At 70.2% G+C, this 57,671-nt stretch carries 49 protein-coding genes and 1 pseudogene (1 of these 50 running past the window's edge); 25 read left to right on the top strand and 25 right to left on the bottom strand.

The window, feature by feature from the left end; translation table 11 throughout:
- The 3 genes from AB0D57_RS21365 to AB0D57_RS21355 form a co-directional block, all read right to left on the bottom strand.
- Positions 1 to 180, bottom strand: the start of a protein-coding gene (locus tag AB0D57_RS21365) for a hypothetical protein (RefSeq protein WP_362074951.1). It extends 426 nt beyond the left edge of the window; only the first 180 of its 606 coding nucleotides appear in the window; its start codon is at positions 178 to 180; its stop codon lies beyond the left edge, outside the window.
- 229 nt (positions 181 to 409) lie between these two features.
- Entirely contained in the window at positions 410 to 1,234 is an 825-nt protein-coding gene (locus tag AB0D57_RS21360; protein ID WP_362074948.1) for an MOSC N-terminal beta barrel domain-containing protein, read from the bottom strand.
- Between the two features lie 44 nt (positions 1,235 to 1,278).
- Positions 1,279 to 1,719, bottom strand: coding sequence for a DUF6643 family protein (locus AB0D57_RS21355; protein WP_362074945.1), 441 nt, complete (start codon positions 1,717 to 1,719; stop codon positions 1,279 to 1,281).
- A 298-nt stretch (positions 1,720 to 2,017) separates the two neighbouring features.
- On the opposite strand from AB0D57_RS21355, the gene AB0D57_RS21350 reads away from it, so the two are divergent.
- Positions 2,018 to 3,211 (top strand): TerD family protein, encoded by a 1,194-nt coding sequence (locus tag AB0D57_RS21350; RefSeq protein ID WP_362075021.1) that lies wholly within the window; start codon positions 2,018 to 2,020, stop codon positions 3,209 to 3,211.
- A gap of 4 nt (positions 3,212 to 3,215) precedes the next feature.
- Here AB0D57_RS21350 and AB0D57_RS21345 read toward each other — a convergent pair whose 3' ends face one another.
- The gene (locus AB0D57_RS21345; RefSeq protein ID WP_362074942.1) at positions 3,216 to 4,391 is read right to left on the bottom strand and encodes a glycosyltransferase; all 1,176 of its coding nucleotides are present in this window, start codon (positions 4,389 to 4,391) and stop codon (positions 3,216 to 3,218) included.
- A 58-nt stretch (positions 4,392 to 4,449) separates the two neighbouring features.
- On the opposite strand from AB0D57_RS21345, the gene AB0D57_RS21340 reads away from it, so the two are divergent.
- Both AB0D57_RS21340 and AB0D57_RS21335 read left to right on the top strand, forming a co-directional pair.
- Entirely contained in the window at positions 4,450 to 5,235 is a 786-nt protein-coding gene (locus AB0D57_RS21340; RefSeq protein ID WP_362074939.1) for an aspartate/glutamate racemase family protein, read from the top strand.
- A 106-nt stretch (positions 5,236 to 5,341) separates the two neighbouring features.
- On the top strand, positions 5,342 to 5,890 hold the full coding sequence (locus AB0D57_RS21335; protein ID WP_362074936.1) for a hypothetical protein: 549 nt from the start codon (positions 5,342 to 5,344) through the stop codon (positions 5,888 to 5,890).
- A 415-nt stretch (positions 5,891 to 6,305) separates the two neighbouring features.
- On the opposite strand, the gene AB0D57_RS21330 is transcribed toward AB0D57_RS21335, so the two are convergent.
- Complete coding sequence (locus tag AB0D57_RS21330) at positions 6,306 to 7,379, bottom strand: O-antigen ligase family protein (RefSeq protein WP_362075018.1); 1,074 nt, start codon at positions 7,377 to 7,379, stop codon at positions 6,306 to 6,308.
- A gap of 270 nt (positions 7,380 to 7,649) precedes the next feature.
- Here AB0D57_RS21330 and lnt point away from each other — a divergent pair, with 270 nt between their 5' ends.
- The 6 genes from lnt (at position 7,650) to AB0D57_RS21300 (ending at position 14,748) form a co-directional block, all read left to right on the top strand.
- Positions 7,650 to 9,263 carry an apolipoprotein N-acyltransferase gene (gene lnt / locus AB0D57_RS21325; protein ID WP_362074933.1) on the top strand — a complete coding sequence of 538 codons (1,614 nt, stop codon included), beginning with the start codon at positions 7,650 to 7,652 and terminating at the stop codon, positions 9,261 to 9,263.
- Positions 9,264 to 9,319: 56 nt separating this feature from the next.
- Complete coding sequence (locus AB0D57_RS21320; protein WP_362074930.1) at positions 9,320 to 9,793, top strand: NUDIX domain-containing protein; 474 nt, start codon at positions 9,320 to 9,322, stop codon at positions 9,791 to 9,793.
- Positions 9,794 to 9,937: 144 nt separating this feature from the next.
- Positions 9,938 to 10,972, top strand: coding sequence for a zinc-dependent alcohol dehydrogenase family protein (locus AB0D57_RS21315; RefSeq protein WP_362074927.1), 1,035 nt, complete (start codon positions 9,938 to 9,940; stop codon positions 10,970 to 10,972).
- Positions 10,973 to 11,138: 166 nt separating this feature from the next.
- A complete protein-coding gene (locus AB0D57_RS21310) occupies positions 11,139 to 12,536 on the top strand; it encodes an MFS transporter (protein WP_362074924.1) in 1,398 nt (465 codons plus the stop codon).
- A 357-nt stretch (positions 12,537 to 12,893) separates the two neighbouring features.
- On the top strand, positions 12,894 to 13,925 hold the full coding sequence (locus tag AB0D57_RS21305; protein ID WP_362074921.1) for a hypothetical protein: 1,032 nt from the start codon (positions 12,894 to 12,896) through the stop codon (positions 13,923 to 13,925).
- Between the two features lie 145 nt (positions 13,926 to 14,070).
- Positions 14,071 to 14,748 (top strand): class F sortase, encoded by a 678-nt coding sequence (locus AB0D57_RS21300; protein ID WP_362074918.1) that lies wholly within the window; start codon positions 14,071 to 14,073, stop codon positions 14,746 to 14,748.
- 29 nt (positions 14,749 to 14,777) lie between these two features.
- Here the strand turns inward: AB0D57_RS21300 and AB0D57_RS21295 are convergent, their stop codons facing one another.
- Complete coding sequence (locus AB0D57_RS21295; protein WP_362075015.1) at positions 14,778 to 15,989, bottom strand: PP2C family protein-serine/threonine phosphatase; 1,212 nt, start codon at positions 15,987 to 15,989, stop codon at positions 14,778 to 14,780.
- A 429-nt stretch (positions 15,990 to 16,418) separates the two neighbouring features.
- Between AB0D57_RS21295 and AB0D57_RS21290 the strand changes: the two genes are divergently transcribed.
- Positions 16,419 to 16,784 carry a GtrA family protein gene (locus tag AB0D57_RS21290; protein ID WP_362074915.1) on the top strand — a complete coding sequence of 122 codons (366 nt, stop codon included), beginning with the start codon at positions 16,419 to 16,421 and terminating at the stop codon, positions 16,782 to 16,784.
- Positions 16,785 to 16,808: 24 nt separating this feature from the next.
- On the opposite strand, the gene AB0D57_RS21285 is transcribed toward AB0D57_RS21290, so the two are convergent.
- The gene (locus AB0D57_RS21285) at positions 16,809 to 18,071 is read right to left on the bottom strand and encodes an alpha-L-fucosidase (RefSeq protein WP_362074912.1); all 1,263 of its coding nucleotides are present in this window, start codon (positions 18,069 to 18,071) and stop codon (positions 16,809 to 16,811) included.
- 207 nt (positions 18,072 to 18,278) lie between these two features.
- On the opposite strand from AB0D57_RS21285, the gene AB0D57_RS21280 reads away from it, so the two are divergent.
- On the top strand, positions 18,279 to 21,260 hold the full coding sequence (locus tag AB0D57_RS21280) for a carbohydrate binding domain-containing protein (RefSeq protein WP_362074909.1): 2,982 nt from the start codon (positions 18,279 to 18,281) through the stop codon (positions 21,258 to 21,260).
- A gap of 101 nt (positions 21,261 to 21,361) precedes the next feature.
- On the opposite strand, the gene AB0D57_RS21275 is transcribed toward AB0D57_RS21280, so the two are convergent.
- From AB0D57_RS21275 to AB0D57_RS21265, 3 genes are all read right to left on the bottom strand, one after another.
- Complete coding sequence (locus AB0D57_RS21275) at positions 21,362 to 22,294, bottom strand: alpha/beta hydrolase (protein ID WP_362074906.1); 933 nt, start codon at positions 22,292 to 22,294, stop codon at positions 21,362 to 21,364.
- A gap of 311 nt (positions 22,295 to 22,605) precedes the next feature.
- Positions 22,606 to 23,529, bottom strand: a complete 924-nt coding sequence (locus AB0D57_RS21270; protein WP_362074903.1) for an alpha/beta hydrolase — start codon at positions 23,527 to 23,529, stop codon at positions 22,606 to 22,608.
- A gap of 74 nt (positions 23,530 to 23,603) precedes the next feature.
- Complete coding sequence (locus tag AB0D57_RS21265) at positions 23,604 to 24,629, bottom strand: MFS transporter (protein ID WP_362074900.1); 1,026 nt, start codon at positions 24,627 to 24,629, stop codon at positions 23,604 to 23,606.
- 216 nt (positions 24,630 to 24,845) lie between these two features.
- Here AB0D57_RS21265 and AB0D57_RS21260 point away from each other — a divergent pair, with 216 nt between their 5' ends.
- Positions 24,846 to 25,262 carry an SseB family protein gene (locus AB0D57_RS21260; protein WP_362074897.1) on the top strand — a complete coding sequence of 139 codons (417 nt, stop codon included), beginning with the start codon at positions 24,846 to 24,848 and terminating at the stop codon, positions 25,260 to 25,262.
- A 24-nt stretch (positions 25,263 to 25,286) separates the two neighbouring features.
- On the opposite strand, the gene AB0D57_RS21255 is transcribed toward AB0D57_RS21260, so the two are convergent.
- From AB0D57_RS21255 to AB0D57_RS21220, 8 genes are read right to left on the bottom strand one after another with little or no spacing between them, the layout of a single operon-like run.
- Positions 25,287 to 26,660, bottom strand: a complete 1,374-nt coding sequence (locus AB0D57_RS21255; protein ID WP_362074894.1) for an FAD-linked oxidase C-terminal domain-containing protein — start codon at positions 26,658 to 26,660, stop codon at positions 25,287 to 25,289.
- A complete protein-coding gene (locus AB0D57_RS21250; RefSeq protein ID WP_362074891.1) occupies positions 26,657 to 26,998 on the bottom strand; it encodes an acyl-CoA dehydrogenase family protein in 342 nt (113 codons plus the stop codon). The genes AB0D57_RS21255 and AB0D57_RS21250 overlap by 4 nt, the downstream gene beginning before the upstream one ends.
- A complete protein-coding gene (locus AB0D57_RS21245; protein ID WP_362074888.1) occupies positions 26,937 to 28,037 on the bottom strand; it encodes an LLM class flavin-dependent oxidoreductase in 1,101 nt (366 codons plus the stop codon). The genes AB0D57_RS21250 and AB0D57_RS21245 overlap by 62 nt, the downstream gene beginning before the upstream one ends.
- 23 nt (positions 28,038 to 28,060) lie before the next feature.
- Entirely contained in the window at positions 28,061 to 29,032 is a 972-nt protein-coding gene (locus AB0D57_RS21240; RefSeq protein WP_362074885.1) for an ABC transporter substrate-binding protein, read from the bottom strand.
- Positions 29,029 to 29,811 carry an ABC transporter ATP-binding protein gene (locus AB0D57_RS21235; RefSeq protein ID WP_362074882.1) on the bottom strand — a complete coding sequence of 261 codons (783 nt, stop codon included), beginning with the start codon at positions 29,809 to 29,811 and terminating at the stop codon, positions 29,029 to 29,031. Before AB0D57_RS21235 ends, AB0D57_RS21240 begins: the two co-directional genes overlap by 4 nt.
- Before the next feature lie 3 nt (positions 29,812 to 29,814).
- Positions 29,815 to 30,711 (bottom strand): ABC transporter permease, encoded by an 897-nt coding sequence (locus tag AB0D57_RS21230; protein WP_362074879.1) that lies wholly within the window; start codon positions 30,709 to 30,711, stop codon positions 29,815 to 29,817.
- A 25-nt stretch (positions 30,712 to 30,736) separates the two neighbouring features.
- Positions 30,737 to 31,588 carry a sulfurtransferase gene (locus AB0D57_RS21225; RefSeq protein WP_362074876.1) on the bottom strand — a complete coding sequence of 284 codons (852 nt, stop codon included), beginning with the start codon at positions 31,586 to 31,588 and terminating at the stop codon, positions 30,737 to 30,739.
- Entirely contained in the window at positions 31,585 to 32,307 is a 723-nt protein-coding gene (locus AB0D57_RS21220) for a lysophospholipase (RefSeq protein ID WP_362074873.1), read from the bottom strand. Before AB0D57_RS21220 ends, AB0D57_RS21225 begins: the two co-directional genes overlap by 4 nt.
- A 352-nt stretch (positions 32,308 to 32,659) precedes the next feature.
- Here AB0D57_RS21220 and AB0D57_RS21215 point away from each other — a divergent pair, with 352 nt between their 5' ends.
- Positions 32,660 to 33,508 (top strand): LysR family transcriptional regulator, encoded by an 849-nt coding sequence (locus AB0D57_RS21215; RefSeq protein ID WP_362074870.1) that lies wholly within the window; start codon positions 32,660 to 32,662, stop codon positions 33,506 to 33,508.
- A gap of 12 nt (positions 33,509 to 33,520) precedes the next feature.
- Here the strand turns inward: AB0D57_RS21215 and AB0D57_RS21210 are convergent, their stop codons facing one another.
- The 5 genes from AB0D57_RS21210 to AB0D57_RS21190 all read right to left on the bottom strand — a co-directional run bounded on the left by AB0D57_RS21210 (position 33,521) and on the right by AB0D57_RS21190 (position 38,385).
- Positions 33,521 to 33,916, bottom strand: a complete 396-nt coding sequence (locus AB0D57_RS21210; RefSeq protein ID WP_362074867.1) for a MarR family transcriptional regulator — start codon at positions 33,914 to 33,916, stop codon at positions 33,521 to 33,523.
- Positions 33,917 to 34,215: 299 nt separating this feature from the next.
- Positions 34,216 to 35,247, bottom strand: a complete 1,032-nt coding sequence (locus tag AB0D57_RS21205) for a LacI family DNA-binding transcriptional regulator (protein WP_362074864.1) — start codon at positions 35,245 to 35,247, stop codon at positions 34,216 to 34,218.
- Positions 35,244 to 36,149: a carbohydrate ABC transporter permease gene (locus AB0D57_RS21200; RefSeq protein WP_362074861.1), complete on the bottom strand. Its 906-nt coding sequence runs from the start codon at positions 36,147 to 36,149 to the stop codon at positions 35,244 to 35,246. The genes AB0D57_RS21205 and AB0D57_RS21200 overlap by 4 nt, the downstream gene beginning before the upstream one ends.
- Entirely contained in the window at positions 36,146 to 37,069 is a 924-nt protein-coding gene (locus AB0D57_RS21195; protein WP_362074858.1) for a sugar ABC transporter permease, read from the bottom strand. Before AB0D57_RS21195 ends, AB0D57_RS21200 begins: the two co-directional genes overlap by 4 nt.
- A complete protein-coding gene (locus AB0D57_RS21190; protein ID WP_362074855.1) occupies positions 37,066 to 38,385 on the bottom strand; it encodes an extracellular solute-binding protein in 1,320 nt (439 codons plus the stop codon). The genes AB0D57_RS21195 and AB0D57_RS21190 overlap by 4 nt, the downstream gene beginning before the upstream one ends.
- Positions 38,386 to 38,570: 185 nt before the next feature.
- Between AB0D57_RS21190 and AB0D57_RS21185 the strand changes: the two genes are divergently transcribed.
- The 10 genes from AB0D57_RS21185 to AB0D57_RS21140 all read left to right on the top strand — a co-directional run bounded on the left by AB0D57_RS21185 (position 38,571) and on the right by AB0D57_RS21140 (position 51,992).
- Complete coding sequence (locus tag AB0D57_RS21185; RefSeq protein WP_362074852.1) at positions 38,571 to 40,592, top strand: beta-galactosidase; 2,022 nt, start codon at positions 38,571 to 38,573, stop codon at positions 40,590 to 40,592.
- A gap of 320 nt (positions 40,593 to 40,912) precedes the next feature.
- Complete coding sequence (locus AB0D57_RS21180) at positions 40,913 to 42,481, top strand: arabinogalactan endo-1,4-beta-galactosidase (RefSeq protein WP_362075012.1); 1,569 nt, start codon at positions 40,913 to 40,915, stop codon at positions 42,479 to 42,481.
- A gap of 267 nt (positions 42,482 to 42,748) precedes the next feature.
- A complete protein-coding gene (gene crcB, locus AB0D57_RS21175) occupies positions 42,749 to 43,189 on the top strand; it encodes a fluoride efflux transporter CrcB (RefSeq protein WP_362074849.1) in 441 nt (146 codons plus the stop codon).
- A 9-nt stretch (positions 43,190 to 43,198) separates the two neighbouring features.
- Entirely contained in the window at positions 43,199 to 43,573 is a 375-nt protein-coding gene (crcB, locus tag AB0D57_RS21170) for a fluoride efflux transporter CrcB (RefSeq protein ID WP_362074846.1), read from the top strand.
- A gap of 72 nt (positions 43,574 to 43,645) precedes the next feature.
- Positions 43,646 to 44,482: an undecaprenyl-diphosphate phosphatase gene (locus tag AB0D57_RS21165; RefSeq protein WP_362074843.1), complete on the top strand. Its 837-nt coding sequence runs from the start codon at positions 43,646 to 43,648 to the stop codon at positions 44,480 to 44,482.
- Positions 44,483 to 44,864: 382 nt separating this feature from the next.
- The gene (locus tag AB0D57_RS21160) at positions 44,865 to 45,308 is read left to right on the top strand and encodes a hypothetical protein (protein ID WP_362074840.1); all 444 of its coding nucleotides are present in this window, start codon (positions 44,865 to 44,867) and stop codon (positions 45,306 to 45,308) included.
- 525 nt (positions 45,309 to 45,833) lie between these two features.
- Positions 45,834 to 47,450, top strand: a complete 1,617-nt coding sequence (locus AB0D57_RS21155; RefSeq protein ID WP_362074837.1) for an MBL fold metallo-hydrolase — start codon at positions 45,834 to 45,836, stop codon at positions 47,448 to 47,450.
- A gap of 59 nt (positions 47,451 to 47,509) precedes the next feature.
- Positions 47,510 to 48,289: an alpha/beta fold hydrolase gene (locus AB0D57_RS21150; protein ID WP_362074834.1), complete on the top strand. Its 780-nt coding sequence runs from the start codon at positions 47,510 to 47,512 to the stop codon at positions 48,287 to 48,289.
- A 161-nt stretch (positions 48,290 to 48,450) separates the two neighbouring features.
- Positions 48,451 to 50,247, top strand: coding sequence for an amino acid adenylation domain-containing protein (locus AB0D57_RS21145; protein WP_362074831.1), 1,797 nt, complete (start codon positions 48,451 to 48,453; stop codon positions 50,245 to 50,247).
- A complete protein-coding gene (locus AB0D57_RS21140; protein ID WP_362074828.1) occupies positions 50,244 to 51,992 on the top strand; it encodes a tryptophan 7-halogenase in 1,749 nt (582 codons plus the stop codon). Before AB0D57_RS21145 ends, AB0D57_RS21140 begins: the two co-directional genes overlap by 4 nt.
- A 59-nt stretch (positions 51,993 to 52,051) precedes the next feature.
- Here AB0D57_RS21140 and AB0D57_RS21135 read toward each other — a convergent pair whose 3' ends face one another.
- Positions 52,052 to 53,365 (bottom strand): cation:proton antiporter, encoded by a 1,314-nt coding sequence (locus AB0D57_RS21135; RefSeq protein WP_362074825.1) that lies wholly within the window; start codon positions 53,363 to 53,365, stop codon positions 52,052 to 52,054.
- Positions 53,366 to 53,823: 458 nt separating this feature from the next.
- Between AB0D57_RS21135 and rsgA the strand changes: the two genes are divergently transcribed.
- Together rsgA and AB0D57_RS21125 are read left to right on the top strand one after the other, a co-directional pair.
- Positions 53,824 to 54,924 (top strand): ribosome small subunit-dependent GTPase A, encoded by a 1,101-nt coding sequence (gene rsgA / locus AB0D57_RS21130; RefSeq protein WP_362074822.1) that lies wholly within the window; start codon positions 53,824 to 53,826, stop codon positions 54,922 to 54,924.
- Between the two features lie 179 nt (positions 54,925 to 55,103).
- Positions 55,104 to 57,563 carry a non-ribosomal peptide synthetase gene (locus tag AB0D57_RS21125; RefSeq protein WP_362074819.1) on the top strand — a complete coding sequence of 820 codons (2,460 nt, stop codon included), beginning with the start codon at positions 55,104 to 55,106 and terminating at the stop codon, positions 57,561 to 57,563.
- Positions 57,564 to 57,577: 14 nt separating this feature from the next.
- Here the strand turns inward: AB0D57_RS21125 and AB0D57_RS21120 are convergent.
- Positions 57,578 to 57,670: pseudogene (locus AB0D57_RS21120) on the bottom strand (type I methionyl aminopeptidase); the annotation flags it as partial.
- Position 57,671: the final 1 nt, after the last annotated feature.

Here is a 57,671-nt window from a genome sequence, read left to right as displayed (position 1 = left end):
CTGGTCCCGGACGGACTGCTGGAGTGCGTCCTCGGCCACCGCTCCGGTGACGACGCCGATCAGGGGCGCGACGACAAGGATCAGCAGGACGGCCAGCAGGGCCAGCCAGGCCTCGACCAGATCGGTCGTGCGACGCAGCGGATTGTGCCGCCAGCGCCAGAGTCCGCCGATAGCGCGCACTGTCCCGCACCCCCTTCCGCGTCCGTGATAACCCCCGGCGGAGCCGTTCACGCGCGAGCCCGGGGAAGAGAGAGCGAAATCACCTTGCCCAAGGGCCTTTCATGAACTTCTCACACAGTCTCAACGACCGTGCCAGGGGCCCGGGTTCCCCGCGGGCGGGCCCATTCGCGCAACGGGATCACACGGACCGCAGGGCCCTGATCCCGCGGGCTTTCCGAGATCCCGCGGGCTATCCGAGGACCGTGACCGGATCGCCGATCCGCACCGTGCCGGGGGACTGCGGAACCAGGTTCTGCCCGAAGACCAGCTTGGAACCGAAGCGGCGGTGGCGGCCGAGGGTGTGCAGGGGCTCCTTGCCGCGCTCGGCGGTGCCCTGGTCGGTGGTGGTCACGACACAGCGGCCGCACATCTTGGCGACCCGGAAGGAGACCTCGCCGATGGCGATCCGGGTCCAGTCGTCCTCGGCCCAGGCAGCCGTGCCCGCCACCACCACGTTCGGCCGGAAGCGGTTCATCGGGAGGGGACCCTCATGCGCGCGATCACCCTGAGCGATCCAGGAGTTGAGCGCGTCCAGCGAGGCGAGCGTGGTGAGCAGCAGCGGATAGCCGTCGGCGAAGCTGACGGTCTCGCCCGGGCGCGCATAGGAGGGGTTCACGGGTCTGCGGGTGGCGGGATCGTCCATGTGGACGAGGCGCACCTGGGCCCCCAGATAGTCGCTGCACCAGGCGTGTGCGGTGCCGCCGGCGAGGATGCCTTCCACCTTGTCACCGAAGACGTCGAGCGTCGTGGTGCCGATCGGCTCCGGCACGGGCACGGTCACCGGCTCACGGCCGGGAGCGGACAGACGTACACCGCCGCCGGGCAACAGCTCGGCGACGGCCAGTGCCAGGCGTGCTTGCTGGCGCTGGGTGACGACCTTTCCCCCGTCGTCGATCAGTACCCAGCGTCGGTCTCCGGCCAGCCCCCAGGGCTCCACGACGGCTTCCCGGGGCGACTGGCCCCGGAACGCCTTGACCGGATGGACATGAATCGAGTGCAGCTCCGCGTTCCCCATGACGCCATCGTGCCAGCAGACACCGACAAACCGGTGCGAACGCCTCAGTAGCCGCGGTACTGCTGGCCGTTGTACGGCTCCTGGTAGGGAGCCGGGGTGGGGCGGGGAGCCGCGGGGCGCATCGCCTCGTAGCCCGTGCCGGCCGCCATCGGGCGCTGCGGCTGCTGCTGGCCACCCGGGAAGCCGCGCGGGCCGGCGGTCTGCTGCGGGATGTAGGGCGCGGGCGCCTGCTGCAGCGGTGCGGGCTGCTGGGCCTGCGGGTAGCCGTACGAGGGCGCCTGTTGGGAGGGTCCGGCAGGCAGGGCGGGAAGCGCCGACGGGAGTGCGGGCAGATAGCTGCTACTCGTGTCGTAGGCGGCGGGAACGCGGATCGGGGCGATCTGGGGAGTGCCCCGCTCGGCGACGAGGGAATCGTAGATCGGGGTGTCCGGGAAGGACGGCGCGGAGTAGTAACCGCCGCCATAGGTGGAGCGGGGGGAGGTCATGGCACATAAGTTAAGCCCACGATGTGCTGGTTGGGGAGACCGATAAGAGGGTTGTTTTCCGTGTCGGCAGTGACGCGGGATCCCCAATGCGAGCGAACTCGGCAAAAAAGGGCGTCAAGCCGCGTTCGGATCGTGTAAAGGCCGAGTTCCCAGGGGGTTACCGGCGGTTGACGAGCGATCTTCCGGGGTCGGCCATGGGAGTCCGTCGCCAGGGGGAATAGCTTTGTCAAGAACGGGATCGAGGGACGACCCGCGGCACGGTCTGACGCGGTGACACATGATGGGGGCAGACATGTCAATGCCGAAAGGTTCGAATGTGCCGGTGCCGACGGGCGGGCTGCGCGTCGAAATGGGCTGGCGTTCGGGACGTGGAGTGCCCGACGCGGATGCCTCGGCGCTGTTGCTGGTGTCCGGGAGGGTGCGTTCCGACAGCGACTTCGTCTTCTACAACCAGCCGGCGCACGCCTCCGGCGCCGTGCGGCACGAGGGCAAGCGGGACGCGGGCGGCCAGGTGACCGACACACTGCTCGTCGACCTCGCGCGCGTGGAGCCCGCGATCGAGACCGTGGTGCTGGCCGCGTCCGCGGACGGCGGCACCTTCGGGCAGGTGCCCGGTCTGTACATCCGGGTGCTCGACGCGCGGCAGGGCACCGAGGTCGCGCGCTTCGACAGCGGGGACGCGACCGTCGAGACCGCCTTCGTGCTGGGCGAGTTCTACCGTCGCCAGGGTGCCTGGAAGTTCCGCGCCGTCGGACAGGGGTACAGCAGCGGGCTGGAAGGGCTCGCGACGGACTACGGAATCACCGTGGACGAGCCGCAACACACGACACCGCCCACGCCTCCTCCGGCGCCGGTACGCCTCTCCAAGGTCACCCTCACCAAGGAGGCCCCCTCGGTCTCGCTTGCCAAGCAGGGCGGCACGTCGGGTGCCATGAGGGTCAACCTCAACTGGCAGACGCGCAAGCAGTTCTCGGGGTGGGGCAGCAAGCGGGGCCGGGCCGGCGCGACGCACGCGGATCTCGACCTCGACCTCTGCGCCCTGTACGAGCTGTCCGACGGCCGCAAGGGAGTCGTCCAGGCGCTCGGCAACGCCTTCGGGGCGCTGCACCAGCCCCCGTACATCCACCTCGACGGGGACGACCGCACCGGATCCGTGGCGAGCGGCGAGAACCTCGCCATCAACCTCGACCACAAGCAGAGCTTCCGGCGCATCCTCATCTTCGTGACCATCTACGAAGGGGCGCGCTCGTTCGCCGACCTGCACGCCACGGTCACCCTCCAGCCGCGCGACGGCGCACCGGTCGACTTCTCGCTCGACGAGTGCACGGTGCCCTCGACCGTCTGCGCCCTCGCGCTCATCACCAGCAACGGCGGCGACCTGATCGTCCAGCGAGAGGCCCGGTATCTGATCCCCGAGCGCGGCGTGAGCCCGCAGCGCACCGTCGACCACGCCTACGGATGGGGCATGAACTGGACCCCCGGCAGGAAGTGAGCGGTCACCGCTCGTCGAGGGCGGGGTTCGGGCGCGCGTAGGTGCGGCCCTTCCAGGCCGAGCCACGTCCCCTGTAGTGCTGCACCGCGGAATCGACCGTCATGAGGAGGTACATGAACGCGGTGACCGGCAGCAACGGAGCGAGCCACGGCGGCTGCCGGTAGTAGCGCAGCATCGGCAGATACGTCGCCGTCATCAGCAGCCACGCGAGCCCCCCGGCCGCCGCGGCCCCCGCACTCCCCGTGGCGAGGCCCGCGAAGAGCGCGACCGGCGGCACCAGATAGACCACGGCGAGGCCGAGGACCGTACCGAGGAGCAGCAGGGGATTGTGCCGCAGTTGGGCGTACGCGCTGCGCGAGACCATGCGCCACAGGTCGTGCAGCCGCGGATAGGGGCGCACGCTGTCGACTCGTTCGGCCAGCCCCAGCCAGATATGGCCCCCGTTGCCTTTGACCGCCCTCGCGAGCGCCACGTCGTCGATGACGGCATGCCGGATGGCGTCCGGGATCCGCGACCGCTCGACGGCGTCCGTGCGCAGCAGCACGCAGCCGCCCGCCGCGGCCGCCGTGCGTGAGCCCCATACGGCGATCCGGCGGAAGGGATAGAGCTGCGCGAAGAAGTAGACGAAGGCGGGCACGACGAGCCGCTCCCACACGCTCTCCACGCGCAGCCGTGCCATCTGGGAGACGAGGTCGAAGCCACCGGTGCGCGCCGCGGCCACCAGCTCCCGCAGGCTGTCCGGAGCATGGGCGATGTCCGCGTCCGTCAGCAGCAGATATTCGGGTCCACGCGCGCGTGCCAGGCCGATTCCGTGGCGTACGGCCCAGAGCTTGCCGGTCCAGCCCTCGGGCGGCTCCCCGGGCGAGTCCACGGTGAGCGGCAGCCCGCCGTGCCTGCGAGCGAGCTCACGGGCCAGTTCCCCGGTGCCGTCCGAACTGCCGTCGTCGACGAGGAAGACCTCGGCCCGCCCCGGATAGTCCTGCGCGAGGAGCGAAGGCAGACTCTCGGGCAGCACGGCGGCCTCGTCCCGCGCCGGTACGACGACACCTACGGACGGCCAGTCGTCCGGCTCCCGGCGCGACGGCAGTCGCACATCCGTACGCCAGAAAAAGCCCTGGCCGAGCAGTAGCCACAGCCAGGCGGCCAGTGATCCCACGGCGGTCCACACGACGGCACTCACGCTCCGTAGTCTGCCCCACACCGGTGGCCCGTCGCGGCGGATCGTCTAAGGTGACCGGGTGAAGATCGCGCTCATGGACTCCGGAATCGGGCTGCTCGCGGCGGCTGTCGCGGTGCGTCGGCTGCGTCCCGACGCAGATCTCGTCCTCTCCTCGGCCCCCGACAGCATGCCCTGGGGACCCCGCACGCCCGAGGACGTGACCGAGCGTGCCCTCGCCGTCGCCGAGGCGGCCGCGGAGCACCGGCCCGACGCGCTGATCGTCGCCTGCAACACCGCCTCCGTGCGCGCCCTGCCCGCGCTGCGCGCCCGCCTGGAGCCGGAGGTGCCCGTCATCGGCACGGTCCCGGCGATCAAGCCGGCCGCGGCCGGTGGCGGACCCGTCGCGATCTGGGCCACGCCCGCCACCACCGGCAGCCCCTACCAGCGGGGACTCATCCGCGAGTTCGCGGACGGCGTGGCCGTCACCGAGGTGGCCTGCCCCGGGCTCGCCGACGCCGTGGAGCACGCGGACCAGACTGCCATCGACGCCGCGATCGCCGCGGCCGCCGCCCGCACCCCGCACGATGTAAGGGCCGTCGTCCTGGGCTGCACCCATTACGAGCTGCTCGCCGACCGCATCCGCGAGGCCGTGCAGCAGCCAGGCCTCCCGCCGCTCGTCCTGCACGGCTCCGCCGGGGCGGTCGCAGCCCAGGCGCTGCGCAGGATCGGCGAATCCCCGAACATGGAGGCTCCTGCCGAGGGCTCCCTCACGGTGCTCCTCAGTGGTCACGAGGGCGCGCTGCCCGAGACCGCACTGGCGTACGAGGAAGGTCGCTTCCTACGGGCGGTCAGCCCCGTGCGCTGACCATCGGTGACCGACCGAACGCCTTCCGTGCGCGCACCCGCCACCCGGAGCAGTTACGTTCCGCAAGCTGGTGCCCGCCCTGCGGAACGTGAGTAGTCTCTTAGGTATGAGGGACCACCCCCAGAGCGAAGACGCCTCGCACCCCGATGTCTGGACCGGGAGTGCGACCAATCGGGTCCAGTGGCTGCCGGCGCTCGGTGGGGCGGCCTGCATCGCACTCGGCATCGTGCTGGCCGTCGACTCCGAGTGGACGTGGGGCGTCGCCGCGCTCGCCATGTCCGTCGTCGGTTGCATCGCGGCAGGGCTGCTCATCCTTTTCGGCACGCTCGCCTTCGTGCACGTAGCCGTGAAGGTCGACGAGGACTCCCTCGAGGTGCGCTGCGGCCATATCGGTCTGCCGCGCCGCCGTATTCCGCTCTCGCATGTAGTCGGCGCCGACTTCGCGCCCCGCGTCACCCCGTGGCAGTGGGGCGGCTGGGGCTACCGCTGGCGTCCCGAGAAGGGCACCGCCGTCATCGTCCGGCGCGGCGAGGGCGTGGTGCTCCAGCTCGGCGACGGCCACACGTTCACGTTCACGGTGGACAACGCGGAGGCGGCGGTCCGGATCATCCGCGACCGACTGCGGCCGACCGGTCCTCCCGGCGCCGCGGTCTGACCTAGGGCGTGTTTCGAAAGTCCCGCCTGCCCCGCGGCGTCTGGCACGCACGCTCGCGGCGTTACCGAAACGCCCGAATAGCTCCGCTATAGGGCGCTCCGGCGCCTTGCGATCGCACGCACCAGACGCCGCGGGGCGCGCCCTTCGGGCGGACGGGACTTTCGAAACACGCCCCTAGGGCCTGTCCGGCGGATCAAGCCGGAGACGCGGGGTCTGGCACGCCGATCTGCGGTGTTGTCGTCGGTTGCCGACTCCCTCAAGTTCTCGGCTTCGCTCGAACAGGGGGACCTCCATCGCGTCGACGCCCTCCTCCGTCTTGCAGCTCGACGCACCAGACCCCGCTCACCTGCGCTGACAAGGCGCCGCCGCTTCCCTCCGACCTGATCCGCCGGACAGGCCCTAGGGGCCGCGGGCTTCACGCCTCCGGCCGGTCGCTCCAGGGACGCTCGTCCGTGTCCAGGACATCCGCCGCCTCCTCATCCGCCCAGGGCTGCGCCGTCGCGAGCCCGGCGAGCAGACCCGCGCCCGCCGTCACCGTGGTGAAGCTCAGCGCGTTGCCCACCGACGCGATGGTGGACAGTGCCGTCAGGGCGGCGCCCGCCGTGAGCGCGATCGGCGTGGGACAGGGCGAACACCACAGCGCGTACAGGACCCAGCAGAAGACCGCGGCGAGCAGGGCCACGCCGACCACACCCTGCTCGGCAGCCTGCTGCAACGGAGCGGAGTGGGGCTTTGTGCCGGGCAGCAGCGACTGCGTGACCGTCGGACTCAGCTCCCCGTAGCGCCCGGGCCCCGCGCCCAGTGCCGGACTCTGCCGGGCCAGGTGGAGCGCGTCGTGCCAGAGCAGCACCCGGTGCTGGGTGAGCAGCCCCTCCAGGGAGGCGGTCAGGCCGCGGGGGAGCGCGTTCCCGGCGATCGCCCAGGTCGCCCCGGTCACCAGGGCCGCGCCGAGCGCGAGGCCCGCGAGTCCCAGCGCGCGGCGGCGCAGGCGCTCGGCGGCGAGCGAGCACAGCACTACCCCGGCGCCGGCGGCGCATCCCGTGGCCGAGCCGAGGGCCGCGGCGGTCACCACGATTGCGACAGCCGACAATCGCAGTGCCAGACGCAGCATCGGCGGGCGTGCCGCCCAGGCCGCGCAGCACACCGCCCCGTTCGACAGGGCCAGCAGCGCGGCCGTGGCCCCGGTGTTCCCGAGCGACGCCGTGGTCGGCGGGCCAGGGGCGGTGTGCGCGGCGGCGAGCGCGAGGCCGAGGCCGGCGAGAGCGCCGGCGCAGGGGGCGGCGACCGGCAGGACCGCTCCCAGGATCCGGCCCGAGGCATAGCCGGCGGCGACCGCGAGCACCGCAAGAAGGACGCCCTCGGGCCGCCCGCCCTGGGCGGCCGCCGTGATCAAGGACCAGACCGCGCAGGCCCCGAGCACGATCACACCCGCCGCGTCCGAAACGTTTCGTCTCTCGCCCGCGGCCGCTGAACCGGCCGCGGACACCATCCCCGTGGACCCCACCCCGTCGCCCCCCGACCTGTGACGGGCCCCGACCGTCGCGGTCGCATCCGGCCGCACGGCTAAGGCTCGGGCACACCGTAACGGCTGATGCGCCGGTTTGTGGATGAGTTGCGCAGGAACGATACGGCGCAGCGGTAGCCCGAGGACTGCCCCGCCCCCGTGGCACGGAGCGCCCTGCCTGTCGGGGCCTGCTGTCGGGGTTCACGGTGCGGACCGCGCTGTCGGCGCCCAGGTCACGCGCCGTACACTCCCGGAGTGACCGCCACCGCAACCTCCGTAGACGAGCCGGAACAGCTCGAACCCCAGGCCGCGCCCCCATCGCGTGGGGTCCGACTGGCGCGGCGATACGCTCCGGCCGCCGCCTCGGCGCTCTCCGGGGTGCTGCTCTACGTCAGCTTTCCGCCGCGCACCCTGTGGTGGCTGGCCCTGCCGGCCTTCGCGGTCTTCGGCTGGACCCTGCGCGGCCGCACCTGGAAGGCGGGCCTCGGCCTCGGCTATCTGTTCGGCCTCGGCTTCCTGCTGCCGCTGCTCGTGTGGACGGGTGTCGAGGTCGGCCCCGGCCCGTGGCTGGCGCTGGTCGCCGTGGAAGCGGTGTACGTCGCGCTCGTCGGCGCCGGCATCACCCTCGTCTCCCGGCTGCCCGCCTGGCCGGTGTGGGCGGCGGCGATATGGACAGCGGGCGAGGCGGCACGCGCGCGTGCGCCCTTCGGTGGCTTCCCCTGGGGAAAGATCGCCTTCGGCCAGGCGGACGGGGTCTTCCTTCCGTTGGCCGCGCTGGGGGGCACCCCGGTGCTCGGCTTCGCGGTCGTGCTCTGCGGCTTCGGGTTGTACGAGATCGTGCGCCAGGCAGTCGACGGCCGACGTACCGGAGTCGTACGGCGCGGAGCTGCCTCGGTGGCGCTGCTCAGCATGGCCGTCCCCGTCGTGGGAGCGCTCGCCGCGCGTTCGCTGGTGAGTGACAAGGCCGAGGACGGGACGGCGACCGTCGCTCTCATCCAGGGCAATGTGCCGCGCGCAGGGCTCGAGTTCAACGCCCAGCGGCGCGCCGTGCTCGACTACCACGTGCGCGAGACCGAGCGGCTGGCCGCCGAGGTCGAGGCGGGCAAGGTCGCGCAGCCCGACTTCGTGCTGTGGCCGGAGAACTCCTCCGACATCGACCCGTTCGCCAACGCCGACGCGCGCGCTGTGATCGACGGCGCGGCCAAGGCGATCGGGGCGCCCATCTCGGTCGGTGGCGTCGTCGAGCGGGGCGGCAAGCTCTACAACGAGCAGATTCTGTGGGACCCGGACAAGGGGCCTTTGGACACGTACGACAAGCGACAGGTCCAGCCGTTCGGCGAGTACCTTCCGCTGCGCTCCCTGCTCGGAGCCATCAACAAGGACTGGACGACCATGGTGCGCCAGGACTTCAGCCGTGGCACCGAGCCGGGCGTGTTCACCATGGCGGGCACCCAGGTCGGTCTCGCCACCTGCTACGAGGCCGCCTTCGACTGGGCCGTGCGCGACACCGTCACCGACGGCGCGCAGATCATCTCGGTGCCGAGCAACAACGCGACGTTCGACCGCAGCGAGATGACCTACCAGCAGCTCGCGATGTCCCGCATCCGCGCCGTGGAGCACAGCCGCACGGTCACCGTGCCGGTGACGAGCGGTGTCAGCGCCGTGATCATGCCGGACGGGAAGATCACCCAGAAGACCGGGATGTTCGTGGCGGACTCGCTGGTCCAGAAGGTGCCGCTGCGCTCCTCCGAGACCCCCGCCACGCGCCTCGGGATCCTGCCCGAGATGCTCCTGGTGCTGGTCGCGGCGGGCGGGCTCGGCTGGGCGGTGGCGACGGCGGTCCGCGCACGTCGGGGCAGCGGCGCCTAGGACGGCGTTGCCCCGACCTCAACGGAGCGACGCCCTCGTGCCGTTAGGGTCGGACCATGGCTACTCCTGACTTCATCCGCACCATCCGGGCCTCTGCCGGCCACCAGCTGCTCTGGCTCCCCGGAGTCGCCGCCGTCGTCTTCGACGACGAGGGCAGAGTGCTGCTGGGCCGGCGCTCCGACACCCGCAAGTGGGCGCTCATCGGGGGCATCCCGGACCCGGGAGAACAGCCCGCGGCCTGTGCCGTACGGGAGGTCTTCGAGGAGACGGCGGTGCGATGCGTCGTCGAGCGTGTCGTACTCGTCCAGGCCCTGGACCCGATCACGTACGAGAACGGCGACACCTGCCAATACATGGACATCACGTTCCGGTGCCGGGCCGTCGGCGGCGAGGCGCGCGTCAACGACGACGAGTCGCTGGAGGTCGGCTGGTTCGCGGTGGACGCCCTGCCGGAGCTGCACGAGGCCGGGCTGTTCCGGATCAAGCAGGCACAGTCGGACGCACCCACCTGGTTCGACCCTGCGACCTGAGGGCGAACCGCGTGGGAGTGCGAGCGGTGACGTCGGGGCCGATAATTTTTGAATGGCCAGGAATGCCCCTTTTTTTGGGGGTGAGGGCTCCCTGGATTCCCCGTCATTCCGGACTGGACTCGGCGACCTGATCGGACAGATCCCATGCGAGCAACTCTGATTTACGGTGCCGGTGACGTGCGGGTCGAGGACGTGCCGGATCCGCAGATCCAGCAGCCCACGGACGCCGTCGTGCGGGTGCTGCGCTCCTGTATCTGCGGCAGCGACCTGTGGCCTTACGGGGCGCGGCCGGCCACGGAGAACGGTGAACGCATCGGCCATGAGTTTCTCGGCGTGGTGGAGGACATCGGCTCGGAGGTGTCCGGGCTGAAGTCCGGTGACCTGGTGGTCGCGCCCTTCGTGTGGGCGGACAACACCTGCGACTTCTGCGCCGAGGGTCTGCACACCTCATGCCGGCACGGAGGCTTCTGGGGCGCGGACGATGTGGACGGCGGTCAGGGCGAGGCGGTGCGGGTGCCGCAGGCGCAGGGCACGCTGGTGAAGCTGCCGGTCGGCGAGGACTCCGCGCTGCTGCCGTCGTTGCTGACCCTGTCGGACGTGTTCTGCACCGGGCACCACTGTGCGGTGACGGCGGGGGTCGATCCGCGTACGACGGTGACGGTGGTCGGCGATGGTGCGGTCGGGCTGTCGGCGGTGCTGTCCGCCAGGCGGCTGGGCGCGGAGCGGATCATCCTGATGGGCCGGCACCAGGGCCGTACCGCCCTGGGCCGCGACTTCGGCGCGACCGACGTCGTCGCCGAGCGCGGCGAGGAGGGCGTCGAGCGGGTTCGGGAACTGACCGGCGGTGACGGTACGCACACCGTGCTGGAGTGTGTCGGCACGTTGCCGGCGCTGGAGACGTCGTTCGGGGTGGTACGGGACGGCGGCGCGGTCAGCCGGGTCGGCGCCCCGCAGTATCCGCAGGGTCCGATCGGGTTCGAGGTGTTCATGCGCAACATCACGCTCACCGGCGGGGTGGCGCCCGCCCGCGCCTACATCGAAGAGCTGCTGCCCGACGTCCTCGACGGCAGCATCGAGCCGGGCCGGGTCTTCGACCGCACGGTCGGCCTGGACGAGGTGCCGGACGGCTACCGGGCGATGGCCGACCGCGAGGCGCTGAAGGTGCTCATCCAGCCCTGAGCAGGGTCCGCACCGGTCAGGACCTCCGGTCTCGCGAGGCCGGGGCCCGCGCGACAGACGGGTGGGGGTCGTGTCGCTCCCCGGAACACCCCGTCTGCCGGAGTTCCAGCGCGGACAGCAGGCTGGCAGCTCGGTGAAGGTCCCTCTCCTCGCGCGGGAGCTCCCCATGCCCGTCCCTCCCACGCCTGCCGGACAACCGCTCGGCGAGGTCTCGGGCCCCAGCACCTCCGGCGCCCGTGCGGCGTTGGCGGCGGCCGTACTCGGCTTCTTCGTCATCACCCTCGACGCCCTGGTCGTGAACGTCGCACTGCCATCGATCAGCGACGACCTCGGCGGTGGCATCACCGGCCTGCAGTGGGTGATGGACGGCTACACGCTGATGTTCGCCGCCCTGCTGCTGTCCTCGGGCGCGCTCTCCGACCGGATCGGCGCACGTCGGGCGTACGGGGCCGGGTTCGCGCTGTTCATCGCCGCCTCGGTGGCCTGCGGCCTTGCGCCCACCCTGGGTGTGCTGGTCGGGGCGCGGCTGGTGCAGGGCGTGGGGGCGGCGGTGATGCTTCCGGCGTCCATGGCCCTGATCCGCGAGGCCTACCAGGACCCGGCCAAGCGAGCCCGCGCCATCGCGATCTGGGCGATGGGCGCCGCGGTCGCCTCCGCCGCCGGACCGGTGGTGGGCGGTTTCCTGACCGAACTGAGTTGGCGGGCGATCTTCTTCGTCAACCTGCCGGTAGGCGTTCTGGTGCTGCTGCTGTTCACCCACATCGCGCGCTCGCCGCGCCAGAACACGCCGTTCGACTGGATCGGGCAGATCGCCGCGGTGGTGGCCATGGGCGGGCTGACGTACGGGGTGATCGAGGCCGGCGCCGACGGCTTCGGAGAGCCGCGGGTGCTGGTCGCGCTGGTGGCGGCCGTGGTCGCCCTGGTCGTGTTCGTGGTGGCGCAGGCACGCGGGAAGCACCCGATGGTGCCGTTGGACATGTTCCGTTCTCGGAACGTCGTGATCCCGCTGCTCGGCGGTTTCGCCTTCACCGTCGGCTTCTACGGCCTGGTCTTCGTCTTCAGCCTGTACTTCCAGGAGCTGCGCGGTCTGTCGTCGCTGGCAGCGGGCCTCGCGTTCCTGCCGATGACCATCGTGACCGCGTTCATGAACCTGCTGGCCGCCCGGGCCGCCGAGAAGTTCGGCGCACGGGTGCCGATCGCCTTCGGGCTCTTCTTCATGGCGGTGGGCCTGACGGTGCTGTGCGTGGTCCCCGGGTCGACGGCGACTTGGGTGATGGCGCTGCTGATGGTCCCTGTCGGCATCGGTGGCGCGCTGGCCGTGCCGGCGCTGACGGCGGTGCTGCTGGACAACGTCGCGGCCAACCGAGCCGGCACGGCGAGCGGCGTGCTCAACACGTGCCGCCAGCTCGGCGGTGCCCTGGCCGTGGCGGTCTTCGGCCACCTCGTCGCGAGCCAGGCGACCTTTGTGCACGGCATGCGCGTCAGCCTGATGATTGCCGCGGTGCTGCTGTTCGTGATTGCGGCGGCCGCCCTGACGCTGAAGAAGCCCACCCCGCGAAAGTGACCGCAATACCCGCACACGCAGAAGAAGACGGCGGGGGGCGAATGTGAGTGCGGCCGAAGGGCGACGTACGTGCAGTCGTGTTGCGACCGATCGGGTTATGCCTGAGGCGCGGCGCCGGCCGGGCTGTGACGGCTGGGCCATGGCGAAATGCCAGCTCAGAGCGCTCTGATCCGCTGCGGGGAAGCGAGTGGGGGTTGGATGACGGCGCGCGCGGGAGTGGTCCGGTTGAGCGGCTCGAGTGGTGCGCGGGGCGGGACGGGCTGACGGTAAATCATGTCGAGGCCGGGTTCTCACGAGCTGACAAGGAGTCAGCGGCCTGGCTGCGGCGGAAGGACTCCAGGAATGCGCTCTGCCCGCATGCTTCTCGCTACTGCGACGGCTACGGCCGCTCTCGCGATCGCCGCACCCGGCGTCTATGCCGTCACCGCGAGTGACTGGGACAAGGACGACGACTCTTCCTACAGCAAGGAGAAGGACGACTCCTCCGGCAAGGACTCCGGCAAGGATTCCGACAAGGACTCCGACAAGGACTCCGGTTACGGCAAGGACAAGGACGACGACGAGGACAAGGACGACGACGGGGACAAGGACAACGGCTACGGCAAGGACAAGGACGACGACGGCTACGGCAAGGACAAGGACTACGGCAAGGACAAGCCGAACGGTGGCGTGCACACCGGTGGTGGTGCCCTCACCGTGCTGAACGAGGACGACTGGAGCAAGGACAAGGACAAGGACGACGACGACTCGGACAAGAAGTACGACTCGGACTCGTCCAAGGACAAGGACAACGGTTACGGCAAGGACAAGGACGACGACGAGGACAAGGACGACGACGAGGACAAGGACGACGACGAGGACAAGGACGACGACGAGGACAAGGACGACGACGGGGACAAGGACAACGGCTACGGCAAGGACAAGGACGACGACGGCTACGGCAAGGACAAGGACTACGGCAAGGACAAGCCGAACGGTGGCGTGCACACCGGTGGTGGTGCCCTCACCGCGCTGAACGAGGACGACTGGAGCAAGGACAAGGACAAGGACGAGGACAAGGACTCGGACTGGAGCAAGGACAAGGACGAGGACAAGGACTCGGACTACGGCAAGGACGAGGACAAGGACTCGGACTGGAGCAAGGACGAGGACAAGGACTCGGACTCGGACTCGGACTACGGCAAGGACGAGGACAAGGACTCGGACTACGGCAAGGACAAGGACGAGGACTCGGACTACGGCAAGGACAAGCCCAGCGGCGGCGTGCACACCGGTGGCGGTGGGCTCGCCAACCCGGCGGTCACGGCCGGCGGCCTGGCCGCCCTGGCAGTCGCCGCCACGGGCTTCTACGCGGTGCGCCGCAAGAACTCGGTCAACGGCGCGTCCTGACCTATGCCCGACGACATAGCAGTCGCGGCCGCCGCCTTCACATATGGCGGCGGCCCGGCTCGCTTGCTTCCTTTCTTTCCTTTTCTTCCTGCCTTTTTTCCTGCTGTACCCGCTCTGCTGCCGTGTCTCAGTGAGGTGGTGCCCGATGGCATCCCGATTGTCGTCCCCTGCCCCTACCCAGACCGAGTTGGTGCCGCCCGAGCAGAGCGCTCGCCGAGGCGTGCCGTTGATCGTGTGGTTCGCCGGGATCCTGATCCTTGCGCTGAGTCTTTTCGGCGGCCATGACGAGCCGTCCAGCGCCTCCCATACGCCTGGCGCCTCGGCGGCGCTCGCGCCGCCGTCGTCGATGGCCGGGCCGAAGGGAAGGCATCTGCCGCGGTCCAAGCCGACGCGGCTGCTCATCCCGAAGATCTCGGTGGACGCACCTTTCACCGACCTCGACATCGGCCCGTCGGGCCAGCTCGAAGCTCCGCCCGCCGACGACGTGAACCTGGTCGGCTGGCACGCCGACGGCGTGTCCCCGGGGGAGTTGGGTACCTCGATCATCGCCGGGCATGTCGACACGAAAACGGACCCGGCGGTGTTCGTAGGGCTCGATGAACTGAAGAAGGGGGACACCTTCAAGGTGAAAAGGGCCGACGGGCGTACGGCCTCCTTCGTGGTCGACAGTGTCGAGACGTTCGCGAAGGACGACTTCCCGGACCGGCGCGTGTACGCCGACACCCCCTCGGCCCAGGTGCGGCTGATCACCTGCGCCGGCGACTACGACCGTGATGTGAAGGACTACACCGAGAACCTGGTGGTCTTCGCCCACCTCACCTGAACCGCCGACAGCGGTCACCAGGGCGGGGGTCAGCGTTCTGAGGGTGGGGGCGATCCGCTGCCGTGGACTCGGTGGTGGCCGTTGGCGGAGCGGGACATGAGGTGCGGGCGGTGGAGGTGGTGGGAGGCGGTGCGCTGGATGACCAGCAGTGCGGCGTCGTCGGCGGGCTGGTCGCCGATGTGGGCGAGCAGGTCGTCGTGGATGCGGCGGAGCAGGGCGTCGGGGCTGCAGGCGGGGAAGGAAGCGACCCGCTCGGCGAGCGGGTAGAAGGCGCCTTGCGGCGAGCGGGCTTCGATGACGCCATCGGTGTAGAGGAGGAGGATGTCACCGGTTTCGAAGGCGAACGGGTCGGGGCGGTGGCTCGAGGCGGGCAGCTCGGACATGCCCAGCGGGGGTACGGGGCGGCGGACGTGCAGGACCGTGACCTCGTGGTCGTGCAGCAGCAGGGGCGGGGGATGGCCGCAGTTGATCATCTCCCCCTGTGGATCCTGGTCGGAGATGTCGAGTACGAGCGCGGTGATGAAGTGCTCGCCGGGATCGTGCTCCGTATCGGCCACCTCCTCGAGGTCGCGGCACACGCTCACATCGAGCGCGGCCGTGAGCTCGGGGAGGGTGTCATACCGGTGGGCGCCCTCGCGGAACGCGCCCAGTACCACCGATGCCTCTCCGATGGAAGCCAGCCCCTTGCCGCGGACATCGCCGATGATCACTCGGGTGGAGGGGTGGGCGGCGCGGGCGACCGCGAACAGGTCGCCCCCGATCTGGGTCTCGTCCTCGGCGGCCAGATACATCCAGGCCACGCGCAAGGGCCCGATCCGGCGGGGTGGAGGCCGCAGCAGAACCCGCTGTGCCGTCTCGGCCACCGAGCGCGCCCGGCTCAGCTGCCGGGCACGCCGCTCCTGTACGAGGCGGACGAAAACCACCAGGGCGGAGAGTACGGACAGAGCGATGATCTGCGCGATGTGGTTGGCCGTGGTCAGCCCGCCGTGGATGGACGCGGTCAAAGCCTGCGCGGCCACAGCCAGCACCCCGACCAGAGCGGTCTGTCGGTGCCCCGCGACGGAGGCGGTGAGCGCGGGCGCTATGACCAGCAAAGGACCGAGGTGGATGCTGGTCGGGGAGTGGACGTCCACCACGGTGATCACGACGATCAGCGCGAGCGGGATCAGTACCAGCCCGCGGCCCGACGGCTGCTCCACGAGGCGGTCCACTGATACGCGCCGGACACCCACGTACCCCATTTTGCGCCTGATCACCGGGCTCCTGCTTCCCGGCGTACCAGCCACTGCCCAGCCAGGCCGCGGTCCCGTCACGGCGGTGTGAGCACCGCGCCCATCCTGGAGTCCATGTCTCGGCGGCGCCGTGGCCGGGTCGGCCGGAGTCGAGGTGGTCGCAGAGGGTGGTGCGCGCCAGGCGCGGGTGGTCGCCGCGCCGGGTGAGCGAGTGCGCGTGAGCACTGCGAGCGTGCTGTCGGGCCTGCCGGCCGACTTCACCAGCCCCCCGCACCGCGATCGCGATCGCCGACCTCCTCATCCTGACGGCACCGCTCCTCCTTCGGCGGGCTCCGCCTGCCGTGCTTCAATGAAGAAGAGATGATCGGACGATCCCGCCGCAGCCTTGAGGGGCCACCCCTGTCAACCATGCCGAGGCATACGCCGGCTGACCGGCCGATGGTTGGTCAGTTCCTGCGGTTCGTCGTGGTCGGCGTGTTCAACACCGCGGTGTACTACGGCCTTTACCTGGCCCTCTTGGTGCTCCTTCCCTATCTGGCCGCCCATCTCCTGGCCTTCACGGGAGCCACGCTCATCTCGTTCTTCCTCAATGCGCGTTTCACCTACCGGACGCGCCCCACCTGGGGGAAGTTCCTGCGTTTTCCGCTGGCCACGCTCACCAACCTCGTGGTCTCCACGGTCGCCCTGCACGTCCTGGTCGAGGTGTGCCACAGCGGGTCCCGGACGGCGGCCCTGCTCGCCTCCGTGGCGGCCGTACCGTTCACCTTTCTCGCCAGTCGGGCGATCATGGCTCCGTCCTCCTGACACGGAGCCGGCCGCGTTCCCGCGTCAGTCGCGCCCGGCGCCTCGATAGAGGTCCAGCTCCCCCTCCAACTCGACGGCGAGCACGGTGGCGTACTCGTCGAGGTCGGCCGCGGCCGGTGCGTCGATCCAGGTCACACCGGGTACGGCGTCGAGGCCGCCGGTGACGTGGTGGCCCAGTTCGGTGCCGGTGCCCAGGACGGTGACGCGCTTGACGCTGTTGCGCAGGCCGCGCAGCGAGACGTTGTCACGCGGGGCGTCGAAGCACACCAGGTACAGCGTGCGCCGGTCGGCGGACAGGGTGCTGGGGCCGTAGTGGTGCCCGGCGGGCAGCCCGGCGACCGTCCCGTACACCGCGTCCGCGTGCCGCCCGATCCATGAGCCGAGTCCCTCCAGACGCTCGATCTGCTCCTCGGGGATGGTCCCGTCCTCGCGGGGACCGGCGCCGAGCAGCAGGTTGCCGCCCATGCCGATCGTCTCGGTGAAGTAACGCACCAACTGGCGTACCGACTTGAAGTCGCGGTCGTGCGGCCGGTAGCTCCACGAGTCGTTGATGGTCAGGCACAGCTCCCACGGGCCGTCCGGAGCCTGGAGCGGGGCGCCCTGTTCCGGTGTGGCGTAGTCGCCGCGGCTGAGCATGCGGGCGTTGAGGATGGCGTCGGGGTTGCCCGCGAGGATCAGGTCGGCGAGCTCGTTCATCCGCCACTGTTCCTCGGAGCGCTCCCACTCGCCGTCGAACCAGAGCAGGTCGGGCCGGAAGCGGTCCATGAGCTCGCCGACCTGGCCGTCGCGGTAGGCGAGATAGCGCTCCCAGGCCGCCGGGTCCTCCTTGCCGGGCTCGGCGTGCGAGAAGGGGCTCGGCGGTTCGCCCGGCCGGACGTGCCGGATGCTGGGGTAGTCGGGGTGGTTCCAGTCGGAGTGCGAGTAGTAGAGGCCGACTTTCAGGCCCCGCTCACGCAGCGCGTCGACGAAGCCGGTGACCAGGTCGCGGCCGGCCGGGGTGTCCCGGACGACGTCGAGATTGCGGTGGTCGGTGTCCCAGAGGGCGACGCCGTCGTGGTGCTTGGTGGTGAGCACGGCGTAGCGGGCGCCGATGCGGCCGAACAGCTCGGCCCAGGCGTCCGGATCGTAGTGGGACGCGGTGAAGCCTTCGAGCTGTTTCATGTACTGCTCGTGTGTCATCTCGCCCGTGTAGAACGACCAGGACTCGGCTGCCCCGCCCACGGCGTAGACGCCGTAGTGGATGAAGACGCCCAGCTTGGCGTCGGGAAACCAGGGTTGCATCGGCATGCGCCCACGGTAGGCGGCAGGGCCCGCCCGGCGCGTGGGCGCCGGTCACCACTACTGGTCTGTTTTCACCATTGCCCTCGGAGGCCGTGAGAGCTCTTTACGTCACTGTCATGCACCTGTAGCTTCCGCGCTGCAAAGACTTACAGGAACTTGCCGGTTCTTCTTGCAGAGCAACTCCCCACTCCCCGCCCCGCTTTGGAGACGCTCATGAACCTCAGGAGACGCACGCCCCGCCGCCCACCGCGCCGCTCGCTGGTGGCGTTCGTGGCGGCGATCGGTCTACTAGGACCCCTCTCGCCGGACACGGACTCCGTCCCCATGGCGAAGACGGCCGCGGCCGCCTCCAACACGGCGACTGTCTTCTACTACACGAAGACGAAGAGCTGGCCGGCGACGTATCTGCACTACGCGCCGGACGGTGGCTCCTGGACCACCGTGCCCGGCACCCAGATGGAATCGGCCTGCACGGACTGGGTGAAGAAGACCGTCGACCTCGGTTCGGCCACCGGTCTGCAGGCCACCTTCAACAACGGCAGCGGCACCTGGGACAACAACGGCGGCAACAACTACGCGCTGGGCACCGGCACCATCACCGTCAAGGATGGAGTGATCGCCCACAGCGACCCGTGCGCCGACACCGGCACCGGGAGTGGAAACCAGGCCACCGTCTACTACTCCACCGCCACCTCCGGCTGGACCACCGCCAACATCCACTACGCGCCCACGGGCGGCTCCTGGACGACAGCCCCCGGCGTCGGGATGGAGAGCGCCTGCACGGGCTGGTGGAAAAAGACCCTCGACATCGGTACGGCGACATCACTGAGGGCCGCCTTCAACAACGGCAACGGCGTCTGGGACAACAACAACAGCGCCGACTACACGATCGCGACCGGCACCACGACCGTGAAGGACAGGACGGTCACGGCGAACGCCGAGGACCCGTGTGCCGCGGTGCCGCCGGACACTCAGGCCCCGACCGCACCCACCGACGTCACCGCGAGCGCCACCAACACCTCGGTGGTGGTGAGTTGGGATGCGTCGACCGACAACACTGCGGTGACGAAGTATCAGATCACTCGCACGGGCGGTACCAAGGGCACGGTCGTCATCGACATCGCCTCAACGGTGCACTCCGACACGGGACTTGAGGAGAACACCACCTACACGTACACCGTGAAGGCCGTCGACGCGGCCGGGAACACCTCGCCCGCCTCCGCCGAGGCCACCGCGACGACCAGCGAGCAGGCACCCGAGCCGGCCTCCGGCACCCCGCTGGGCACGGACCCCCGCAAGGACCCGATCTACTTCGTCCTCACCGCCCGCTTCCACGACGGCGACAGCTCCAACAACCGCGGCGGCAGCCAGCACACCAAGTCCGGCAACGCGGCGGGCAACGATCCCATGTTCCGCGGCGACTTCAAGGGCCTGGTCGACAAGCTCGACTACATCAAGGCGCTCGGCTTCTCGGCGGTCTGGGTCACGCCGGTGGCCCTCAACCGCTCGGACTACGACTACCACGGTTATCACGGCTACGACTTCTACAAGGTGGATCCGCGGCTGGAGTCGGCCGGCGCCTCCTACCAGGACCTGATCAACGCCGCGCACGCCAAGGGGATGAAGATCTACCAGGACGTGGTCTACAACCACAGCTCCCGCTGGGGTGCCAAGGGCCTGTTCACACCGACCGTGTACGGCGTCCGTGACTCCCAGTGGAGCTGGTACTACGACGAGAAGAGCGACGGTTTCGAGTACGACGGTCTGACGGTCGAGCCCAAGTCCGGGAAGTCGTACTACAACGGCGACCTGTGGTCGACGACAGAACCCTCGGGCAACACCTGCCTCAACTGGGGTGCACCCACCGGCGGCAAGAGTGCCGAGGGCTACACGCTCTACAACTGTCAGTGGCCCAGCCCCACTTCGGGCATGTTCCCGAAGGCCCTCTACCACCAGTGCTGGATCGGCAACTGGGAGGGTGAGGACGCCCGCTCCTGCTGGCTGCACGAGGACCTCGCCGACTTCAACACCGAGAACACGGCCGTCCAGAACTACCTCATCGGCGCCTACGACAAGTACATCGACATGGGCGTCGACGGCTTCCGCGTCGATACGGCCGTACACATCCCGCGCGTGACCTGGAACCGCCGCTTCCTGCCCGCCATCTACGACCGCGTCACCCAGAAATTCGGCACCGAGGCCGCGAAGAACTTCTTTGTCTTCGGCGAGGTCGCGGCCTTCGTCAACGACAAGTGGAACCGAGGCTCCGTGAACCACTCGGCGCAGTTCTACACCTGGAAGGAACGCAAGGAGTACAGCGCCGACGACGAGGCGGCGGCCCTGGAGCAGTTCACCTACGAGAACAACCTCGGCACCGGCAACCAGCCGACCTCCACCAACGCCTTCCTCAACGGAAACAGCTACCACACTCCCGACCGCAGCCAGTTCTCCGGCATGAACATCATCGACATGCGTATGCACATGAACTTCGGCGACGCGCAGAACGCCTACAGCAACGGCAAGGACTCGGACGACTCCGTCAACGACGCCACGTACAACGTCGTCTACGTGGACAGTCACGACTACGGTCCGAACAAGTCGAGCACCCGCTACAGCGGCGGCACCGACGCCTGGGCCGAGAACATGGCGCTGATGTGGACCTTCCGCGGTATCCCGACCCTGTACTACGGCTCGGAGATCGAGTTCCAGAAGGGCAAGCAGATCGACTGCGGCCCGACCTGCCCACTGGCGTCCACCGGCCGCGCGTACTACGGCGACCACCTCGCCGGATCCGTCACCGCCGCCGACTTCGGGAAGGTCGACTCGGCGAGCGGCGAGGTCGCGACGACACTCGCCCAGCCGTTGGTCAAGCACCTTCAACGGCTGAACCAGATCCGCCGGGCGATACCGGCCCTGCAGATGGGCCAGTACTCCACCGACGGCATCAGCGGCTCCATGGCCTACAAGCGCCGCTACACCAGCGGTTCCACGGACAGCTTCGCGCTCGTCACGGTCACCGGCGGCGCGACGTTCACCGGCATCCCGAACGGGACCTACACCGACGCCGTCACCGGCGCCGTGCAGACCGTCTCGAACGGCACGCTGTCCGTGGCGGCTCCCGGGAAGGGCAATCTCCGGGTGTACGTGCTGAACGGTCCCGGGAAGATCGGGAGCGACGGGCCGTACCTCAAGTAACCGGGTGGGGCCCGGACACTCACCGCCCGGGCCCGACACCCGCGTCAGATGTGATCGGCCGCGACACCAGGTAGTGGAAGCTGCCCTCCCTTTGGCCGGCGTCAATCGCCTTCAGCGAGGAAACCGGCTAGAGCGGCAGCGACGGCGTCGGGTTGTTCGTCCGGGATGAAGTGTCCTGCGTCCGGCACGACAACCCCGGTGACGTTGTCGGCCCACGGCCTGAGGGAAGCTGCCATGTCAGGGATGGAGCCGTGGCTGCTGGAAATCGCGAGAACCGGCACCGTCAGGTGCTGTTGTTCAAGGGCCTCGTGGTTCTTCCGCGCCGATTCGGCGGCGTTTCGGTAGTAGGCCAGAAAGGCGCGGAGTCCGCCGTCAGCGGCGATGGCCGCGGCGTACTGCTCGATCTCGGCGTCGTCGAAGGCGTCGGGGGAGTGGGTCTTGGCCCTCAGGAACCAGCCGACGTACTCGCGTTCGCGGCCTGTGAGCAGTGTCTCGGGCAGGTCGGGCACGAGATGGAATGCGAAGTGCCAAGTCTTCCACACCACCTCGGGGTCGGTCGGGATGGCGTCGGGGAATGTGATGCCCGGGATTCCGGCGTCGAGCAGTGCGACGCCACGCAGCTGGCTCTCGTACTTCAAGGCGAGGGAGAAGGCGACCCACGCGCCGATGTCGTGGGCGACCAGCCAGTATGTCGAAACTCCGAGCGCTTTCACCGCGGCGTGGACGTACGCGGCGACCGTGTGCGTGTCGTAGCTGCCGTCCGGGCGTTCGGAGTGGCCCTGGCCTGGCAGGTCGATCGCGATGACGTGGAATCGGTCGGCCAGGCCGGGCATCACTTTTCGCCAGGCCCACCAGGTCTGCGGGAATCCAGCGAGCAGCACGACGGCTGAGCCGTTCGGCTGACCGCCCTCAACCGCATGAAGTCGGACACCGCCCGCGTCGCCCCAACGGTGGGTGAAGCCGGCCAGGTCGTGCAATGGCAGGTCGCGGACCGGGTTGTCGGAGACGCGGGCGGTGATTGCAGGGTCAGTCATGGTTTTCCTCCATCGCTGTTGGGCGTGCTCGCGAGCCGTGTCCCGACGGCCTGACGCGCGCAGGCCCGCAGCGCCCTCGATGCCATACGTCGGCAGCACCCGGCGAGAGGCGTACTCCGCCCTTGTTGCCGAATCCCACAAATGTGAACATCGCATATTTGTAACGTTTAGCACCGTTATGGACTCGCCTGGGGCATCCGACCGGAGCCCGCGATTGAGAGTGGAGGACGCAGAGCTACCCGGGGTGCCGGTAAGAACGCTTCCCTGTGATCAGTCCGGCCCGCGGTGCCAGGGTCCGGCTGGGGGCGGGATCAGTGATGGAGGAAGGGGAGGAGGTGGTCGAGGAGGGCGTCGGGGCACTCTTCGGGAACGTAGTGCCCGCTGTCGGGCAGGACGACGCTGTCGAGCCGCTCGGCCACGGGGCCCAGGAGGGCGCCGAGGCGTTCGCCTTGTCCGCGGGCTCCGGCGACGCTGAGGACCGGCATGGTGAGCGGATGCGGCTTGCGCCGGTTGTTCTGGGCGATGTTGTCGTCGGTGGCCCGGTAGTAGTCGAAGCTGGCGCGCAGCGCTTCGGGGTCGCGGGCGAGGGTTTCGATGTAGAAGCCGACCGCGGAGCCCGGCAGCGGTTGCGCGGCCTTGTGGCGGAACTGGTCACCGTAATAGATGTGTTCGCGGCCGCGGACGAGTTGTTCGTTGACGGATCGCTTGCGGTTGAAGACGAAGTGCCACAGCAGGTCGTTCTGTGCCTCGGGGCCGAAGACGGGGATGTCGGGCGCGAGTCCGGGGATGGTGGCGTCGAGCAGGGCGAGGCGTTCGACCGCGTCGCCGTGGTCCGCGGCGAGGGCGTAGCCGATCCACATGCCGACGTCGTGTCCGACCATGGCGAAGCGTTCGTGGCCGAGCGCCTGCATGAGGGCGACGAGTTCTGCCGCCACGGTGCCGGTGTCGTATCCCCCGTGGGGCTTGTCGGACCGTCCGACGCCGCGCGGGTCGACCGCGACGACGCGGAAGTGTTCCGCCAGGCGCGGCATGACGAAGCGCCACAGGTACCAGTTCTGCGGCCAGCCGCCGACGAGGAGGAGGGGCTGTCCTGCGCCGCCCTGGACGGTGTGCAGCCCCACCTCGCCGACGCGGACGAGGGAGTTCTCGAAGACGTCCGTGAAGCCGTCGGGGAGCCAGGGGACCCCGCTCACGGTGCCGAAGCCGGTGAGGGGGCGGATGGTCGTCGTGGTCATGAGTTCTGTTCTCCTTGCGTACGTGTCGGTCAGGACGTGGGTGCTGCGGCGTCGGTGGCGGACGGGAGGACGGGTCACGGTGCGGGCCGGTGGCGACCCGCACCGTCCGCCCTGCTGAGGAGGGCGATCGCGGTGAGGAGGACGGCGAGGAAGCCGGAGAACCACAGCGTCGCTGTCGTCGGGGTGGCCAGTTGTGCGGCGAGGCCGAGTCCGAGGGAGGTGACGACGAGACCCGTGTAGGCGGCGAGGAAGAAGGTCGCGAGGGCCTCCGCGCGGCCAGTTGCGGGCGCGGCCCCCGTGATCAGCGCGACCGCGGCCTTGAAGAGCGTGCCGGAGCCGATCCCGGCGATGACGGCTCCCGCAATGAAGAGAGCCGGGTCCGCTTGCACCATTCCCGCGGCGACGGCGGCGCATCCAGCGGCTTCCGCGGCGACGCCGATGCCGAGGCGCACCGCGGGCCGCAGGGCGCCGGTGAGGCTCTGACCCAGCACTGCGGCGGCGAAGACGGCGAAGACCACGGCACCCGCGACGGCCGGCGAGCTCTGGTGCAAGGTGGTCGCGACGAATCCGGGCGCCAGGGACGTGAAGAGCCCGAAGATCGCCAGGGCCGCGGAGGCACATGCGACCGCCAGGCAGAAGAGCCCGGCGCCGCCGTGCGGACGCACCCGCTGCACGCGGTAGGGCACGGGGCGGGCGGGACGGTCCACCGTCTCCGGCAGGGCCATGATGGAGGCGATCCCGGCGACGAGGAGCACCGCAAAGACGGCGTACGGCGTACGGACCGGGGCGGGGGCATAGGCGGCCAGCAGCCCGGCAACGAGCGGTCCCACGCCGAGGCCGCCGACGTTCGCCGCGGTCGATACGGCCTCGAAGCGGCCCTGCCCGGACCCGGGCCGCGCCCCTATGTGCAGGTCCTGGAGGTAGGCGGTGGCGGTCGGGGTGGCCATGCCCACGCCGAGTCCGGTGACGAAACGGGCGAGGAGAAGGCCGGGAAGGGCCGGCCACACGAGGAAGAGGGCCGCCGCGGCCAGTTCGGACAGGAGCGCCGCGACGAGGACCGGGCGACGGCCGGTGTGATCGGAAAGGTGGCCGGCGGACACGAGGCATGAGGGCCAGGTGACATGACATCGGCACACCGTCGCCACCAGGACTCCGTTAGGCCTGTCTCGATCTCGGCGTCGTGTGTGTCCTGCTGGGCAGGGGTTGTTGGCACGTGGTGCAGGATTGCCTCGCCCCCGGGTGGGTACGCGACGAGAGCCGTGCCTGGGACCGCATGCGTCCCGGGCAGCCTGTCAGCCACCACCCGGAGATCCGTCATGAACACGCCCTCGAACGACCACCCCCGACCCATCGCCGCGACGCCGGCCCAGGAAGCCCTGGACACCCTCGCCGAGCACGGCGGGGACGCGGCGGCACTGGCCATGCTGGCCGCCAGCGATGTGCTGGTCCCCGTGCCGGACGACGCCGAGGAGGAGACCGCCACCGATCCCACGGCCGTCGCGCTGCCCGTTCTGGAGCAGCCGGGAGGGGAGCAGGTGGTGCCGGTGTTCACCTCGGAGCCGGCGATGGCCGAACTGCTGCCGTTCGTCTCCCGCTACCGCCTGGTTCCGCTGGGCGCGCTCGCGTCCCAGTGGCCGTCCGACGATCTGTCGCTCACCATCGATCCGAGCTCACCGCACGGTCTGACCTTCGACTCCGAGGGCGTACGCACCCTGCTGGCCGGGCGGGCCTGACAGCCGACCGCCACAAGGGAGCCCCTACAGGCCCTTGCCCGGATTGAGAATGCCCAGCGGATCGAAGGCGTCCTTGATCCGGCGCTGCAAGGTGTGAGCCACCGGCCCCAGCTCGTCCGCCACCCATTGGCGCTTCAGGACTCCCACACCGTGCTCGCCCGTCAGGGTGCCGCCCAGCCGCAGCGCCAGGGCGAAGATCTCACCGGCCGCCTCCCAGGCCGCGTCGGGCAGGCCCGGCAGCGAGGGGTCCACGACGATGATCGGGTGCAGGTTGCCGTCCGCCGCGTGCGCGATGGTGAAGACGGGTACGTCATGGCGTACGGAGATGGCGCGGATCTCCCGCACCGCCTCCGCCAGCCGGGAGCGGGGCACCGCGATGTCCTCGATCAGCGGACGGCCGAGGCGCTCCAGCGCGGGCAGCGCGAGCCGCCGGGCGGCGAGCAGCGCGTCGGCCTCGGCCGGGTCCGACGTCGTCTCGACCGTCGTGGCCCGCGGCGCGAGGAGCCGGCTGACCGCCGCCGCCTCGGCCGCCGCGCCCGCGCCGTCGCACTGCACCAGCAGCAGGGCCGCGCCGCGCTCCCGCAGCGCGGGGTCGATCGCGTGCAGCACCGGCCCGTCCACCAGTTCCGCCAGCGCGGGCTCGACCCCGGCCCGCCCGATGGCGTACGAGGCCTCGGCGGCCGCTTCGAAAGAGGCGAAGTACGCGGCGAGCGTGGCCGTCGCCACGGGGACGGGCCGTAGCCGCACCGTCGCCGAGGTGATCACCGCGAGAGTGCCCTCGGAGCCGGTGAGCAGGGCCGTGAGGTCGTAGCCGGTGACGCCCTTGACCGTACGGCGGCCGGTGCGCACGACCGTGCCGTCCGCGAGGACCGCCTCCAGGCCCAGCACGCTGTCCCGGGTCACCCCGTACTTCGCGCAGCGCAGCCCGCCCGCGTTGGTCGCGATGTTCCCGCCGATCGTGGACAGGGCCGCGCTCGCCGGATCGGGCGCGTAGCGCAGCCCGTGCGCGGCCGCGGCGCGATCCAACTCGGCGGTGATCACGCCGGGTTCCACGACCGCGAGCTGATCGTCCGGCGACAGTTCGAGGATGCGGTTCATGCCGGCCAGATCGAGGACGAGGGCGCCCTCACCGGCTGTGGCCCCGCCCGACAGACCGGTGCCCGCGCCGCGCGGGACCACCGGCACCCGCAGCGCGTGCGCGTGCCGGAGGGTGACGGTGACGTCCTCGGTCCGCCGGGCATGGACGACCGTCGCCGGGATGCCGTCGGGCCGGGTGCCGGAACGGTCGGTGGCGTACCCGGCGAGCGTGACCGGGTCCGTGGTCAGCCGGTCGGGAGGCAGGTCACGGGCAAGGAGGCCCAGCAGTTGGGCGGACGTGGTGGTCGCGGGTGCCGTCACAGGTCCAGTGCCTTCGTGTCGCTCAATGCCTTCGTTCCTATCGTGAGCAGGGAGATGTCCTCCTGGGGCGCATGCACGGGAGCGCACTGGATGTCGCGGAAGTGCCGCTCCAGGGGATTCCCACGGGACAGCCCTGGGTTGCCGAGGAGACGCACGGCCAGCTCCACGGCCCGCACCCCGTGCCGGTCGGCCGGCACGCGCGCCCCGAGTGCCTGTTCGGGGGTGTACGAGGGGTCGCCGGCGTCGACCCGGGCCTCCGGTCGGTCTAAGAGGGGATCAGGCGGCCTGGGTGGTCGCGGCGCGGTGGGCGAGCTCCTGCCGGACCAGCGGCAGGACATGACGGGCGTAGTCGATCGCGTCGTTGAGCGGGTCGTATCCGCGGATCGACAGCAGGTCGCAGCCGATGTCGACGTAGTCGAGCAGGGCCCGCGCGACCGTTTCCGGGGTGCCGACCAGCGCGGTCGAGGCGCCCGCGGCGTTGGTGGCGACGGCCGGGGCCGTCCACAGGCAGCGGTCGTGCACCTCGCCCCGCTCGGCGATGTCGAGGAGCCGCTGCGAGCCGACGTTGGCCGGTCGCCCGGCCGTCCGGTAGTGGCGCAGCAGCTCGGTCCCCGCCGCCTGCTCCTTGAGGACGCCGAGCGTGCGGTGCGCCTTCTCCCAGGCCAGCTCCTCGGTGGGCGCGATGATCGGGCGGAACGACACCCAGATACGGGGATGGGGGCGCCCGGCGGCATCGGCGACCGCGTTGACCGCCGCGATCTGCTCCGCCGTCTCCTTCAGCGGCTCGCCCCACAGCCCGAAGATGTCGCCCTGCTGCCCGCCCACCCGGTAGGCGTCCTGCGAGGAACCGCCCACCGAGATCGGGACGAGTCCGTTGACCGGCCGTACGTCGGAGTGGAAGCCCTCGAACCGGTAGTGCTTGCCCTCGTGCGAGACCGGCCCGTCCGCCGTCCACACCTTCCGCAGGATCTGGATGTACTCGTCCGAACGCTCGTACCGCTCCGTCTTGTTGAGGTAGTCCCCTTCCTTGCGCTGCTCCTCGTCACTGCCGCCGGAGATGATGTGCACCGACAGCCGGCCGTTGCTGATCCGGTCCAGCGTCGCGAAGGCGCGGGCCGCGTGCGTGGGGAAGATGACGCCGGGCCGGTGCGCCAGGACGGGCCGGATGCGCTCGGTGTGCGTGGCGACGAACTGGGCGAGCTGGAGGGCGTCCGGAGACGCCGAATGGTAGGCGACCAGGGTGTGGTCGAAGCCCCCGTCGTCCAGGGCGCGGGCGTAGCGGCGTACGTAGTCGGGGTCGAAGCCGGTACGCGCACTGGCGGCGGGACCGGATGCTCCCGAGTCGGTGTGGACGGCGCTGATGAACTCTACGGGCATAGCGAACTCCTGGTCTTGAAAGGTCACTTGAGGACGGACGCGTCGGCCGACTTCGTCACGTCGACGTTCGGGTCGAGAACACCGATGCCGTGCATAAGGTCGGCCACGTCCTGGACCGTGCCGTTCACTTCGGACGTGATCGGCAGGACCTTGCTGTACGCGGCGGAGGCGAGCGTCTTCGCGATGGCGGGGTCGGCGCCGTTGCGCTGCTCGATCGCGGTGGCGTACGCGTCCTGGTGCGTGCTCGTCCAGTCCAGGGCCGTACCGAGCCGCTCGAGGAAGTCGCCGAGCGCGGCCTTCTTCGCGGGGCTCGCGAGCGCCTTCTCGGAGGCGCCGATGAAGCCGTACCCGCTGATGCGCCCGTCGGCACCGTCGACGAGCAGCCGGCCGCCCTGCTGCAGACCGACGGCCTGGTAGACCCCGAAAGTCGCCCAGACCTCGATCTTCCCGGAGGAGAAGGCGGCCTGCGCGTCGGTCGGCAGCAGGTACTGCACCGTGACGTCCGAGTAGGAGAGGCCGTTCTGCTGGAGCACGTTGGCGAGCAGATACTCGGCGATGCTGCCCTTCGCCGAGGACACCACGACCTTCTTGCCCTTGAGATCCTTGACGCTCTTCACGTCAGAGTCCTTGGAGACGATGATCCCGGTGTGCTTGCCGTCGTTCTTGAGGGCGGCCACGTTCTTGAACTTCACGCCGCCACTGAGCGCCTGGAGCGCGGGCAGGTCGGCGGAGTACGAGGTGTCGGCGGCGCCCGCCTGCACGGCCTGGTAGAGCGGGGCCGCGCCCTCGAACTCCGCCCACTTCACCTTGTACTCGGCGCCCTTGAGCGCGTCGGAGGCGGCGAAGATCGTCTGGAGGGTCTTGGCCTGGTCGCCGATGGTCAGGGTGACCTGGTCCTGGCTCCCCGCTGTGTCCGCGGCGGAGTCGGCGCCGCAGCCGGTGAGCGCCAGCAGGGCGGAGAGGCTCAGCGCGGCGGCGGCGAATCTGCGTATCACGAGGGGTTCCCTTCAAGGGCCTTGGCGTTGGCCGAGGTGTGGGTGGGGGAGAGGGCGGGTGCGGGGGTGACGCCGAGCCAGCCGAGGAGGCGGGCGCGGAGGGTGACGAACTCCGGCGAGGTCAGCTCGCGGGGGCGGGGCAGGCCGACGGTGAGGTCGTGGGCGATGCGCCCCTCGTCCATCACCAGCACGCGGTCGGCGAGCAGCAGCGCCTCCTCCACGTCATGCGTGACCAGGAGGATCGCGCAGCCGTGCCGCTGCCACAGCTCGGCTACCAGCTGCTGCACCTTGCCCCGGGTGAGCGCGTCCAGGGCGCCGAACGGCTCGTCCAGCAGCAGGAGTTCGGGCTCGCGGACGAGAGCGCGGGCGAGTGAGACGCGCTGTGCCTGCCCGCCGGAAAGGGTCTTCGGCCAGACCAGCGCGCGTTCCGCGATGCCCACCTCCTCCAGGGCCCGCTGGGCGAGCGCCCGGTCCGGCCGTCCGGGCAGCCCGAGGACGACGTTGCGCCACACCTTCAGCCAGGGCAGCAGCCGCGGCGACTGGAACGCGGCGCTGCGCCGCGCGGGCACGGTCACCTCGCCGCCGATCTCGTCGTCGAGCCCGGCGAGGATCCGCAGCAGCGTCGACTTGCCGCAGCCGCTGTGCCCGAGCAGGGCCACGAACTCGCCCGAACGGATGTCGAGGTCGAGGTCGTGCAGGACCGTGTTGCCGTCGAAGGCCCGCGAAAGCCCGCGGATCTCCACGCTGTCGGTGATGTTCCCGGTCATGTTCCCGGCCATCGGTTACGCCTCGCCCTCGAAGTTGGCGCGCCAGCTCAGCAGGCGGCGCGAGAGGATCCGTACGGCGAAGTCGCAGGCGAGGCCGAGCAGCGCGTACACGGCGAGGCAGAGCACGATGATGTCCGTGCGGAAGTACTGCTGGGCGTTGCTCATCAGATAGCCGAGCCCGGCGTCGGCGTTGATCTGCTCGGCGAAGACGAGGGCGAGCCAGGCGGTGGAGAGGGCGTACCGCAGGCCCACGAGTGCCCCCGGGAGTGCGCTCGGCAGGATCACGTACCGGATCAGGCCGAGCCCGCCGAGCCCCATCATCCTTGCGGCCTCGACGAGTTGGGCGTCGGTGGAGCGGATGCCGCCGTAGATGTTGAAGTACAGCGGATACGTCACGCCGAGCGCGACCAGGGCGACCTTGGGGGTCTCCTCGATCCCGAACCAGACGATGAACAGGGGGATCAGCCCCACCCAGGGGATCGCCCGGAACATGCCCATCGAGGAGTCGATGACGTCCTCGCCGAGCCGGAACAGCCCCGCCAGCAGGGACAGGGCGAGCGCGACCGTCGCGCCGATGAGGAACCCGGTGGCGGCCCGGCGGCCCGACGCGGCGATGGCGCTGGGCAGTTCACCGCTCTTCGTCAGGTCGACGGCCTGGCGCAGGACGTCCACGGGTGAGGCGAGGACGGACTCGGGGAGAACGCCGATGGCCGAGGTCACGAACCAGAGGAGTACGAGGCCCACGGGGCCGGCGGCGCGGCGCACGGAACGGGGCACGGTGCGGCGGCGGGCGGTGCGGGCGGCGCCGCGCAGGGTGACGCGGGGGGCGGTTTGTGGAGCAGGGGTGGTGGGGGTGTCGGTCTCGGCGCGGGACAGCACGGGGGCCGTCGCACCGAGCGGTTTCGTCGTCATGTCAGAGCATTCCTCTCGCGTCGCCTCAGGACGGCTCGGGGCCGGTCGCGGCGGGGCGGGCGGGATCGGCGGACCAGGCGGACCAGGAACCGGGGAAGAGCGTGGCCTCGAAACCCGCGAGGGCCAGTGCGGCGATCTGGTGGGCGGCGGTGACGCCGGAGCCGCAGTAGACGCCGATGCGGGTGCCGTTGTCCGCGCCCTTGCCGGCGAACCTCTTGCGCAGCTCCTCGGGCGACAGGAACGTCCCGTCGGCCGCGAGATTCTCCCCGGTCGGCGCGGACACGGCACCCGGGACATGACCCGCGCGTGGGTCCACCGGCTCCACTTCACCGCGGTACCGCTCGGCGGCGCGGGCGTCCAACAGCAGTCCGGAGGAGGCGAGTTCGGCCGCTCCGTCCGCGTCCGTGACGGGCAACCCGCCCGGCCGCAGTACGACATCACCGGGTGGCGGATCCGCGGGTACGCCGGATTCCAGCGGCAGTCCCGCCGACCGCCAGGCCCCCAACGCCCCGTCGAGCAGCGTCACGTGAGCGACACCCGCATGGCGCAGAAGCCACCATGCCCGTGCCGCGGCTGTGTTGCCCAGGTCGTCGTACACCACGACGGACCGGTCCTCGCCGATGCCCCAACGCTGGGCCGCCGCCTGCAGGTCGGCCGGATCCGGCAGTGGATGCCGCCCGCCTTCCGGGCTCGGCCCCGCGGCCAGCTCCGTGTCCAGATCGACGTACACCGCACCGGGAATGTGCCCGTCCGCATAGTGGGCGCGGCCGTGCGGATCGCCCAGCGCCCAGCGGACGTCCAGGAGCACGGGCGGGGCGTCGGAGCGCAGCAGGGCGTCGAGTTCGGCGACGGTGGTGGTCACCTGGGCGGCGGTCATGCGAGGCCCTCGGCGATCAGGGGGAGCTCGGGGGAGAGGCGCAGCCGCTCCAGGAAGAGGACGACCGTGGCTGCGGCCGTGCGGTGCGGGGCGTCGTTGAGTACGTCGTGACGGCCGCCGTTGAACGTCACCGTCCGTACACCGGAGTGACCCGCGTACACGCTCAGCGCCTGCTCGACAGGGCTGACCGTGTCGTCCGCGCCGTGCAGGGCGAGCACCGGGACCCGTACGAGGTCGAGGCGGAGTTCCGGCGGATCCGCCGCTTCGCCGAGCGCCCCCCGCCGGAAGTCCGGGTCATGGGTGAGCCGCGCCTGGTGGGTGGGGCAGGCGGTGCGTGCCTCGACCTCGGCGTCCCAGTTCCCCGGGGTCCAGGGGCCGGTGGGCAGACCGGCGAGGATCAGCGCGTCGATCCCCGCCGTCCGCTCGGCGGCGAGGTGGGCGGCGTACAGCGCCCCCGTGTCCGAACCGACGAGGACCTTGGGCCCCGGCAACGACTCGTCGGCGAGGAGTTTGGCCGCCCGGTCGAGCACGGACGGGTCGTCGGACGGATCACCGAGGGCGCGGACGCGGTAGGCGTCGAAGGCGAGCCGGCGGCCGAACCGCTCGTACACGCCGCCGTGCTCACCGCGCCCGGCCAGCACGATGAGCGTGCCGCGCGCGGCGAGGCCTTCCGGTTCGTTCCACGATGATGCGTTCCAGGTCGGAGCGGGTGCGGGCATGAGGGGGCAACTCCCTTGGGAGGGCGGACACACGGGGGTACGAGCGCGCGGCTCAGGACCCGGTGTCACGTGTCAGGAACGACGACGGACGACCGGGGAGAGGGGGGGCGGAGGAAGGCACACCGCGCGCGTCAGTGACGGCCGGCGGAATGCCTCAGGAGATCAACGACAGCGCGCGCTGCTCGCCACGCCGAAGTCGATGACTCGGCGCTGCGTCAGAAAGGCAGCGGAAGCGGTCGTGTGAAGCATGACCTCATCATGACGGTCCGTGGCCGACCGCGTCCAACGACGATTCCGCATCGAAACCGATCAGCAATCGCGATCGATACCGAATGCGGGCTACGGTCACGGCATGCCCCAACCTGTCCTCGACATCGTGGCCCTGCGCAGCCTGACCGCGATCGCCGACTGCGGCGGCTTCCACCGCGCGGCCCGCTCCCTCGCCCTGAGCCAGTCCGCGGTCAGCCAGCATGTGCGCAGGCTGGAGAAGACACTCGGCCGCCCGGTTGTGGAACGTGAGGGGCGCGGCATGCGGTTCACGCCCGAGGGGCGGCTGCTCGTGGAGCAGGCCCGTCGCATCCTCGCCGTCCATGACGAGGCGGTGCGCGTCCTGCTCGACGTGGACGGCGACACCGTCACCATCGGCTCCACCGAGCACGCCGCCGACCAGTTCCTGCCCCGGCTGACCGCGGCCGTCCAGGAGGTGCGCCCCGGCTGCCGGGTGCGCTTTCGCATCGACCGCTCGGCCCGCCTCGTCGAGGCTGTGGAGCGCGGCAGCGTGGACGTCGCGGTGTACGTCACCGAGGCCGCCGCGACCGAGGGCACTCCCGTCGGCGGACTGCCTCTGACCTGGCACGCCACGCCCGGCTGGGAGCCGCCCACCGCGCCCGCTCCGGTCCCGCTGGTGGCCATCGAGGATCCGTGCGCGATCCGGCGCCGGGCCATCGCCACGCTCGCCGCCCACGGCGTCCCGGCGACGGTGGTCGGCGACGCGGGCTATCTGGCGGGCGTCCTCGACATCGCCCGCACCGGCCAGGGGGTGGCCCTGCTCGCCGCGGTCGGCTCCGCGCCCGACGGCCTCACCCCCTGCGACGCGCTACCTCCGGTCACGCCGATCCCCATGAGCGCGCTGGCCCGCCCCGGCGCGGACCCGGCGACGGTCACGGCCGCCTTCGACGCCGTACGGGATCTGCTGCGCTGACACGAGGGGGCGTCAGTCGTCCAACATGCGGGCCAGCACAGCGCGTTGCAGGGGACGCACCTCGGTGTGCAGGTCGCGCCCCTTACGGGTGAGCGCGACCGATACCCCGCGTCGGTCCTCCACGCAGATGGAGCGTTCCACCAGCCCGTCCTTCTCGAGCCGGCCGATCAGGCGGGACAGGGCACTTTGGCTCAGATGGACGCGATCGGCGATGTCCTGCACCCGGCACTGTTCGCCCGCGCCCGTGAGCTCGCCCGAGGCGAGGATGTCGAGCACCTCGAAGTCGCTGGCGCCGAGACCGTGCGGATGCAGCGCGCGGTCGATCTCGCACATCGTGCGCGCGTGCACCGACAGGATGTCCCGCCACTGGTCCTCGAGTCGGACCTCATCCGCCGTGTTCGGTGCCATATCTGCACGGTAACAGAGCTCCCGGCATTAGTTGAGAGTGCAACCAGTGTGATTGCGTCGCCCTGCCGGCGCCTACGTGGCGGGGGAGCGCCGGGTGCCTTCTCGGATCCGGACCGGTCGCCACGGGGGATGGCGATCACGTCCGGGGCTGCCTGCGTGTCGGCGTACGAGAGTGGTGGCGACGCAAGGGCCGTGTGCCCGGGCGGACAGTGGCGCCATGGGGTCATCGAGAGTCCGACGCCGCCGGGCACGTTCGGGCCCCGGCAGAATCCCCCGTTCCAGGCGTGGCCCGCACTGCCTCAGGTGGAGTCGCGCCGCACCAGTTCCGTGGGCAGGATCACGGCCGCCGGATCCTCGCCCCCGATCTGTGCGAGCAGCACCCGCACCATCTCGGCGCTGATCCGGTCGTAGGGCTGCCGGATGGTCGTCAGCTGGGGGCGGGCGGCCAGGGCGGCCGAGGAGTCGTCGAACCCGCCGACCGCGACGTCCTGAGGGACCCGGCGGCCGGCCTTGTGCAGCGCGGCCAGCACACCCTGCGCCATCAGGTCGGAGGCGACGAACACCGCGTCCATGTCCGGGGCGTTCTTGAGGAGCTGCTCGGCGCCCGCCTCGCCGCTCGCCCGGCTGTAGTCGCCGGAGGCGACGAGTCGGTCGTCGGCCTCGAAGCCCGCTTCGGCGAGCACCTCACGGTAGCCCGCGAGCCGCTCGACACCGCCGGGGGTGTCGAGCGGTCCCGTGACCATGCCGATCCGGCGACGGCCGAGGGCGACCAGGTGCTTGACCATGTCGCGGGCACCGTCCCGGTCGTCCGCGGCGACATAACTCACCTTGGACCCCAGACCGATGGGCTTGCCGCAGGCGACCAGCGGCACACCCGCCTCGCCCAGCTGCTCGGCGACCGGATCGCCGGAGTGACTGGAGACCAGCAGCACCCCGTCCACGTGGCCCGCGGTGATGTACCGCGTTATGCGGCGCCGTTCGTCCTCGGTGCCGGCGAGCATCAGCAGGAGAGGTATGTCGTGCGCGGCCAGCGCCTGCGTGCAGCCGCGCAGCAGGACATTGAAGTTCGGGTCCTCGAAGAACCTCTCCTGGGGCTCGGTCAGCAGAAAGCCGATCGAGTCGGAGCGGCCGGTGATCAGCGAACGGGCGTGCCGGTTCACGACGTAGCCGGTTCTGCGGATGGCGGCGTTGACCGCCTCCTGTGCCGCGGGGCTCACGTAGTGTCCGCCGTTGAGCACCCGCGACACCGTGCCCCGCGACACGCCGGCCTCTCGCGCGACGTCATGGATCGTCGGCGGTTTGCGCCGGCCCCCCGCGTTGGTCATGGTCACGACTTTACGGCTCCCGAGAGGAGATCGAGACTCCAGAAACGCTGGATGACCAGGAACAGCGCGATCAGCGGAATGATCGCGAGCAGCGCTCCGGTGATCACCAGCGTATACAGCGCCGGGGTGTTGGAGCCCTGTTCCAGCAGCGTGAACAGGCCGAGCGTGATCGGGAACTTCTCGTCGTCGCTGAGCATGATGTACGGCAACAGGAAGTTGTTCCACACCGCCACGAACTGGAACAGGAACACCGTCACCAGTCCGGGCACCATCATCGGCAGCGCGATCCGGCTGAAGATCCGCAACTCGCTCGCCCCGTCCATCCGTCCGGCCTCGACCACATCGGCGGGCACGGCGGCGGAGGCGTAGATCCGGGCGAGGTAGACGCCGTACGGCGACAGGACGAGCGGCAGCAGGACGGACGCGTAGGAATCCGTCAGGTCCGCCTTCGCCAGCAGCAGGTACTGCGGGATCGCCAGGATCACGGGCGGCATCAGCACACCCGCCATGAGGATGCCGAAGACGGTCTCCCGGCCGCGGAAGCGGTAGATCGCGAGCGCGTAGCCGCTGAACGCCGAGACAGCCGTCGACAGGAGGGCGCCGAGGCCCGCGTAGAGGGCGGAGTTGCCCATCCACTTCCAGTACACGCCCTCGCGGTAGGCGCTCAGATCCTTGACGTTCTGGGTGAAGCCGGAGCCCGGCAGGAACGTGAACGTCGAGAACAGCTCACTGCCCGACTTGGTCGCCGCGATCACCACCCAGGCGACGGGCAGCAGACAGTAGATCGCGCCGAGCAGCAGCGTGAGGGTGGGCACCAGGGCGATCCGGTGGCGCAGGGGCGGGCGCTGGGCGGTCCCGGGGGTCGTACCCGCGGCCGACGCGGCCTTGCCCACGGCAAGAGAACTCATCGTGCTTCCTCCTGCTTGTTACGGGAGTTCGCGGCCCGCAGGAAGCCGAAGGACACAAGGAGGGTGACGACGGCGATGATCGCCGCCTCCGCGGCGGCCGCGTAGATGTCGCCCTTGCCGAAGGCGTCCTGGTACACCTTCATCAGCGGACTCCAGGTCGTGGAGACGGAGTTGGTGAGCGGTTTGAGGGTGGTCGGCTCGCTGAACACCTGGAGCGTCGCGATGATCGAGAAGAAGAAGGTGAGCACCAGCGAGGGCGCCACCATCGGGATCTTGATCTTCAGCGCGATCTGCAGGGGGGTGGCGCCGTCCAGCTTCGCCGCCTCGTACACCTCGGCCGGGATGGCCTGCAGCGAGGTGTAGATCACGATCATGTTGAAGCCGGTGCCGCCCCAGACCGCGATGTTGGACAGGGCGAAGTACAGCGGACCGCCGTCCAGCAGGTCCGGCTGTGGCATCCCCAGCTTGTCCAGGACGAAATAGAAGGGGCTGACGTCCGGGAGGTACAGGAAGCCCCACAAAAGCGCGGAGACGACGCCGGGAATGGCGTACGGCAGGAAGATCGCGAGCCGGGTGAAGGGCGCCAGGCGCACCTTGTCCGAGTCGAGCATCAGCGCGAACAGCAGCGCGAGGCCGAGCATCACCGGGACCACGATGGCGCCGTAGCCCACCACGCGCAGCGCGCCGCTCAGCAGCTCGGAGTCGGTGAGGGCGTCCCGGTAGTTCTCCAGGCCCGCCCAGACTTCCGACCGCGCGCCCGCTCCCAGGCCCAGGCCCTTGACCTGCGCCTTGTGGAGGCTCAGCCAGAGGGCGTAGCCGATGGGGAGCGCGAAGAAGAGGGCGAACAGGATCGTCGCGGGGAGGAGGAAAGCGTACGGGGCCCCCTTGACCCCGTACGACTTCCGACGTGCGCTGGTCACTCGGCGACCCCGAAGCCCTGCTTCTTGAGGTCGGCGACCGTGTCGTCCTGCATCTTCTTCAGAGCGGCGCCGAAGTCCGACTTGTCCTTGGCGGCCGAGGCGAAGGCGTCCTTGAAGGTCGTGTACGCGACGTTCACGTTCGGGCCCCACGCGGACGGCGCGGTGGTCTTGGCGATCTCCGCGGCCTTCGTGTAGAAGTCCGGCTGGTTGGAGAAGTACGCCGGCGGCTCGGCGAACGCCTCACTGGTCTGCGCGGTGGTGACGGCGGGGTAGATGCCACTCTCCTTCGCCAGCGCGGCCACCGCTTCCGGGTCCGTGTTCAGCCAGGAGGCGAACTTCGCGGCCGCCCCCTTGTGCTTCGAGTCGGTGGTGACGGCCGTCGACGAGCCGCCCCAGCTGCCGGTGACGTCCGAGCTGTCGTCCCACTGCGGCAGCGGGGCCATGGCCCACTTGCCCTTGGTGTCGGGGGCCGCGGTGGTGAGGGTGCCGGGCGCCCAGACCGCGCTCACCCAGGCGATCTGCTTGCCGGTGTTCAGCGCCTTGTTCCAGGACGGCGTGTACATCGGCTGGTTGTCGATCGCGCCCTCCTTGACGAGGTCGCCCCAGAACTTGGCGACCTTCTGCGAGGCCGCGTCGTCGATGCCGACCTTCCACTTGTCGCCCGAGGTCGTCCACCACTGGGCGCCGGCCTGCTGCGCGAGACCGGCGAAGAGGCCGGAGTCGTTGGCGGAGAAGGTGGTCAGGTCCGTGTCCGGGGCCTTCTTCTTCAGCGCGCGGGCGGTCTCCGCGAACTGCTCCCAGGTCGTGGGAACCGTCAGGCCGTACTTCTTGAAGAGGTCCTCGCGGTAGTAGAACATCATCGGCCCGATGTCCTGCGGGATCGCGTACACGGCGTCCGAGCCCAGCGTCGTCTGCTGCCAGACACCCTCGGCGAACTTGTTCTCCGCGTCCTTCGACTCGTCCGCTATGTCGGCGAGCGCGTCATTGCTGACCAGGGTCGGCAGCGCCTGGTACTCGGCCTGGACCAGGTCAGGGGCCTTCTTCGCCTTGTGCGCGGTGAGGATCTTGGTGACCAGCGTGTCGCCGGACGCCTGCTTCTTCACCGTGACGGTGATCTGCTGCTCCTTGCCGGGCCCCTTGTTCCACAGGTCGACGACCTTGTCCATGCCGGGGGTCCAGGACCAGTAGGTGAGATTGGCCGGCCCCGACTCGGCCGAGCTGTCGTCGTCCGACGAGCCGCACGCCGCGAGGGCGGTGGCGCCGAGCGTGACGGCGATGGAGGTGGCCACGAGGCGACGCAGCTTCGTGTTTGGCATGGATCTATCTCCCCTGAGCTGGGCCCCCGCCTGCTGCGGCGACCTGCCATGCTTCTGTGAGCGTTCACAGTAGAGAAACATCCCGGACACTTGTCAATGGTTGTTGCAGTGCGGTTATGTTGGCCCCGCGCCACTGAATCCGTGTGTGCACGTTCCCAAACGTTCGATCCAACGGGAGAAGATCCATGCCGGAGACCACCCCCAGGGGCCTCACCAGGCTCGCCTTCGGTGGGGACTACAACCCCGAGCAGTGGCCGGAAAGCGTCTGGCACGAGGACGTCCGGCTGATGCGCGAAGCGGGCGTCACGATGGTGAGCGTCGGGATCTTCTCCTGGGCGCTGCTGGAACCCGCCCGGGGCGCCTACGAGTTCGACTGGCTCGACCGGCTGCTCGACCTGCTGCACGAGAACGGCATCCGCGCCGATCTCGGCACCCCGACCGTCGCCCCGCCCGTCTGGTTCTACCGCGAGCACCCCGACGCGCTGCCCGTGGCCGCCGACGGCACCCGCTACGAATTCGGCTCGCGCGGCGCCATCTGCCACAGCAACACCGACTACCGCGCCGCCGCCGCGGCCATCACCACGCAGCTCGCCACCCGGTACGCCGACCACCCCGCGCTCGCGATGTGGCACGTCCACAACGAGTACGGCGTCCCCGTCTCGGCCTGCTACTGCGACTCCTGCGCCGCCCACTTCCGCCGCTGGCTCGCCCGGACGTACGGGACGGTCGACGCGGTCAACGAGGCCTGGGGAACCGCCTTCTGGGGCCAGAGCTACGCGGGCTTCGACCAGATCACCCCGCCGCGCGTGACGCCCACGGTCGGCAACCCGGCCCAGGCGCTCGACTACAAGCGCTTCGCCGACGAGACCATGCGCGAGAACTTCGTCGCCGAGCGGGACATCCTGCACCGTCTCGCCCCCGGTGTCCCGGTCACCACGAACTTCATGACCGCCCTGAGCCAGTGCGACTCCGTCGACTACTGGGCCTGGGGCCGCGAGGTCGACCTCGTCACCAACGACCACTACCTGATCACCGACGGCCGCCGCACGCACGTCAACCTCGCCATGGCCGCCGACCTCACCCGCTCCGTCGCGGGTGGCGCCCCCTGGCTGCTGCTCGAACACTCCACCTCGGGCGTCAACTGGCAGGCCCGCAACCCCGCGAAGGCCCCGGGTCAGATGGCGCGCAACTCCCTCGCGCATGTCGCGCGCGGCTCCGAGGGCGCCATGTTCTTCCAGTGGCGGCAGTCCCGGCGCGGCGCCGAGAAGTTCCACTCGGCGATGCTGCCGCACGCCGGCACCGACTCCCGGGTGTGGCGCGAGGCCGTCGCGCTCGGTGCGTCCATCGACTCGTTGACCTCCGTCCGCGGCACCCGGACCGTCGCCGACGTCGCCGTCCTGTGGGACTGGCACTCCTGGTGGGCGCAGAACCTCGACTGGCGCCCCAGTGAGGACCACGACCCGCGCGAGCGCGCCGACGCGTTCTACGAAGCGCTGTACGACCGCCACCTGACGGTCGACTTCGCCCACCCGGAAGCCGACTTGTCGGCCTATCCCCTTGTCGTCGTGCCCGCCCTCTACCTGATGACCGAGGCCGCCGGGAACAACCTCAAGGAGTACGTCGAGAACGGTGGCACGCTCGTCGTCTCGTACTTCTCCGGCATCGTCGACGAGCACGACGCCGTGCACGACGGCGCCTACCCCGGAGCCCTGCGCGACGTACTCGGGCTGACCGTCGAGGAGTTCTCGCCGCTCCTCAAGGACGACCGGGTCCGGATCACCGGCCCCGACGGCTCCGAGCTCACCGGCGACGTGTGGACCGAGTTCGTGGTGCCGCGCGGCGCCGAGACCGTCTGGACGTACGCCGACGGCCTCACCGCGGGCCGCCCGGCCGTCACCCGGCACCGCCTCGGCGAGGGCTCGGCCTGGTACGTCTCCACCCGCCTGGGCGCCCAGGGCCTCGATGCCCTGATCGGCTGGGCGTCCGACGACGCGCGGATCGCACCCCGCACCGACCTGCCCCGCGACCTCGAAGTGGTGCGCCGCACCGGAGAGTCGGGCACCTTCCTGTTCGCCGTCAACCACACCGGCACCGATGCCAAGGTGCCGCTGGAGACACCCGGTACGGAACTGTTCACGGGTGAACGCGCCGCGGGCCGCCTGTCCGTGCCGGCGGGCGCCGTCAGGGTCGTACGCCTGGACGGCTGAGGAGCACGCCGGACGCGGCGGCCTTGTACCGAGCTGTACAGCAGGCCGGGCGCCTCGGCCCTGTACCGAGCTGTACCGCACGCCGGACGCCTCGGCCCTGTACCGAGGTGGCGCGCACGCCGGACGCGGCGGCCGCAAACCGCCGCTCCGCACGCCGTACGCGTCAGCCGCTCGACGTGACGGCTGATCCATCCCCCTCCCCAGACCCCGGCCGGATTCCGGGGGGACATCCGGTCGGTCCGGGCGGCGCCGTGTCGCAGGCCTTCGGGCACGGCGCCGCCCTCAACTCCAGTCTCCCCGCCTTCGTCGAAGGGACGACGATGTTCCACGCGAGACGAGCCCTACGGACCCTGCTGATACCGCTGATGGCAGGTCTGGCTCTCACCACCCTCCCCGCCACATCGGCGCAGGCCGCCTCGACGCTCACCAACGGTGGCTTCGAGTCGAACGGCGCCGGGACCGCGACGCCGACCGGCTGGTCGACGTACTCGGCGGGCGGGCAGAACGCCGCCTCGTTCACCGAGTCCGGTGGCCACAGCGGCAGCTACCGCCTCAGCCACTACTCGGCCTCCGCCTACAAGGTGGAGACCTACCAGTACCTCTCCGGGCTGACGAACGGGAACTACACCCTCACCGCCTGGGTGCGGTCCGGCGGCGGCCAGAACTCCGCGTACCTGGCGCTGAAGAACTGCGGCAGCGCCGAGCAGCGCACCGACCTGCCGGTCTCCAGCAGCGGCTGGATCCGCATCGTCACCTCCATCGCCGTGACCAACAACCAGTGCACGATCAGCATCAACTCCGATGCGAACGCGGGCAATTGGATCAACGTCGACGACCTGACCTTCACGTCCGGCTCGACCGGCCTGGCCATCAAGGGCTCCGACATCTCCTCCCTCGCCAAGAGCGAGGCGTTCGGCGGTGTCTACAAGACGGGCTCGGGCACCACCGGTGACGCGCTCACCATCCTCAAGTCCTCCGGTATGAACTACGCGCGCCTCAAGGTCTGGGTGAACCCCGCGGACGGCTACAACAACAAGGCGCGCGTCCTGGCCATGGCCAAGCGCGTCAAGGCGCAGGGCATGAAGCTCCTGGTGGACTTCCACTACTCGGACACCTGGGCCGACCCGGGTGTGCAGTCCAAGCCGGCCGCCTGGGCGGGCCACTCCTACAGCCAGCTGAAGACGGACGTCTACAACCACACGTACGACGTGCTGAACGCACTGAAGGCGCAGGGCACCACCGCGGACATGGTCCAGGTCGGCAACGAGATCAACGGCGGCATGCTCTGGTCCGAGGGCTCGACCGACAACTGGTCGCAGCTCGCCGGGCTGCTCAACTCCGGCTACGACGCGGTCAAGGCGGTCAACTCGTCCACCGTCGTGGCGCTGCACCTCGCCAAGGGCGGCGACCTGGCCGGCACCCGCTGGTGGTTCGACAGCGCGGTCTCGGGCGGCGTGAAGTTCGACGCCATCGGCCTGTCCTACTACGGCTACTGGCACGGCTCGCTCGCCGACTTCCAGACGACCCTGGACGACGCGGCCGCCCGCTACGCCAAGCCGGTCTTCCTCGCCGAGACGGCCTACCCCTTCCGTCTCGACAGTGAGGACTCGCTCACCAACATCATCGACACGACCGGTGAGCTGGTCGCCGGGTACCCGGCCACGACGGCCGGTCAGTCCGCCTGGCTGCGCGACGTGATGAACGTCGTGGAGGCCGTCCCGAACGGCCGCGGCCTCGGTGTCTTCTACTGGGAGACCACCTGGACCGCCGTCACCGGCAACGGCTGGGACCCCACCGACGCCGCCTCCGGCAACGGTTGGGAGAACCAGGCGCTGTTCGGCTACGACGACAAGGCGCTTCCGGCCATGTCCCAGTTCAGCCACCGCTGAGCAGCCGAGGGCCCGGCTGCTGAGGCAGCCGGGCCCTTTCGGTTCCTTGGGCAGGGAGGCGGGCGGCAGGCGCCGGCTCACCCGCTTCCCTGTCCACGGTGTGCGTGGCAGCCGGCCCCGGCGTTACCCTGTTGACCGGCCGCGATCACCATCGTGGCGCGGCGGTGGGGCCCGCCGTACCCGAACCGCGGCGTCGACGCAGCCAACGGTCCCTACTTGCGATGATGTGTGGCCCCCGAGGCCCCGGCGAGTAGGAGACGTACGGCCATGACAGTCCCGCACCCCGATCGCCCGCCCGCGCGCTCCGCGTCCCCGTGGCAGGGCCAGGGACCGGTCGTCGCGATGGTCGCGCTCGGCGGCGGCATCGGCGCCACCGCCCGCTACGGGGCGGCGCTGCTGTGGCCCACGCAGACGGGCGGATTCCCGTGGACCACGTTCTGGGTCAATGTCGTCGGCTGCGCCGTGATCGGCGTCTTCATGGTCGTCATCACCGAGGTATGGGCGGCCCACCGGCTGGTGCGGCCCTTCTTCGGCACCGGTGTGCTGGGCGGCTTCACCACCTTCTCGACGTACGCCGTCGACATCCAGAGACTCATCGACGCGGGCCACGTCGGAACCGGCCTCGCCTATCTCGCCGCGACCCTGTTCGCGGCGCTCGCGGCGGTATGGCTCGCGGTGACGGCGACCCGCCGCGCCCTGGCAAGGTAGGAAAGAGGCGTGAACTGGCTGCTGGTGATCGTCGGCGGAATGCTCGGCGCACCCCTTCGCTATCTGACCGACCGCGTGGTGCAGACCAGGCACGACACGGTCTTCCCCTGGGGCACCCTCGCCGTCAACGTCGTCGGCTCGCTGATCCTCGGCCTGCTGACCGGCGCGGTCACCGCGGGCGCCGCGGACTCGCACCTTCAGCTGTTCCTCGGCACCGGCCTGTGCGGCGCGCTGACCACGTACTCGACGTTCTCGTACGAGACACTGCGACTCACCGAAACCGGCGCGGCGTTCTACGCCGCCGCGAACGTGATCGTGAGCGTGGCCGCCGGGCTCGGCGCGGCGTTCGCGGGCGTCTGGTTTGCCCAAACTTTGTGGGCGTAGGCGCCGGGACGGCACGCGCGCGTAGTAGGACTGTCTGCAGCACTGTCGACCAACTCCTCAGAACTGGATTCCATGAGCGTCATCAACGTCGGTCAGGCCGTCGTCCTCGGTGCCGTCGAGGGAGTGACCGAGTTCCTCCCCGTCTCCTCCACCGGCCATCTCAAGATCGTTGAGGGGCTGATGGGCATCCCCGTCGACGACGACGCCGTCGTCGGGTTCTCCGCGGTCATCCAGGTCGGCGCGATCGCCGCCGTGCTCGTGTACTTCTTCAAGGACATCGTCCGGATCCTCTCCGCCTGGGGCCGGGGCCTGCGCGACCGCGAGGAGCGCTACCACCACGACTACAAGTTCGCCTGGTGGGTCATCTACGCGACCATCCCGATCGTGATCGTGGGCCTGGCGGCGAAGCCGCTCATCCAGGGGCCGCTCGCCTCGCTGTGGGTGGTCGCGGCCTCGCTGATCGTCGGCAGCGGTGTGATGTGGGCGGCGGACCGGATGGGCCGGCACAAGCGCGGCGAGGACGACACCTCGTTCAAGGACGCGATGCTGGTCGGCGGTTCGCAGATCCTCGCGCTGCTCTTCCCGGGCTTCTCGCGCTCCGGCGCCACCATGTCGACCGCGCTCCTCCTCGACCTGGACCGTGTCGCGGCCACCCGGCTTTCCTTCTTCCTCGGTATCCCGGCCCTGACCGGCGCCGGTCTGTACGAGCTCAAGGACGCCCTGGGCGCGGGGGTGGGGGCCGCCCCGCTGGCCGTCGGCACGATCGTCTCCTTCGTGGTCGCGTACGGCTCGATCTCCTGGCTGCTGAAGTTCGTCGCCAAGCACTCCTTCAACGCCTTCGTGATCTACCGGATCGTGATCGGCGTGGCGCTGTTCGGGCTGCTCGGCACCGGTGTGCTCGCCGGCTGACCGGCGAGCGCGAACGGGGCGCGCGACAACCTGAAGCCGCAGGTCGCGGGCTCTGGTGTGAGCGACGGGTGGGGTTTTCGGGCCGGTCGGCGGTGTGATCGGTACGAGGTGATCGTTCGACGTTCCTCGGCCGGAACAGCTGACCCGGACGGCCGGCACCAGTCCTGCGCTCGGGTCCCGCCGCTCCAGTGGCTACTGCACGCCCTCCCTCAGTTCTATGTCCCTGGCCAGCCTTCCGAGGACCAGATCGCGTGCCGTGCGTACGAAGAAGTGGGCGCAGGGGAAGCCATGGGCTTTGGACGCACGGCTGCCGAGGGCGCCCACTCCTCGACCAGCCGGTCCACGTCGGGCACTTCTCCCGCCCCGTAGGAGAGCGTCAGCGGTGCATGCAGCGGCGGCAGCGCGGAGTCGTACCGGTAGTTGTCCACGGGTAGTTGTCCACGACCTCCATGTCGGCGCGGAGGACCGGCAGCAGCAGCTGCATGAGGTCGTCGTCGGCAAGGACCTCGTCCGGCGCGATGCCGTCGGCGCGCAGTTCGGCGATCAGGGTGTCGTCGCCGGCAGCGGGCGGTTGGCGGGGCCGAGGAGGACCGGCAGCGGGTCGGGGTCGTTGAAGCTCTTCGGCGCCGCCCCGAACCCATTCAGCCCCGAACCCGACACTGGCGCCGACACACCGGTCTGGTTGACAAAGATCGGTAGTACCACCGGCAGCTTCTTCGTCAACCGCAAGCAGGTCCCCACCGCACCGCACACCACCGACGTCCACCGGTGCGACCGGCTCTGGAACGAAAACGCCCGCCTGGTGGGGCTTCCCCCGGAGCTGTGAACACCGGCAACCGCCAAGAAAGGTGAGACGCGGGTGCGTGGCCGCACGGCGGGCGACGGACGGCCCGCGGGGCCGTACCTGCCGGTGAGGCGGCCGAAGTGGCCCGGTCAAGCACGAGCGCGCGGCCCCGCTCCATGTAATCCATGTCACTTTGCGTTCGCCTTGGATCAATCGGGGGATCGTAGTTAGAGATGCATCAGCGCTGTGATCGATTCCCAACTGGGCGCCGAGAGCGCCGGATTGATGAAACTGGGCACTGTGACAGACATGAACGGAGCTGCGAAGCAGAGGGGCTGACTCAACCGCATACAGGGCACCGCACCACCGCCACTGACCCGGTGACCCGTCTCCTTCGAACCGGGTGACACCACCGCTTCGACCCCCCCCTGGTGACACGACCGTCTCAACCGGGACCAGGCCGGACACCCCGCGCCTTGCGCCCTCCTCGACGGCATGCGCGCGCACGCACGCCCATGCCGCGAACCATCCCCACCCACCGACATCATCGACAGTGAGGGAAGCAACGTGCCGGCACACCAGAAGCTCTACCTCCGCCCGTCCGTGGTCGCGCAGCCCCTGCTGCACCGCTGGTACGCGTGGCCCTATCTCCTGGCTCCCCACACCGGTGCGCTCAATCTGCGGGACCGTCTTCTGCCCATCGTGGACAGCTACTTGAAGGCCCCGCACATCCACGACTCGGTCACCGCGGACCCCCACCGCTACGGCGCGCCCTTCCTCGACCCCCAGGGCGCCGACCAGGACGACGTCCAGGCCGCCCGCGAGACCATGGCGAAGGACGGCCAGGCCAAGCTCCAGCTCGCCGACGACATCGACCAACTCCGGGCCCTGCTGCGGGAGAAGGCGCTCGGCGGACCGATGGAGCCCCTCTACCCCCAGGTCCCGGCATCGCTCCGCGGCCGCGTCGAGCTCGTCTACGACACCGCCCACCGGCCGACCTTCCGGTTCTTCGAGTCGCTGATGTACTCGTCGCCGGCCTTCGAGCGGCACGGGCAGTGCGTGTCCTTGATGGCCGCGCCGAAACCCCAGCCGTTCGTGTACAGCAGCCCCGTGCTGCCCAGCGCCGACCGCCTGGACATCGACGTACCGTTCGACTCGCCGCTGTGGGACGAGCTGTTCGCGGCGCGCCTCGCCCCCGTCGACGTTCCGGACCTGGCGGAGCGCCTCGGCATCGACGACGCCGATCTCCCCGCCTTCACCGCCCTGTTCCACGCGACCCCGCCGCCGGCCCACACCCCGCCCCCGGCCGGAGACGTCCGGGTGCGCTACCTCAACCACGCCTCCGTGCTCATCGAGACGGGCAGCACCTCCGTGCTCCTGGACCCGCTCATCGGGTACACCGAGGACGGGCACGAGCACTTCACGATCGAGGACCTTCCGCAGCGCATCGACACCGTTGTCATCAGCCACTTCCACTCGGACCACTTCTCGCTGGAGACGCTGCTCCAACTGCGCACCCGCATCGGCACGATCCTCGTCCCGCGCGCCTCCGGCGGCTCGCTCGCGGATCCCAGCCTCAAGACCATGCTCGAAGCGCTCGGCTTCCCGAACGTCCAGGAGCTCGCCGAGCTGGACACCCGCCGCACAGCGGGCGAAGTCGAGGTCACCGCACTCCCCTTCGTCGGTGAGCACGCCGACCTCGACATCCGCACCAAGATGGTCCCGCTCGTCCGGGCGGGCGGCCGCAGGTTCCTCTTCGCCACCGACATCACACCGCTCGAACCCGCCCTCTACGACAACGTCCCCGGGCTGACCGAGGCTCCGCTCGACGCCCTCTTCATCGGCCTCGAATGCGTCGGAGCCCCCCTCGGCTGGCTGTACGGGCCGCTGCTGGAGAAGAAGCTCTCCCGCGAGCACAACAAGGGCCGCCGACTCAAGGGCAGCGACGCCGCGCAGGCCGACCAACTCGCCCGGCAGCTCAACGCCCGCCACGTCTACGCCTACGCCATGGGCCTGGAACCCTGGCTCAAGCACCTCACCGGCTCCGAGTACGAGGCGGACGCCGAGCCGGTCCAGCAGGCCGCCGTCCTCAGCGGGCTCACCGCCGAACGCGGCGTCACCTCCGAGCTCCTGCGTGACCGGGCCGAGCGCACCTGGCCCGTGGTCGCCCCGACGGACCAGTAGGCGCCGAGCGGTACCCCGTCCCGCTGTGCCCGTCGTAGAACCTTTTGGGTGGTGCGTACATGCAGAGCAACGCCGGGCAGGGCGGCGCGCCGCTGCGCCGCTTCGGTCCGCCGCCTTCGCCTCCGACGTCAACTCCGGATCCGGGCACGGCCGATGCTGACCGTGCCACGCTGGTCTGCTTCCCGTGCGCGGGCGGGGGAGCGACCGGCTTCGCGCCCTGGCGGCGCCTGCTCCCCGAACGCCTCGCGCTCTACGGCCACGTGGGTCCCGGCCGTGAGGAGCGTGGCGGAGAGGCGCCGCTGTCATCCGTGGACGAGCTGATCGCCGACGTACTGCCGGGCGTCCTCGCGCTCCCGGACCCGCTGGTCCTGGTCGGACACAGCTTCGGGGCCGCCCTGGCCTACGAACTGACGCGCCGTCTGACACTGGCCGGGCGACCGCCGCTGCACCTCGTCGTCCTTGCGGCGGTCGCACCGGGGGCGACGACCCTGGAGCCGCCCGGCGACGACCACGAGATCGAGCTGCTCTGGAAGCGGCTCGGCGCGAACACCGCGGGCCTGAGCCGGCCCGGTTTTCGCGAGTGGCTCTTCCCGGTGCTGCGCGCGGACTTCACCGCGCAGGCGGCCTACCGCCCGCCGCCCGCGAGCTCGCACGTCACCACCGCGGTCACGGTGATGTACGGCGACGAGGACCCGGTGGTGACGGCCGACGAGGCGGCGAGCTGGCGGGCGCTGTGCGCGGGGCCGTTCGAGGTCGTGCCCGTGCCGGGGGGCCACTTCTTTCCGCAGACGGCACGGGCCGAAACGACCGGCGCACTCGTCCGAACCCTGGAACGTTAGGCCGCACGACCGCCGAACCAATCCTTCGCGGCCGGGTTTTTCGGCATGCGCCCGGCCCCGAAATGACAACAAAGAAGCGCTAATTGGACCCCTTGATCACCCGATCGGCGGCGGCTAGTCTACTCGAGATGAGAATTCAAGTTAATTCCGCAGGGGGACGTTTGGCGACGAACCGAGACGACCCGAAGACCCTGACTTCCCTTTTCGAGGAACGCGTACGGGCGGCCCCCGAAAATACCGCCCTGGAATTCGAAGAAGAATTATTGGCCTACGGCGAACTCAATCGCAAGGCCAACAAACTGGCCCACCACCTGCGCGACAACTGCGGAATACGCCCCGACGACCGGGTGGCAATCCTGGTCCGGCACCCGCCGGACATGATTGTCGCCATGCTCGCCGCCCTCAAGGCCGGCGGCGCCTATGTCCCCCTGGACCCCGACAATCCGCCTGGTGTGACCCAGCGGATCATCGAGGACGTGGCACCCGCAGCCATGGTGATCGAGTCGTCGACAGCCGCGGGCGCGGTGTTCTTCGGCGGCGAACTGTTCGTGCTCGACGTCATGGGCCCGGGTCTGGCCACACCGGAGTCCGACCCGGCGCCGGTGGCCACGCCCACCGACCTCGCGTACGTGATGTACACGTCGGGCACGACCGGCGCCCCCAAGGGCATCGCCGTCGAGCACCGTTCGATCGTCAACACGTTGACCTGGCGCAACGCCTACTACGGATTCGGCCCCGACGACGTGACCCTGGCGATGCCGCGGCCGTCGTTCGACAGCGCCGTCGCGGACACCTTCTGCGCCCTCACGTCCGGCGCGCGCCTGCTCCTGCCGCGCCGGGACCGGATCACCGACCGGTCGTACCTCACCGGTCTGATGGAACACCGCGGTGTCTCCCACTTCCTGATCACACCCGCGCTGTACCGGCGCCTCCTGGGCGGGATGGCGGCGCAGCGGCTGAAATCCCTGCGCAGCGTCACGATCGCCGGGGAGTGGTTCACGACGAAGGTGTCCCAGGAACACTTCCTGCGGCTTCCCGACGTGCTTCTGTTCAACGAGTACGGCCCCGCGGAGAACGCCGTCTGCTCCACCGTGCACGCCCTCGCGGCCACCGACGAGAGCGTGCTCATCGGCAAGCCGATCGACAACACCGAGGCATTCGTCCTGGACGAGGACGGCGCTCCCGTGGCACCCGGCGGGATCGGCGAACTCCATCTCGCCGGAGTGGGCCTGGCCCGCGGCTACCTGGGCAACCCGGAGCTGACCGCGGAACGGTTCTTCACGCCGGCCACGGCGCCGGCCGCGGGCAAGCGCCTCTACCGCACCGGGGACATCGTCCGGCGGTTCGAGGGCGGTGACCTGCAGTTCGTCGAGCGGCGGGACGGGCAGGTCAAGATCCGTGGCCGCCGCGTGGAGCTGGGCCATGTGGCCCAGGTCCTCTCGAAGGAGGACGGGGTTCGCCACGTCCACCTCCTGAGCCGCGACACGGATGCCGGCACACCGCTCCTGATCGCCTTCGTGGAGGGTCCCGCGGCCCATGACGTCGACCGGCTGCGGGCATTCGCCCAGGAGAACCTGCCCGGGTACATGGTGCCTTCGGCGGTCATCCCGGTCGACTCCCTGCCGCTCACCGCTCACGGCAAGGTCGACGAGGTGGCGCTGGGCGTCCGCTACGAGGAGTCCGTCGGCCGCACCGGCCCCGGCCCCGAGCCCGCGACGCGGGTGGAAGCCGTCGTCCTGGAGATCTGGCAGAAGCTCTTCGCCCCCCACCGCATCGACCTCGACGACGACTTCTTCGACCTCGGCGGCGACTCCCTCAGCGTGATGGACCTCGTCGCCGGAGTCGAGGAGCGGCTCGGCGTCCAGCTGGACAACTCGGCTGTCTACACGGACCGGACCATCCGGAGTCTGGCCCGAACCATCGAGAACCGACACAGCGACAAGGCGGGTACATCTTGAGCGGAAAACGCGGTACGGAATCCATGTTCACCGGTGTCGACTACGACGTGGTCATCGCGGGCGGCGGACTGGCCGGGCTCTGCCTGGCCAAGCAGCTCAAGGACGCGTACCCGTCGCTCTCGGTCCTCGTGTGCGAGCGCGAGCGCTCGCCGATCCCGCTGTCGGCGTTCAAGGTCGGCGAGTCGTCGGTCGAGGTGGGCGCGTACTACTTCGACACCGTCATCGGCCTGCGCGACTACCTCGACGAACACCAGCTGGAGAAGCTAGGCCTGCGGTACTTCTACGGGGACGGCGAAGGGCTGCACCAGGAGACGGAGTTCGGCGTCAACCGGTTCCTGCCCGCGAAGTCCTACCAGCTCAACCGCGGCTCCCTGGAGGAGCACCTCAGGGTGGTGGCCGAGGACGCCGGAGCCGTACTGGCGCAGGGCGTCAAGGTCCTCGACATCGAGCTCGGCGAGCAGGACACACCGCACCGGGTCACCTACCAGCCCGACGGCGAGGGCGAGCCCACCACCGTCACCTGCCGCTGGGCGGTCGACGCGACCGGGCGGCACCGGCTGCTGCAGCGCAAGCTCGACCTGACCAAGCGCTATCCCAAGCCGCACAACTCGGTCTGGTTCCGCCTCGAGGGCCGGCTCGACACCGACGAGGTGGTCGGCGCCGAGCACACCGACTGGCACGACCGGATCACCGAGCCACGCTGGCACTCCACCAACCACTTCATGTTCAAGGGCGGTTGGGTCTGGGCGATCCCGCTGGCCCCCGACCACACCAGCGTGGGCATAGTCGTCTCCGACGACCTGCACCCCGTGACGAAGTTCAACCGTATCGAGAAGGCCATCGACTTCGTGGTCGAGCGGGTCCCGGGCTTCGCCCCGGCCATCCGTGAGCTGCCCGTCCTGGACTTCCGCGTGCTGAAGAACTACAGCCACTCCTCGCACCAGGTGTTCTCGCAGGACCGCTGGGCGTGCGTCGGCGACGCCGGAGTCTTCGCCGACCCGTACTACTCGGTCGGCTCCAACCTGATCGGCTACGCGAACAGCTTTGTGACCGAGATGGTCGGACGCGACGCGAAGGGAGCCTTCGACGAGGGCTTCGTGCGCTACGCCAACCGCTGGTTCCTCTCGCTCGCCGAGGGGCTCACCAACAACATCCAGGGCTCGTACGTCTTCCACGACAACGCCGTGATCATGTCGCTGAAGACGATCTGGGACTACTACGTCGGATGGTCCTTCTCCGACCCGCAGTTCTACGGGAAGACCTTCCTGGACGAGTCGGCGAGCACGACGCTCAGCTCCCTCGGGGCGCACGCGATCGCGACCCAGGGCAACATCATGAACCTCTTCCAGAGCTGGGCCCGCACCTACCGCGGTGTCTTCGAGTTCGACTACATCGACTACTTCGACGACGTGCCGACACTCGCCCGGCTCTTCGTGCAGAACCTGCCCGGCGCCGGGACGCCCGACTACGGCACGGTCCTCACGAGCGTGCGCGACGGCCTGGAGCGCATCGAGGAACTGGCCCACGTCATCTTCTACCTCGCGCTGGAGGACGCGCTGCCCGAGCGCCTGGAGGAGGTCAGGGCCCGCGGCTGGCTCAACGTCGCGGTGCTGAGCCTGGATCCGGAGCGCTGGGAGGAGGACGGCCTCTTCGCGCCGAAGAGCCGCCCGCGTCTGGACCAGGTCAAGGCCCTGGAGGAGGAGATGCGGGCGCTGTACCGCACTGCGTCGTCCGCGAAGGCGTAACGCACAGCAGCAAGGGCGGAGGGGGACATCCCCTCCGCCCCTTTGTGCTGCCCCGCGGGTCAGGCCGGCTTGTGGCCGGCGCCCACGGTCTTCTCGACGTCGCCCGGGGCGCCGCCGGCGTCCTGGCCCCCGGCTGTGTCGTCCTTCTTCCAGACGCGCTGCACCAGGACCAGCAGCGGCTGGGTCAGGAGCGTGGTGGCGATGGCCATCAGGACCAGCACGGTGTAGAGCGGACCGCTCAACAGACCGGCCTCGTAACCCGCGTTGAGAGCGATCAGCTCGGTCAGGCCGCGGGTGCTGAGCAGGACCCCGATCGTCATCGACGTCCGGTTGTCCAGCTTGGACATCCGGGCCGCCAGCGCGCCGGGCACCACCTTGACGAAGACCGCGAGCACCGTGACCGCCATGAGGACGGCGATCGCGGTGCCGTCCAGCGATCCGATGGAGACGCTCCGGCCCGAGACTACGAAAAAGAACGGCAGCAGCAGGGACCCGATGCTGTCCAGCGAGCGCACCAGGTCCGGGCTGAGCGTGCCGTCCGGCTCCCGCGGCGTCACCACCCCGGCGAGCAGCGCGCCGAAGATGACGTGCAGTCCGAGGGCGCTGGTCGCCCAGGCCGCGGCGAACGCGAACCCGACCAGCACCGAGAGGCGGGCCGCCGAGGACACGCCGAGCGAGCGCATGAGGCGGCGCAGCAGCAGACGCGCGGGCCAGACCATCACCACGACCAGCACGGCGAGCAGGACCAGACGCACCGGGAGCGACATACCCGAGCCGTCGCCACCGTCCATGATGGTGCCCAGCAGGACCGACCAGCCCACCACGTCGATCAGACCGGCGGACGACACGGCGACGACGCCGGGCACGGTACCGGCCAGGCCGTTCTCCCGCACCACGACGATCAGCACCGGAACGGCCGTGATGGACAGGGAGACGGCGAGGAAGACCACCGAGCGCGCCGACATGTCCTCGGGGAGCCCGAGCTCGTGCAGGGTCCCGTGGAAGAGCATCGCGGCGCCCGCGCCCAGCACCATCGGCACCAGGAAGCCCGCCATCGCGACGGACAGCGTGGACCGGGAGCGGCCGCGCAGCAGGCCCAGATCCAGCTCGTAGCCGACGAAGTAGAGGAACAGGACGAGCGACACCTGGCCCAGGGCGGTCAGCATCGGTGCGATCTCGGCCGGGAAGAGCGTGTTGCCGACGGAGGACGGGAGTTGGGACAGCAGGCTCGGCCCCAGGGCGATTCCGGCTATCAACTGGCCTACTATGGAGGGTTGTCCGAGTTTGCGTGCCAGCATGCCCGCCCCGTGGGCGGCCGCCAGGATCACGGCGGTCGCGCCCATGAGATGGGTAATGGTCTCGTCCGGGCTCACAGAAATCTCCCTGATATCGGTTTACCGGTTTTCGCAGGAGTGGAGTTGAGTCGGGATCGTGGGACGGGACGCCCGGTAGTCGTTGGTGGGATCGGGACGTCCGCACTGATGTGGGTGATTGCCCCCGGCGGAGTGGAACTCGACGCGCGTGCAACGGGGATGGCGCGCACACTCTATCCGAGGATGATCTCCGATTGCGGGAACTTGCCCTCTTGAACGGGAAGTTCAAGCCGTTCACCATTGAGGGGTGTTGCGGGTCGCCCGGGGCTGTCGTAGCGTCGACGGCATTAAATGTCTGGTGCGTCGGAGTCGGCCAAGGGCGGGGCGGCTATTTGCCGCCACCGCCATTGCGGCGTCCCTGCAAAGCAGCCCACCCCTACGTCTTCCTGTCCAGCCGCCGATGCAATCCCGACTTGCGTCCACCCGGCCAAAAAACGCCTCCCGAAGGGCTCATCGCGTTGCGTCACTCATCTTCTTCGGCCGATTCGAACTACCCGCGGCCGCTGGAGGCCTACGGATGGTCCCCTGAGCTCGACGACGACTTCACGTCCGTTGCGGACGCCTCGTGGGTGCCGGGCCGGGTCGTCCGCGTCGACCGCGGCCGCTGCGACGTCGTGATCGCCGACGGCGACTCCGAGGTGACCGTGGTGCACGCCGACACCGGTCCGGTGTCGGACCCCGACCCGATGAAGATGCCCTGTACGGGCGACTGGGCGGCGGTCTCGGTCAGCGCCGCCGGCACCTACGTCCAGGCGCTGATGTCGCGGCGCACGGCCATGGTCCGCTCCAGTGCCTCCCAGCGCTCCGAGGGCCAGGTGCTCGCCTCCAACGTCGACACCGTCGGCGTCGTCGTGGCGCTCGACACCGAGCCGGACCTCGGCAGGATCGAGCGGTTCCTCGCCCTCGCCTGGGAGAGCGGCGCCCAGCCCCTGATGATCCTCACCAAGTCCGACCTCGCGGAGAACGTGGAAGCCGTCCGCGAGACGGTCGAGCAGGCCTCGCCCGGAGTGGACGTGCTGGTCGTCAGCGCCACCACCGACGACGGGATGGACATCCTCTCGGCACTCCTGACCGGGACGAGCGTCCTGGTCGGCCAGTCGGGCGCCGGCAAGTCCACCATCGCCAACGTACTGCTCGGCCGGTCCGCGATGGAGACCCGTCAGACCCGCCGCGACGGCAAGGGCCGTCATACCACGACCACCCGCGAGCTGATTCCGCTGCCCGGCGGCGGTGTGCTCATCGACACCCCCGGTATCCGCGGCGTCGGCATGTATGACGCTACCGACGGTCTGCAGCAGACGTTCTCGGAGATCGAGGAGTTCGCCGAGGAGTGCCGGTTCCGCGACTGCGAGCACGTCGCCGAGCCCGGCTGCGCGGTGATCGAGGCGATCGAGGACGGCATGCTGTCCCAGCGCCGCCTGGACAGCTACCGCAAACTGCTCCGCGAGAACGAGTGGATCGCCTCGCGCAGCGACGCGCGCCTGCGTCAGGACCGCCTCAAGGCGCTGAAGGCGCAAGGCAAGGAAGGCATGGCCAACATGCACGCCAAGCGCGGCTGACGCGAGGCGGGAACCCGCGTGCCGTCCCGGTGAGGGGGGCGCCCGCACGCGCCCGGCGCGGCGTTCACAGCCGATCACGGCGGACGCGTCACGAAACCCATGGCGGCGCGCCGTGCGCCGAACGCCGCCGTGCCGACAGGCAGTTGTCTTGATCGATCCCAGAGCAAGGGAATGCGCCAGTGATATCTGACTCTGCTGTGCCCGCCACCACGATCCGCCCGCGACGCCGGGGCGCCCTGCAGCCCGCGAGGGCCCATGCCAGGCTCCCGCTGACCGCCGGTGCGGCCGACGGCCTCGCCAGGGTGTCCGGCGGACGCCCCCTGGAGGAACTGGTCGCCCTCACCGCGGCGAGCGCGGTGGTGGTCGGCTCGGCGGAACACACCGACGAGCCCGCGGTGGCCGTGTCGGGACCGGCCGGCCCGGTGCTGTGCGGCGTCGGCCTGACCGCGCTGCCCACCGTCGCGCACCTGGTCCGCGCCGTCGACGCCGCGCTGCGCTCGGCCCCCGCCCCGGCCGACGTGACGGCGGCCCTCGCCGGAGTCCTTCTGGTCCGCTCCGCCCGGGTCGGCGAGACCCCCGCCGAGCAGGCGTCCGAGCGGGACACCATTGAACTGACCCTGACCGCGCCCGCCGCCGACGGCAGCCGTGAACTCGTTGCCGAAGCCGGCCCGGAGCGCGCCGAGGCATGGTTCCTGGAGATCCTGCTGCGGTCCGTCTCCCAGACGCTGACCGGCTTCACCGAGCCGCACGGCGCCGTCGCGGAACTGGCACCGGCCGCCCCCGACGACATGGCGACGGCGATCGGATTCGGCCGCAGGACCTTCGTGCCGGACAGCGTCACCACGACGCTCACCGCGCCGATCGAGGAGGCCGTCCGCGCGCATGCGGACCGCCCGGCGGTCGTCGCGGGTTCCGACACCCTCACGTACCGGGAGTTCTGGCAGGCCACCCAGGTGGTGGCCGCCCGGCTGCACGCGTCGGGCATCGGCCGGGGCGACCGGGTCGCGGTACTCACCGGCAAGTCGGTCCACGCCGTACCCGCGATCACCGGCACGCTGCTCGCCGGCGCGGCCTACGTGCCGCTCGACCCCCGCTCTCCGGCCCCTCGGCTCGCCGAGATCCTCGACGACGCCGCGTGCTCGGCGGTGCTCGCCGCACCCGAGCTGCGCGCGATGCTGCCCGCCGGGCTCACCGCCCCGGTCATCGACATCGGCGCCGCGGCCGACCCCCACGCCGATGCCACCGTGCCGGCTACGACCAGGCCGCGCCCGGACGATCTCGCGTACGTCGTCTACACGTCGGGCTCGACCGGCAAGCCCAAGGGGGTGGAGGTCCGGCACCGTGCCATCGCGAGCTATGTGCACTGGAAGGTGGGCAACCACCGGTTCGACGCCGGCACCCGCTTGCTGCAGCTGCCGTCGCTGGCCTTCGACAGCTCGGTGGCCGACCTCTTCCCGGTGCTCGCCTCCGGCGGCCGACTCGTCCTCGCGGACACCCACAAGCTGCTGCCGCGACAGCTCTCCGAGCTGGCCGAGCAGCACCGCGTCACCCATCTGACGACCGTCCCCAGCCTGTACCGGGTGCTCCTGGACGACCTCGCGGGCGCCGCCGGCTCGCTCCACGCCGTCACCGTCGCGGGCGAGGCCACCACGGCCGACCTGGTGCGGCGTCACCACGAGCGGCTGCCCGGCGTCCGGCTCATCAACGAGTACGGCCCGACCGAGAGCTCGGTGGGCGCCACCGCCTTCGACCATGGCACGGACGCGGGCCCCGGCCTGCCGATCGGCCACGTCATCGGCAACACCGTCGCCACCGTGACCGGCGCCGACGGCCGCGCCCTGCCGGTCGGCTTCGTCGGGGAGCTGAGGCTGGCGGGCCACGGCCTGGCCGACGGATACCGCAACCGTCCGGAGATGACCGCCGAGGCGTTCGTCGCCGACGCCGAGGTGCCCGGCGGACGCAGCTATCGCACCGGCGACCTGGTCTGGTGGCGGCCGGACGGCATGCTTGAGTTCGCCGGGCGGGCCGACGACCAGGTGAAGATCCGTGGCCACCGGGTGGAGCCGGGCGAGGTGCAGAGCGTGCTGGCGCTGCTGCCGGGGGTCTCGCAGGCGGCGGTCGCCGTGGTGCCGGGCCCCGACGGCGCCCCGTCGCTCGCGGCTTGGCTGACCGTCCGGGACACCACGGTGGAGGAGATCAGGGCCGGTGCCGTCGCCGCGCTGCCGCCCGCGATGGTGCCCAGCTCCCTCACCCTGATCGACGGCCTGCCCCGGATGGTCAGCGGGAAGATCGACCGGGCAGCGCTGGTCCGGCTCGCCGGGACGGCGGTGCCCGCACAGCGGTACGCCGAGCCGGTCACCGGATCCCCGGCCGGGACACCCGGCCCGGCGGCGTCCGGCGGCGACGAGGTGACGGCGACGGTCGCGGCCATCTTCGAGGAGGTCCTCGCCGCCGGGCCCGTCGACCCTGACGCCGACTTCTTTGACGAGGGCGGCCACAGCCTGCTCGCCATCTCCGTCCTGGACGCCGTCGAGAAGCAGCTGGGGGTCGGTGTGGACCTCGACGACTTCTTCCGTACGCCCACGATCCGCGAGGTCACCGAGCTGGTCCGTAAAGCCGCACCGGTCCCGGAGGAGTAACCCGCTGCGGACCCGCCGGGCGCGATCAGCTTGGCGGCCTCGGCCATCGCCCGCGCGGCGATCCGCCCGGCGACCCGCATCGCCTCGATCGTCTCGGGGGTCTGCACC

This window comes from Streptomyces sp. NPDC048275 (genome assembly GCF_040652275.1).
Classification (GTDB): domain Bacteria; phylum Actinomycetota; class Actinomycetes; order Streptomycetales; family Streptomycetaceae; genus Streptomyces.
The sequence above is the reverse complement of the archived record's forward strand: the minus strand, read 5'-3'. Positions and strand labels throughout refer to the sequence as shown.

Bases quoted from the DNA above. Each gene is read 5' to 3' on its own strand.
- AB0D57_RS21310 (WP_362074924.1), top strand. From the start codon at position 11,139: ATGCCCGTCCCTCCCACGCCTGCCGGACAACCGCTCGGCGAGGTCTCG.
- AB0D57_RS21180 (WP_362075012.1), top strand. From the start codon at position 40,913: ATGTTCCACGCGAGACGAGCCCTACGGACCCTGCTGATACCGCTGATG.
- AB0D57_RS21150 (WP_362074834.1), top strand. From the start codon at position 47,510: ATGCAGAGCAACGCCGGGCAGGGCGGCGCGCCGCTGCGCCGCTTCGGT.
- AB0D57_RS21290 (WP_362074915.1), top strand. From the start codon at position 16,419: ATGGTTGGTCAGTTCCTGCGGTTCGTCGTGGTCGGCGTGTTCAACACC.
- AB0D57_RS21335 (WP_362074936.1), top strand. From the start codon at position 5,342: ATGAGGGACCACCCCCAGAGCGAAGACGCCTCGCACCCCGATGTCTGG.
- AB0D57_RS21285 (WP_362074912.1), bottom strand. From the start codon at position 18,071: ATGCCGATGCAACCCTGGTTTCCCGACGCCAAGCTGGGCGTCTTCATC.
- AB0D57_RS21280 (WP_362074909.1), top strand. From the start codon at position 18,279: ATGAACCTCAGGAGACGCACGCCCCGCCGCCCACCGCGCCGCTCGCTG.
- AB0D57_RS21225 (WP_362074876.1), bottom strand. From the start codon at position 31,588: ATGACCGCCGCCCAGGTGACCACCACCGTCGCCGAACTCGACGCCCTG.
- AB0D57_RS21360 (WP_362074948.1), bottom strand. From the start codon at position 1,234: ATGGGGAACGCGGAGCTGCACTCGATTCATGTCCATCCGGTCAAGGCG.
- AB0D57_RS21215 (WP_362074870.1), top strand. From the start codon at position 32,660: ATGCCCCAACCTGTCCTCGACATCGTGGCCCTGCGCAGCCTGACCGCG.
- AB0D57_RS21245 (WP_362074888.1), bottom strand. From the start codon at position 28,037: ATGCCCGTAGAGTTCATCAGCGCCGTCCACACCGACTCGGGAGCATCC.
- AB0D57_RS21165 (WP_362074843.1), top strand. From the start codon at position 43,646: ATGAGCGTCATCAACGTCGGTCAGGCCGTCGTCCTCGGTGCCGTCGAG.
- AB0D57_RS21315 (WP_362074927.1), top strand. From the start codon at position 9,938: ATGCGAGCAACTCTGATTTACGGTGCCGGTGACGTGCGGGTCGAGGAC.
- AB0D57_RS21230 (WP_362074879.1), bottom strand. From the start codon at position 30,711: ATGACGACGAAACCGCTCGGTGCGACGGCCCCCGTGCTGTCCCGCGCC.
- AB0D57_RS21305 (WP_362074921.1), top strand. From the start codon at position 12,894: ATGCTTCTCGCTACTGCGACGGCTACGGCCGCTCTCGCGATCGCCGCA.
- AB0D57_RS21220 (WP_362074873.1), bottom strand. From the start codon at position 32,307: ATGCCCGCACCCGCTCCGACCTGGAACGCATCATCGTGGAACGAACCG.
- AB0D57_RS21260 (WP_362074897.1), top strand. From the start codon at position 24,846: ATGAACACGCCCTCGAACGACCACCCCCGACCCATCGCCGCGACGCCG.
- AB0D57_RS21200 (WP_362074861.1), bottom strand. From the start codon at position 36,149: ATGAGTTCTCTTGCCGTGGGCAAGGCCGCGTCGGCCGCGGGTACGACC.
- AB0D57_RS21270 (WP_362074903.1), bottom strand. From the start codon at position 23,529: ATGACCACGACGACCATCCGCCCCCTCACCGGCTTCGGCACCGTGAGC.
- AB0D57_RS21320 (WP_362074930.1), top strand. From the start codon at position 9,320: ATGGCTACTCCTGACTTCATCCGCACCATCCGGGCCTCTGCCGGCCAC.
- AB0D57_RS21295 (WP_362075015.1), bottom strand. From the start codon at position 15,989: ATGGGGTACGTGGGTGTCCGGCGCGTATCAGTGGACCGCCTCGTGGAG.
- AB0D57_RS21190 (WP_362074855.1), bottom strand. From the start codon at position 38,385: ATGCCAAACACGAAGCTGCGTCGCCTCGTGGCCACCTCCATCGCCGTC.
- AB0D57_RS21355 (WP_362074945.1), bottom strand. From the start codon at position 1,719: ATGACCTCCCCCCGCTCCACCTATGGCGGCGGTTACTACTCCGCGCCG.
- AB0D57_RS21300 (WP_362074918.1), top strand. From the start codon at position 14,071: ATGGCATCCCGATTGTCGTCCCCTGCCCCTACCCAGACCGAGTTGGTG.
- AB0D57_RS21350 (WP_362075021.1), top strand. From the start codon at position 2,018: ATGCCGAAAGGTTCGAATGTGCCGGTGCCGACGGGCGGGCTGCGCGTC.
- AB0D57_RS21250 (WP_362074891.1), bottom strand. From the start codon at position 26,998: ATGTCCTGCCGCTGGTCCGGCAGGAGCTCGCCCACCGCGCCGCGACCA.
- crcB (WP_362074849.1), top strand. From the start codon at position 42,749: ATGACAGTCCCGCACCCCGATCGCCCGCCCGCGCGCTCCGCGTCCCCG.
- AB0D57_RS21275 (WP_362074906.1), bottom strand. From the start codon at position 22,294: ATGACTGACCCTGCAATCACCGCCCGCGTCTCCGACAACCCGGTCCGC.
- AB0D57_RS21330 (WP_362075018.1), bottom strand. From the start codon at position 7,379: ATGGTGTCCGCGGCCGGTTCAGCGGCCGCGGGCGAGAGACGAAACGTT.
- AB0D57_RS21185 (WP_362074852.1), top strand. From the start codon at position 38,571: ATGCCGGAGACCACCCCCAGGGGCCTCACCAGGCTCGCCTTCGGTGGG.
- AB0D57_RS21210 (WP_362074867.1), bottom strand. From the start codon at position 33,916: ATGGCACCGAACACGGCGGATGAGGTCCGACTCGAGGACCAGTGGCGG.
- AB0D57_RS21235 (WP_362074882.1), bottom strand. From the start codon at position 29,811: ATGGCCGGGAACATGACCGGGAACATCACCGACAGCGTGGAGATCCGC.